This is a genomic window from Hyphomicrobium sp. (assembly GCF_036780825.1).
GTDB lineage: Bacteria > Pseudomonadota > Alphaproteobacteria > Rhizobiales > Hyphomicrobiaceae > Hyphomicrobium_C.
In genome coordinates this window covers 56,547-112,037 of record NZ_DAIQCD010000003.1, presented here as the reverse complement: position 1 = coordinate 112,037, position 55,491 = coordinate 56,547, and the positions used below count along the sequence as shown (strand labels likewise).

At 64.4% G+C, this 55,491-nt stretch carries 55 protein-coding genes, 2 tRNA genes and 1 pseudogene (2 of these 58 running past the window's edge); 27 read left to right on the top strand and 31 right to left on the bottom strand.

Translation table 11 applies throughout. The features are described 5' to 3' along the window. Nucleotides 1-712, bottom strand: partial view of a YVTN family beta-propeller repeat protein gene (locus tag V7P99_RS02800; protein WP_442909855.1) — the 5' portion only. 275 nt of this gene lie to the left of the window's left edge; only the first 712 of its 987 coding nucleotides appear in the window; the start codon lies at nt 710-712; the stop codon falls past the left edge of the window. Nucleotides 713-740: 28 nt separating this feature from the next. Beyond that, nucleotides 741-1,991, bottom strand: coding sequence for an ABC transporter substrate-binding protein (locus V7P99_RS02795; protein ID WP_333793300.1), 1,251 nt, complete (start codon nt 1,989-1,991; stop codon nt 741-743). 331 nt (nt 1,992-2,322) lie between these two features. Between V7P99_RS02795 and V7P99_RS02790 the strand changes: the two genes are divergently transcribed. Genes V7P99_RS02790 through V7P99_RS02755 form a run of 8 tightly spaced genes read left to right on the top strand, consistent with a single transcriptional unit; the run spans nt 2,323 to nt 7,856 of the window. Continuing rightward, on the top strand, nt 2,323-2,856 hold the full coding sequence (locus V7P99_RS02790; protein WP_333793299.1) for a DUF3280 domain-containing protein: 534 nt from the start codon (nt 2,323-2,325) through the stop codon (nt 2,854-2,856). Continuing rightward, on the top strand, nt 2,853-3,839 hold the full coding sequence (locus tag V7P99_RS02785) for an ABC transporter substrate-binding protein (protein WP_333793298.1): 987 nt from the start codon (nt 2,853-2,855) through the stop codon (nt 3,837-3,839). Before V7P99_RS02790 ends, V7P99_RS02785 begins: the two co-directional genes overlap by 4 nt. Continuing rightward, the gene (locus V7P99_RS02780) at nt 3,826-4,614 is read left to right on the top strand and encodes an ABC transporter permease (RefSeq protein WP_333793297.1); all 789 of its coding nucleotides are present in this window, start codon (nt 3,826-3,828) and stop codon (nt 4,612-4,614) included. The genes V7P99_RS02785 and V7P99_RS02780 overlap by 14 nt, the downstream gene beginning before the upstream one ends. Nucleotides 4,615-4,631: 17 nt before the next feature. Continuing rightward, nucleotides 4,632-5,354: an ABC transporter ATP-binding protein gene (locus V7P99_RS02775; protein WP_333793296.1), complete on the top strand. Its 723-nt coding sequence runs from the start codon at nt 4,632-4,634 to the stop codon at nt 5,352-5,354. 9 nt (nt 5,355-5,363) lie between these two features. Further along, nucleotides 5,364-6,167 (top strand): (5-formylfuran-3-yl)methyl phosphate synthase, encoded by an 804-nt coding sequence (locus V7P99_RS02770; RefSeq protein ID WP_333793295.1) that lies wholly within the window; start codon nt 5,364-5,366, stop codon nt 6,165-6,167. Continuing rightward, complete coding sequence (locus V7P99_RS02765) at nt 6,164-6,577, top strand: dihydroneopterin aldolase (RefSeq protein WP_333793294.1); 414 nt, start codon at nt 6,164-6,166, stop codon at nt 6,575-6,577. The genes V7P99_RS02770 and V7P99_RS02765 overlap by 4 nt, the downstream gene beginning before the upstream one ends. Continuing rightward, nucleotides 6,574-7,248, top strand: a complete 675-nt coding sequence (locus V7P99_RS02760) for an amino acid kinase family protein (protein ID WP_333793293.1) — start codon at nt 6,574-6,576, stop codon at nt 7,246-7,248. The genes V7P99_RS02765 and V7P99_RS02760 overlap by 4 nt, the downstream gene beginning before the upstream one ends. Before the next feature lie 23 nt (nt 7,249-7,271). Further along, complete coding sequence (locus tag V7P99_RS02755) at nt 7,272-7,856, top strand: DUF447 domain-containing protein (RefSeq protein WP_333793292.1); 585 nt, start codon at nt 7,272-7,274, stop codon at nt 7,854-7,856. A gap of 19 nt (nt 7,857-7,875) precedes the next feature. On the opposite strand, the gene V7P99_RS02750 is transcribed toward V7P99_RS02755, so the two are convergent. Further along, nucleotides 7,876-8,010 carry a hypothetical protein gene (locus tag V7P99_RS02750; RefSeq protein ID WP_333793291.1) on the bottom strand — a complete coding sequence of 45 codons (135 nt, stop codon included), beginning with the start codon at nt 8,008-8,010 and terminating at the stop codon, nt 7,876-7,878. 138 nt (nt 8,011-8,148) lie between these two features. Beyond that, nucleotides 8,149-9,174, bottom strand: coding sequence for a hydantoinase/oxoprolinase family protein (locus V7P99_RS02745; protein ID WP_333793290.1), 1,026 nt, complete (start codon nt 9,172-9,174; stop codon nt 8,149-8,151). Between the two features lie 62 nt (nt 9,175-9,236). Between V7P99_RS02745 and V7P99_RS02740 the strand changes: the two genes are divergently transcribed. Further along, on the top strand, nt 9,237-10,055 hold the full coding sequence (locus V7P99_RS02740; protein WP_333793289.1) for a HisA/HisF-related TIM barrel protein: 819 nt from the start codon (nt 9,237-9,239) through the stop codon (nt 10,053-10,055). A 181-nt stretch (nt 10,056-10,236) separates the two neighbouring features. Here V7P99_RS02740 and fae read toward each other — a convergent pair whose 3' ends face one another. The 7 genes from fae to V7P99_RS02705 form a co-directional block, all read right to left on the bottom strand. Beyond that, a complete protein-coding gene (fae, locus tag V7P99_RS02735) occupies nt 10,237-10,749 on the bottom strand; it encodes a formaldehyde-activating enzyme (protein WP_333793288.1) in 513 nt (170 codons plus the stop codon). A gap of 349 nt (nt 10,750-11,098) precedes the next feature. Further along, nucleotides 11,099-11,953, bottom strand: coding sequence for a triphosphoribosyl-dephospho-CoA synthase (locus V7P99_RS02730; RefSeq protein ID WP_333793287.1), 855 nt, complete (start codon nt 11,951-11,953; stop codon nt 11,099-11,101). Nucleotides 11,954-12,027: 74 nt separating this feature from the next. Continuing rightward, a complete protein-coding gene (locus V7P99_RS02725; protein WP_333793286.1) occupies nt 12,028-12,972 on the bottom strand; it encodes an ATP-grasp domain-containing protein in 945 nt (314 codons plus the stop codon). 82 nt (nt 12,973-13,054) lie between these two features. After that, nucleotides 13,055-14,023: a methenyltetrahydromethanopterin cyclohydrolase gene (gene mch, locus V7P99_RS02720; protein WP_333793285.1), complete on the bottom strand. Its 969-nt coding sequence runs from the start codon at nt 14,021-14,023 to the stop codon at nt 13,055-13,057. Further along, nucleotides 14,020-15,171 (bottom strand): ATP-grasp domain-containing protein, encoded by a 1,152-nt coding sequence (locus V7P99_RS02715; protein WP_333793284.1) that lies wholly within the window; start codon nt 15,169-15,171, stop codon nt 14,020-14,022. Before V7P99_RS02715 ends, mch begins: the two co-directional genes overlap by 4 nt. Beyond that, on the bottom strand, nt 15,168-16,067 hold the full coding sequence (locus tag V7P99_RS02710) for an NAD(P)-dependent methylenetetrahydromethanopterin dehydrogenase (protein ID WP_333793283.1): 900 nt from the start codon (nt 16,065-16,067) through the stop codon (nt 15,168-15,170). The genes V7P99_RS02715 and V7P99_RS02710 overlap by 4 nt, the downstream gene beginning before the upstream one ends. A gap of 55 nt (nt 16,068-16,122) precedes the next feature. Continuing rightward, the gene (locus V7P99_RS02705) at nt 16,123-17,091 is read right to left on the bottom strand and encodes a beta-ribofuranosylaminobenzene 5'-phosphate synthase family protein (protein ID WP_333793282.1); all 969 of its coding nucleotides are present in this window, start codon (nt 17,089-17,091) and stop codon (nt 16,123-16,125) included. Nucleotides 17,092-17,577: 486 nt separating this feature from the next. Between V7P99_RS02705 and V7P99_RS02700 the strand changes: the two genes are divergently transcribed. Both V7P99_RS02700 and folK read left to right on the top strand, forming a co-directional pair. Then, complete coding sequence (locus V7P99_RS02700) at nt 17,578-17,955, top strand: 4a-hydroxytetrahydrobiopterin dehydratase (RefSeq protein WP_333793281.1); 378 nt, start codon at nt 17,578-17,580, stop codon at nt 17,953-17,955. A 66-nt stretch (nt 17,956-18,021) separates the two neighbouring features. Next, entirely contained in the window at nt 18,022-18,534 is a 513-nt protein-coding gene (folK, locus tag V7P99_RS02695) for a 2-amino-4-hydroxy-6-hydroxymethyldihydropteridine diphosphokinase (RefSeq protein ID WP_333793280.1), read from the top strand. Between the two features lie 63 nt (nt 18,535-18,597). Here folK and V7P99_RS02690 read toward each other — a convergent pair whose 3' ends face one another. The 6 genes from V7P99_RS02690 to pqqA all read right to left on the bottom strand — a co-directional run bounded on the left by V7P99_RS02690 (nt 18,598) and on the right by pqqA (nt 22,596). Then, entirely contained in the window at nt 18,598-18,972 is a 375-nt protein-coding gene (locus V7P99_RS02690; RefSeq protein ID WP_333793279.1) for a c-type cytochrome, read from the bottom strand. 167 nt (nt 18,973-19,139) lie between these two features. Then, nucleotides 19,140-20,363: a pyrroloquinoline quinone biosynthesis protein PqqE gene (gene pqqE, locus V7P99_RS02685; protein WP_333793278.1), complete on the bottom strand. Its 1,224-nt coding sequence runs from the start codon at nt 20,361-20,363 to the stop codon at nt 19,140-19,142. Between the two features lie 9 nt (nt 20,364-20,372). Next, the gene (gene pqqD, locus V7P99_RS02680; RefSeq protein ID WP_333793277.1) at nt 20,373-20,699 is read right to left on the bottom strand and encodes a pyrroloquinoline quinone biosynthesis peptide chaperone PqqD; all 327 of its coding nucleotides are present in this window, start codon (nt 20,697-20,699) and stop codon (nt 20,373-20,375) included. Then, the gene (pqqC, locus tag V7P99_RS02675) at nt 20,692-21,462 is read right to left on the bottom strand and encodes a pyrroloquinoline-quinone synthase PqqC (RefSeq protein ID WP_333793276.1); all 771 of its coding nucleotides are present in this window, start codon (nt 21,460-21,462) and stop codon (nt 20,692-20,694) included. The genes pqqD and pqqC overlap by 8 nt, the downstream gene beginning before the upstream one ends. Further along, nucleotides 21,459-22,391 (bottom strand): pyrroloquinoline quinone biosynthesis protein PqqB, encoded by a 933-nt coding sequence (gene pqqB, locus V7P99_RS02670; RefSeq protein ID WP_333793275.1) that lies wholly within the window; start codon nt 22,389-22,391, stop codon nt 21,459-21,461. Before pqqB ends, pqqC begins: the two co-directional genes overlap by 4 nt. Before the next feature lie 115 nt (nt 22,392-22,506). Continuing rightward, the gene (gene pqqA, locus V7P99_RS02665; RefSeq protein ID WP_020086280.1) at nt 22,507-22,596 is read right to left on the bottom strand and encodes a pyrroloquinoline quinone precursor peptide PqqA; all 90 of its coding nucleotides are present in this window, start codon (nt 22,594-22,596) and stop codon (nt 22,507-22,509) included. Between the two features lie 530 nt (nt 22,597-23,126). On the opposite strand from pqqA, the gene V7P99_RS02660 reads away from it, so the two are divergent. Continuing rightward, the gene (locus V7P99_RS02660; protein ID WP_333793274.1) at nt 23,127-24,911 is read left to right on the top strand and encodes a diflavin oxidoreductase; all 1,785 of its coding nucleotides are present in this window, start codon (nt 23,127-23,129) and stop codon (nt 24,909-24,911) included. A gap of 196 nt (nt 24,912-25,107) precedes the next feature. Next, entirely contained in the window at nt 25,108-26,859 is a 1,752-nt protein-coding gene (locus tag V7P99_RS02655) for an NADPH-dependent assimilatory sulfite reductase hemoprotein subunit (protein ID WP_333793273.1), read from the top strand. A 148-nt stretch (nt 26,860-27,007) separates the two neighbouring features. Here the strand turns inward: V7P99_RS02655 and V7P99_RS02650 are convergent, their stop codons facing one another. From V7P99_RS02650 to V7P99_RS02630, 5 genes are all read right to left on the bottom strand, one after another. After that, on the bottom strand, nt 27,008-27,817 hold the full coding sequence (locus V7P99_RS02650; RefSeq protein WP_333793272.1) for a sulfite exporter TauE/SafE family protein: 810 nt from the start codon (nt 27,815-27,817) through the stop codon (nt 27,008-27,010). A gap of 15 nt (nt 27,818-27,832) precedes the next feature. Then, the gene (locus V7P99_RS02645; protein WP_333793271.1) at nt 27,833-28,573 is read right to left on the bottom strand and encodes a sulfite exporter TauE/SafE family protein; all 741 of its coding nucleotides are present in this window, start codon (nt 28,571-28,573) and stop codon (nt 27,833-27,835) included. A 226-nt stretch (nt 28,574-28,799) separates the two neighbouring features. Next, nucleotides 28,800-30,362 (bottom strand): sulfate adenylyltransferase subunit 1, encoded by a 1,563-nt coding sequence (locus V7P99_RS02640; RefSeq protein ID WP_333793270.1) that lies wholly within the window; start codon nt 30,360-30,362, stop codon nt 28,800-28,802. Beyond that, nucleotides 30,363-31,268: a sulfate adenylyltransferase subunit CysD gene (cysD, locus tag V7P99_RS02635; RefSeq protein ID WP_333793269.1), complete on the bottom strand. Its 906-nt coding sequence runs from the start codon at nt 31,266-31,268 to the stop codon at nt 30,363-30,365. It lies immediately after the preceding gene. Next, nucleotides 31,265-32,068: a phosphoadenylyl-sulfate reductase gene (locus V7P99_RS02630; protein WP_333793268.1), complete on the bottom strand. Its 804-nt coding sequence runs from the start codon at nt 32,066-32,068 to the stop codon at nt 31,265-31,267. The genes cysD and V7P99_RS02630 overlap by 4 nt, the downstream gene beginning before the upstream one ends. Nucleotides 32,069-32,994: 926 nt before the next feature. On the opposite strand from V7P99_RS02630, the gene V7P99_RS02625 reads away from it, so the two are divergent. The 4 genes from V7P99_RS02625 to V7P99_RS02610 all read left to right on the top strand — a co-directional run bounded on the left by V7P99_RS02625 (nt 32,995) and on the right by V7P99_RS02610 (nt 35,622). After that, nucleotides 32,995-33,597, top strand: a complete 603-nt coding sequence (locus V7P99_RS02625) for a cold-shock protein (protein ID WP_333793267.1) — start codon at nt 32,995-32,997, stop codon at nt 33,595-33,597. 62 nt (nt 33,598-33,659) lie between these two features. Next, complete coding sequence (locus tag V7P99_RS02620; RefSeq protein ID WP_333793266.1) at nt 33,660-34,211, top strand: DUF192 domain-containing protein; 552 nt, start codon at nt 33,660-33,662, stop codon at nt 34,209-34,211. 109 nt (nt 34,212-34,320) lie between these two features. Continuing rightward, nucleotides 34,321-34,397 (top strand) — tRNA-Pro (locus V7P99_RS02615). 238 nt (nt 34,398-34,635) lie between these two features. Then, nucleotides 34,636-35,622 (top strand): diaminopimelate dehydrogenase, encoded by a 987-nt coding sequence (locus V7P99_RS02610; protein WP_333793265.1) that lies wholly within the window; start codon nt 34,636-34,638, stop codon nt 35,620-35,622. A gap of 23 nt (nt 35,623-35,645) precedes the next feature. Here the strand turns inward: V7P99_RS02610 and V7P99_RS02605 are convergent, their stop codons facing one another. The 4 genes from V7P99_RS02605 to dps form a co-directional block, all read right to left on the bottom strand. Further along, entirely contained in the window at nt 35,646-36,113 is a 468-nt protein-coding gene (locus V7P99_RS02605; protein WP_333793264.1) for an MEKHLA domain-containing protein, read from the bottom strand. A 54-nt stretch (nt 36,114-36,167) separates the two neighbouring features. After that, entirely contained in the window at nt 36,168-37,907 is a 1,740-nt protein-coding gene (locus V7P99_RS02600) for an outer membrane protein (protein ID WP_333793263.1), read from the bottom strand. Between the two features lie 172 nt (nt 37,908-38,079). Then, a complete protein-coding gene (locus V7P99_RS02595; RefSeq protein WP_333793262.1) occupies nt 38,080-38,886 on the bottom strand; it encodes a mechanosensitive ion channel family protein in 807 nt (268 codons plus the stop codon). 258 nt (nt 38,887-39,144) lie between these two features. Further along, complete coding sequence (gene dps, locus V7P99_RS02590; RefSeq protein ID WP_333793366.1) at nt 39,145-39,699, bottom strand: DNA starvation/stationary phase protection protein Dps; 555 nt, start codon at nt 39,697-39,699, stop codon at nt 39,145-39,147. A 779-nt stretch (nt 39,700-40,478) separates the two neighbouring features. On the opposite strand from dps, the gene V7P99_RS02585 reads away from it, so the two are divergent. Further along, nucleotides 40,479-41,051 (top strand): hypothetical protein, encoded by a 573-nt coding sequence (locus tag V7P99_RS02585; protein WP_333793261.1) that lies wholly within the window; start codon nt 40,479-40,481, stop codon nt 41,049-41,051. Nucleotides 41,052-41,145: 94 nt separating this feature from the next. On the opposite strand, the gene selD is transcribed toward V7P99_RS02585, so the two are convergent. Together selD and V7P99_RS02575 are read right to left on the bottom strand one after the other, a co-directional pair. Continuing rightward, nucleotides 41,146-42,192 (bottom strand): selenide, water dikinase SelD, encoded by a 1,047-nt coding sequence (gene selD, locus V7P99_RS02580; protein WP_333793260.1) that lies wholly within the window; start codon nt 42,190-42,192, stop codon nt 41,146-41,148. A 104-nt stretch (nt 42,193-42,296) separates the two neighbouring features. Further along, nucleotides 42,297-43,406 (bottom strand): transglutaminase-like domain-containing protein, encoded by a 1,110-nt coding sequence (locus V7P99_RS02575; RefSeq protein ID WP_442909854.1) that lies wholly within the window; start codon nt 43,404-43,406, stop codon nt 42,297-42,299. 621 nt (nt 43,407-44,027) lie between these two features. Here V7P99_RS02575 and fdnG point away from each other — a divergent pair. The 7 genes and pseudogenes from fdnG to selB form a co-directional block, all read left to right on the top strand. Next, nucleotides 44,028-47,108, top strand: a complete 3,081-nt coding sequence (gene fdnG, locus V7P99_RS02570) for a formate dehydrogenase-N subunit alpha (RefSeq protein WP_333793259.1) — start codon at nt 44,028-44,030, stop codon at nt 47,106-47,108. Between the two features lie 12 nt (nt 47,109-47,120). Continuing rightward, on the top strand, nt 47,121-48,023 hold the full coding sequence (gene fdxH, locus V7P99_RS02565) for a formate dehydrogenase subunit beta (RefSeq protein ID WP_333793258.1): 903 nt from the start codon (nt 47,121-47,123) through the stop codon (nt 48,021-48,023). Continuing rightward, nucleotides 48,020-48,763, top strand: coding sequence for a formate dehydrogenase subunit gamma (locus V7P99_RS02560; protein ID WP_333793257.1), 744 nt, complete (start codon nt 48,020-48,022; stop codon nt 48,761-48,763). Before fdxH ends, V7P99_RS02560 begins: the two co-directional genes overlap by 4 nt. A 102-nt stretch (nt 48,764-48,865) precedes the next feature. After that, the gene (gene fdhE, locus V7P99_RS02555; protein WP_333793256.1) at nt 48,866-49,786 is read left to right on the top strand and encodes a formate dehydrogenase accessory protein FdhE; all 921 of its coding nucleotides are present in this window, start codon (nt 48,866-48,868) and stop codon (nt 49,784-49,786) included. Nucleotides 49,787-49,802: 16 nt separating this feature from the next. After that, nucleotides 49,803-51,245 (top strand): L-seryl-tRNA(Sec) selenium transferase, encoded by a 1,443-nt coding sequence (gene selA / locus V7P99_RS02550; protein WP_333793255.1) that lies wholly within the window; start codon nt 49,803-49,805, stop codon nt 51,243-51,245. A gap of 37 nt (nt 51,246-51,282) precedes the next feature. Then, complete coding sequence (locus V7P99_RS02545; protein WP_333793254.1) at nt 51,283-52,032, top strand: tetratricopeptide repeat protein; 750 nt, start codon at nt 51,283-51,285, stop codon at nt 52,030-52,032. Then, nucleotides 52,029-53,858: pseudogene (gene selB, locus V7P99_RS02540) on the top strand (selenocysteine-specific translation elongation factor); the annotation flags it as partial. The gene V7P99_RS02545 and the pseudogene selB, both read left to right, overlap by 4 nt. On the opposite strand, the gene V7P99_RS02535 reads toward selB, so the two are convergent. Further along, entirely contained in the window at nt 53,781-53,969 is a 189-nt protein-coding gene (locus tag V7P99_RS02535; protein WP_333793253.1) for a hypothetical protein, read from the bottom strand. The pseudogene selB and the gene V7P99_RS02535 sit on opposite strands and share 78 nt — an antisense overlap. On the opposite strand from V7P99_RS02535, the gene V7P99_RS02530 reads away from it, so the two are divergent. Next, nucleotides 53,970-54,065 (top strand) — tRNA-Sec (locus V7P99_RS02530). Nucleotides 54,066-54,098: 33 nt separating this feature from the next. On the opposite strand, the gene V7P99_RS02525 is transcribed toward V7P99_RS02530, so the two are convergent. Both V7P99_RS02525 and V7P99_RS02520 read right to left on the bottom strand, forming a co-directional pair. Next, nucleotides 54,099-54,302, bottom strand: coding sequence for a YgaP family membrane protein (locus V7P99_RS02525; RefSeq protein WP_333793252.1), 204 nt, complete (start codon nt 54,300-54,302; stop codon nt 54,099-54,101). Further along, complete coding sequence (locus V7P99_RS02520; RefSeq protein WP_333793251.1) at nt 54,299-54,625, bottom strand: ArsR/SmtB family transcription factor; 327 nt, start codon at nt 54,623-54,625, stop codon at nt 54,299-54,301. The genes V7P99_RS02525 and V7P99_RS02520 overlap by 4 nt, the downstream gene beginning before the upstream one ends. Before the next feature lie 103 nt (nt 54,626-54,728). On the opposite strand from V7P99_RS02520, the gene V7P99_RS02515 reads away from it, so the two are divergent. After that, nucleotides 54,729-55,491, top strand: partial view of an efflux RND transporter periplasmic adaptor subunit gene (locus tag V7P99_RS02515; RefSeq protein WP_333793250.1) — the 5' portion only. 263 nt of this gene lie beyond the right edge of the window; only the first 763 of its 1,026 coding nucleotides appear in the window; it begins with the start codon at nt 54,729-54,731; its stop codon lies beyond the right edge, outside the window.

Genomic DNA, 55,491 nt, shown 5'->3' with positions numbered 1-55,491 from the left:
CGCCTACAGGCTGGATGGCATCCTTGGTAATGCCCTGGATCTCGAATGTCACCTTGCCGAGCACCTTGCGCGTCCCGACGTCGATGACGGTGACCGTGCCGCCGATCTCGGCCGAAACCCAGACCTGCTTGCCATCGGGCGTGAATTCGGCCACGCGCGGCCGGTTGTCGACCAGCACGTTGTCGATGTTCTTGTAGGTGTGCGCATCGATGAAGTGCGCCATGTTGGTCGTTTCGGAGGTGTTGACCAGGATTTTTCCGTCCGGGCTCATCCCCATGCCTTCCGGCTCGACGCCGACCGGGACGTCAGTGATGATCGTGCCCTTGAAGATGTCGACGATGGTGACGAGGTTGTCGTCCTCGTTCGAAACGTAGAGAGGATTGCCGGAGGTGTGAAGGATCGGCAGCTCCGGATCGGGCCCTGACGGCAGATCCTTCACATACTCGTAGGTCTGCGTGTCGAACACCTGCATCTTGTGATCGTCGCTCGCGCATACGATCACCCATTTGCCCTCGTTGGCCAGAATGATGCCGCGCGGCCGGTTCCCGGTCTTGATGGTGTGGACGACCTCCAGCGTGTCGCTGTCGATCACCGAGATGGTATTTTCCTTCTCGTTCGAGACGAACACCTTGTAGGCCAGCGCATCCGGGGCCGTGAATGCCAGAAGAGAGAGGGCCAGTGTGCACGCGAGGGCATGCCGATGTCTTGTCACTTGGAAGCTCCTTGGTCGTTCGCTCGCATCAGTTCTTGAAGGCGGTGCATTTGGATTCGGGCCGGTCGACGCCGAGCGTGTCGAGCTCCGTGACCTGATGCAGGAAGCCCTGCTGGGGCGAAACCGTCACGTTGATCTTATCAGTCGCAACGAAAATCGGCTGGCGAAGCTGCCCGTTCCAGGGCCGGTAGGTCACCTTCTGGCCCTTGAACGCCGCCAGCTCAAACTCAGGGGAGCGCATGTAGGCGATCAAGGTCTTGGCGTCGGCCGAGTTCGTGCGCGTTGCGGCCTCGCCGACGGAGCGCACCGCCGTCCATGCATTGTAGTCGAGCGGGCGCATATTGCGGTTGGCAAGCCGCTTGAAGCGGTTCTGGAACTGGGTTCCGCCCCACAGCTCCACGGCCGGATGCCATGGGGTCGCGAAGAGGCCCGCGGTTCCGATCACCGGCCGCGCGGTCCAGGTGCGATAGGGGAAATAGTCGCCGAACAGTGAGCCCTCGTCCGCAACCACGACCACGTCGTGCTCCGGAAGGCCCTGCATGAAGCCGGGGATCTGCTGCTGAACCTGCTCGTAACCGCCGTCGGCCCGCCGGCTTCCAGGATCATAGTCGAAGACGCGCTCGGCGACGATCTTCTGGCCGAAGCGCTTGGCCGTTCGGCGCATGGCGTCGGCGTAGAGCTTATCCTCCGGCGTCTGCCCGATGATGAGGACCCAGTTGCGCCATTGCTTCCAGGCCATGTACTGGCCAAGCGCATCGGTCAGCATCGTCCGCGAGGGGGCGGTATGCTTGACGTTGACGCGGCAATCTTCCTCTCGCAGGGCCTCGTCGGGCGCGGAGACATTGAAGACGAGCGCATCCTTGTCCTTGAGGGCATCGGCAACCTTGAGCAGCGTTCCGGGGCTCGCATCAAGGATGACATAGGGCGTGCCCGCATCGACGCGCTTCGAGATTTCCGCCACGAGTTCGTCGGCCTGCGGGGACTCGAGGGTGTCGAGGAGAAACTCCTGCTTGAGGAAGCGTCCCGTGGTGTTGTTATCGGCGATCGCGAGCTTGGCGCCGGCCACGCCGTCGTCCGGTGGCGGAATATCGAGAAGGGAAAGCGGCGGCAGACGATCCTCGCGGATCTCGCGGGCCATCAGGATGTTGATCTTCAGCGTGGCTTCGGCGGCGGCTTCCGTGCTGGGCGCGGCGGCCTCGGCCGGGGCGGCCGGCGCGGGCGCGCCTTCGCCGGCAACAGCGGAAACGGGTATGGCCAGCACCACAGCCAGCGTAGCCAACAGGGATTTTTCCCTAAGCTTCCCGAGGAAGCTGCCGCATGGGCGACGATAACCGGACTGGGCGGGCCGCAATGCCGGCCCAGTGGAGAAGGTCATGATGGTGTCCTCCCGCTGATGCGCCGGCGATGCCGAACGACCGGGTACAATGTAACATCTTCCCCCGGAAGATCGCATCGAATTACCAATTGTCAAGTTGATGGGAAGCGGGCCTCTCGGTTTTGTTACAGGCCGTGAGGACAAGCTTCCAGACATTGGGCTTGCAAATCGGCGCTCACCCAACGCACGTTAGAGTGTGAGCAAAACGTAGTACTTAGGGGGATGGACAGGGCCTATGACCAGACGTCAGGTGGCGGCTTGGCTGGTGATGGTGCTGGCAGCGGCGGTGGCAGCGCCGGCCGTGGCCGAGGCGGCGCCCAGGCTGGCAATCTTCCCGATCGACATGTCGATCCCGCGGTCGGAAGAGGATTTTTTCCGGGGCGTCTCGGGACCCTCGCCCGAGGAGCAGAGCCGGCTCGCCATGGTGCAGGCCGAGTTTCAGAAACTGCTTTCCGCCGACGGCCGTTATGAGATCGTAGATCTCTCTCCGGTTGCCGAGGAGATCAAGGCCGCGCAGCCCATCTTCGAATGCAACGGCTGCGAGATCGACATTGCGCAGAAAACCAAGGCCGAGCTGGTGCTGACCGGTCTCGTCGACAAGATTTCGGAAACGCACCTCAGCCTCTCCGTCGCGATCATCGACGTGGCGCAGGGCAAGCTCGTGAAGAACGCCAGCGTGCTCATTCAGGGCAATACGGATGAATCCTGGATGCATGGCGTGCGGTGGCTGGTAAGAAACCGGCTGCTGAAGGAGGACAAGACCGAATGATCGACCGCCGCAGGCTCATGGCTGGGACGGGATGCGCTCTGCTCGCGGCTATGGCGCCTTTTTCCGCGCGGGCGGCGGCTGCACCGTTGCGCCTCGCCTCGGTCAAGTACGGCTCGCTGTCATGGGTCATCGAGACGATCCGCGCGCTCGAGCTCGACAAGAAGGCCGGCCTCGCATTCGAGGTCGTGGAGGTTGCGTCGAACCAGGCGGGTCCCATTGCGCTTCTCGGCGGCGGCGCAGACGTCATCGTGTCCGACTGGACCTGGGCCATGCGCCAGCGCACCCTCGGCGAGAAGCTCAAGTTCGCTCCCTATTCCTCGGCACTGGGCTCGCTCGTGGTGCCGGCCGGGAGCCAGATCAGCGAGATCGGAGATCTCGACGGTAAGGTGCTCGGCGTCGCGGGGTCTGCGATCGACAAGAGCTGGCTTCTGCTGCGCGCCTATTCGAGACGGAAGCTCGGCCGCGACGTTGCGACCTTTGCGCGGCCCACGTTCGGCGCCGCTCCGCTGCTCGCCGAGGAACTCCGCTCGGGGCGCATCGACGCGGTTCTCAATTTTTGGACCTATGCTGCGCGTCTCACCGGCAACGGCTTTCGGGAGATCCTCACCGTCAGCGACATTATGAAGAGCCTGGATATCGACCCCGTGCCGTCGCTCGTCGGTTTCGTCTGGGAGGAGAGCTTCCAGGCGGCGCGGGGACACGACGTCGCGACGCTCCTCAAGGTCGTGCATGAGGCCAATGCCGTCCTCGCCGCGGATGACGGCGCCTGGGAGCGTCTGCGCCCGCTCGTCAGGCCGGCGTCCGAAGGCGAGTTCCGCTCCATCATCGCCGCCTATCGGGCTGGCATACCGGAGCCGTGGGGCCCGGCGGAACTCGACTCCGCGAAAAAACTGATGGCCATCCTCGTCGCTTCGGGCGATGCGGAGCTCATGGGCCACGGCACAGACTTTGACGCGAAGCTGTTTCACGATGCAGCGATTTAACCCGACGGTCAGCGCCGCATCCGATCAGCCCTGGCCCGTCCGCGTGGCGTGGGGCGTGGGCTCGCTCGTGGCGTTCCTGCTTTTCTGGGAGGTGCTGGCGCTCGTCATTCACCACCGCCATCTGCCGACGCCGACCGTCGTCTTCGCCGCCATGGCGCGCGAGTTCGCAAGCGGCGAGCTCACCTATCACATCGGCATGACGCTCTTCCGCGTGGTCATCGCCTTCGTGTTTGCCATGTCCATCGGCTCGGCTATCGGCATCGTCATGGGCCGCAACGGACGCATCGACCAGTTTTTCGACACTTGGCTCGTGCTGTTTCTCAACCTGCCGGCGCTCGTCATCATCATCCTCTGCTACGTCTGGTTCGGACGCACCGAGGTGGCCGCGATCATTGCGGTGGCCGTGAACAAGCTGCCGAACGTGGCCGTCACAGTCCGCGAAGGCGCCCGTGCGCTCTCCCGCGATCTCGCTGAGATGGCGCATATGTATCGCTTCGGCTGGTGGAAGACGCTGCGCCACGTCACGCTGCCGCAGCTCGCACCTTATTTTCTAGCCTCCGCCCGCACGGGCCTCTCGCTCGTGTGGAAGATCGTCCTCGTCGTCGAGCTCCTCGGCCGCTCGGACGGCGTCGGCTTCCAGCTCAGCACCTATTTCCACTTGTTCGATGTGTCCATGATCCTCGCTTACGCCCTGGCTTTCATCGCCGTCGTCCAGCTCATCGAGTTCGGCATCCTGCAGCCTATCGCGGCACGGGTGAACAGATGGCGGCGTTAGGCCGGGAGGCCGCCGCGATGGCGGACGGAAGCCTCAGGATCCGGGTGGCGCGCAAGGTCTTCCCCGCCGCCGGAGGCCGTCCGGAGCACCCCGTGCTCAAGGACATCGCCATCGATATCGCGCCACGCTCGTTCGTCGTGATCACGGGGCCATCGGGCTGCGGCAAGTCAACGCTCCTCAACATCATCGCCGGCCTCGATAGCGACTATGAGGGCGAGATCGTGCTCGGCGGGCGGGATACGAAGGTCGGCTATATCTTCCAGTCGCCACGGCTCCTTCCTTGGCGGACCGTTTACGAGAACATCGCGCTCGCGCTCCCGGACCGCGATCCCCGCCACGCGCGCATCGAGGAGATGCTGAGCCAGGTGGGCCTCGCGGGGTTCGGATCACAGTATCCCGAGCGGTTGTCTCTCGGCATGCAGCGGCGCGCCGCGCTCGCCCGGGGCTTCATCACGGAGCCCGATGTGTTGCTCATGGACGAGCCCTTCGTCTCGCTCGATGACCCCACGGCCCAGGCGCTCCGCGAGCTTCTGATCGGGCTTTGGACTCGCCGCCCGACGACCGTGATCTTCATCACCCACGACCGCACGGAAGCCGTTATGCTCGGCACCCGTATCTTGCGCATGTCGGGCGCAAATGCGACTATCAGCCAGGATGAGGCCGTGCGCCTTTCGCCGTCTGAGCGGACCGATCCGGCCGCCGTGCTGGCTGAAGAAAGACGCATCTTCCACGAGGCGTAATTCCCCGAAATGATGAGCGAGAAGACGATGGGGGCGCATCGGGCCCGGGCCGTCCGCCTGTTGGCCAGCGTGACGAGCGAGGCGGAAGCGCGTCTTGCGGCGGCCGAGGGCGCAGATGTCATCGATTGCAAGGATCCCGCTGCGGGCGCACTGGGTGCACTGCCCTGCGCAACCGTCGCACGCATCCGGGATGCCGTTCCGGCTCATGTTCCGGTCAGCGCCACCATTGGCGATCTCCCCGCCGAACCGGGGCCGGTTCTCGAGGCGGCCCGCGCCATGGCGGCGACGGGTTGCGATATCGTCAAAGTCGGATTGTTCCCCGGAGGTGATGCGCGAGCGACCGTCCGCCAGCTCGGGCTGCATCTCGCGCCGCGGACGGCGCTGGTCGCCGTTCTAATGGCCGACGGGCCGCTTGATCGAGCGCTCGTCCCGGCGCTGGGGGAGGCGGGCTTCACCGGCGTGATGCTCGATACGGCCGCCAAGGATGGCCGCACGCTGCTCGATCATCAGGGCGCGGCGGCGCTTGCGGCTTTTCTTGCGGAGGCGCACGCAGCGGGCCTGTTCGCGGGGCTCGCGGGCTCGCTTCGGCTCAACCAGATTCCGGAGCTGCTCGCGCTCGCGCCGGACGTGCTCGGGTTCCGCGGCGCGCTCTGCCGTGCCTCCGATCGCCGGGGTGTGCTAGACGCTGGCGCCATCGCGGCCGTGCGAGCGGCCATTCCACGGGCATCCGGGATGCTCATTCCGTCTTCTCAATTCCAAGCGGACGGGACAGAGAACCCGCTCGCCAATCGCGCGTTGGAACCCACACCATGACGACCGTGACCACACCACGTCCGGGCGAAGCGCCCACGACCGCCAAAGGAGCCGGTGCGCCGAGGCGCGACTGCATCTTCATCAGCGACTGGGTGATCGACTGCAACATCGGCGTCTACGCCGAGGAAAAGGGTGTGACCCAGAAAGTCCGCATCAACGTCGACGCCTATCTCGCCTCCGAGGTCCGCGCCGCCCGAGACGACATGGAGACGGTGCCCTCCTACACGGAGATCATCGACGTGGTGGAAGCCATCACGGCCGGCGGCCATATCAACCTGATCGAGACCTTCGCCGAGGCAATCGCCGAGCGCTGCCTTGCGGATGCCCGCATCGACGCTTTGCGCATCCGCATCGAAAAGCTCGAGCGCGGGCCGGTGCGGGGCGTCGAGATCTACCGATCACGCGCGTGACCCCGGTCGTCCTCAAGCTTGGGGGCAGTCTCGCGGAAAGCGGGCGTCTCCGCGCGCTCCTGGCGCTGGTGAGCCGGGCGCGCCGCTCGGTCGTCGTCGTGCCGGGGGGCGGCGCTTTCGCCGACGCCGTGCGCGAGACGCAGCTCGCTCTCGGCTTCTCGGACGAGGCGGCGCACGATATGGCGTTGCTGGCCATGCACCAGATGGCGGATGCGATGATCGCTCTCGAGCCGCGGCTCATGGGAGCGGAGACGCTGTTTGGCATCGCGCGTGCCTGGCATCGCCGCCGCATCCCCGTGTGGCTGCCGGCGAGCCTTTGCGCAGGAGACCGGCGGATCCCGCGCGACTGGTCCATCACGTCGGACGGGCTGGCCGCGCGCCTTGCCGAGCGTCTCGGTGACGTGGAGCTCGTGCTCGTGAAGTCGCGCACGTCGCGGCGCACGGCATCCGCAAGGATACTGGCGCGCCAGGGCATCGTCGATCCGGTGTTCCCGGAGATCGTCGAGCGGGCCGATCTCGCCTGGCGCGTGCTCGGTCCGGATGATGATGGCGTGCTGTGCGATATGCTGGACGTGGCGGAACGGCGGTCCCGTAACGCGCCGGCGCAGCGCCGCCGCCCGGCGCGACCGGTGGCGCGGGCCACGCGCCGTCAGCCCGCGGCCAAATCGTAACAGCGGACTGCAAGGAGGCCGGGATGCCGCGCATCGTCGAGACGATTGTGACGACCATCGATGCCGCCGGGACGCCGCATCTTGCGCCGCTCGGTCTCATCGAGGACGGCGACCTCTGGATCATTGCGCCCTTCAGGCCGTCGCGCACGCTCGACAATCTGCTGGCAAATCCCCACGCGGTGGCCAGCCATACGGGAGACGTGCGCGTCTTTGCCGGCTGCATCACCGGACGGCGCGATTGGCCGACTGTTCCCGCTGACGTCGTGCCGGGGGTACGCCTGCAAGATGCCGTCTCGCACTGGGAGCTTTCGGTTGTGCGGATGAGCGATGATGCGCAGCGCCCGCGTTTCCATTGCCGCATCGTGCATGCTGCGAGCCATGCTGTGTGGAGCGGCTACAATCGGGCCGAGGCGGCGGTGCTGGAGCTAGCCGTGCTGGCGACGCGGCTCTCGATGCTGCCTCCAGAAAAGATCGATGCCGAGCTCCAATATCTCGAGATCGCCATCTCGAAGACGGCTGGGCCACGCGAGCGTGAGGCCTGGGACTGGCTGATGGAGCGCATCACGGCGTTCCGACGGGGCGATGCCGACGCGGCGCAGAAGCGATAAAATTCAGCGTGCAGGCGTCTCAGGCGCTGGCGGCCACGGTCGCGGCCAAGCGGGCGCGATGACGGGCAAACAGGAACGCGCTGACTGCGACGGCGAGCACGACGAAGCCTCCCGGCATGAGGATGGCCGTCAGGATCGCGAGCGTCTTCTTCATAGCCTCCCCCAAAGTCGAGCTTTCGAGTTCGAGCGATCAGGCTCTGAGAGCGCATACTGGGATGAGTCTATGCGGCTTGCATCGCGGTTCCTCGAGGCATCCACATTCATTCGATGAATTGCGTTCGGCCTGCGTCGCTCACGAAGCGTCGAGAAGCAAGGCGACCGAGACTGCGGGCGCGCAAGCCGTGGCCCAATGCTCGTAGCCGGGTGCGGCTTGGACGAGCGTGGCAAAGTGGATCGCCGGACGGCCGAGGCGGCGCGCGATTTCCTCAACGTCGCTCGCGCCAATGCCTGCTGCAACGATCGGAGCCTCGTTCGGGAGAGCGGCAGACGTGAGGACGCGGGCCGCCCCGTCGTGAATGGATCTGAGCTGCATCTCGCGAACATGAGCGGCTGCGGCGCGCCAGTCGGCTTCGGTTCCGTCCTGCGCGTCGCGGCCCAGCATGCGCGCCAGCCGCACCGTACTTTCGCCGATCGTTTTCCCCTTGCCGTCCGCTGTCGCATGCAGGTCGATTTCTACGAGGTCGACGCCGAGGATGCGGCGCACGTCGGCCATTGTCGCGAGGTATTCACGCGCAAGGCCGACCCATTGCCCTTGGAACGGCGCCTCGCTGGCAACTCCCATCACCGCCGTGCGCGTGAAGCCGGTGTAGACCAGCTCGCCTGTCGTCTGACGCTCGGCATCCGTGAGGCCGTGCACCTGCACGACACCGCCCCGCGCGGCGATGATGTCGGCCGTCGTCGAGCCGAAATCGATGAGCAGTGCGGCACCGAGCCGCCGCCCGGCCAAGGCGGCCGTGGCCAGGAAATTGGTCGAGCCGACGTCGGCATGATGGCGGCGTGCATCCTCCGCAGACCCGAAGCCCTTGAGGCCCATCCAGAAGCGCGCTTTTCCGCCGAGCTCTTCCGAAAGCCGGCCGATGAGCGTCAGAGCGCCGGTCTCGCGGTTGGGGAAGAGATCAGACAACTCGCCCGTCATGGTGATGGCGCAGTGTTCAGCCTGGCTGAGCAGCGCCGCGGCCTCGGCGAGCGCACTGTCGAGCCTGTCGAGGCCTTGCCACAGCGGGCAGGCCACCTGGCGCACGCAGACAGCGCGTCCGTCCTCGACAAGCGCCACCTTGAGGTGCGCCCCTCCCACATCGAGGCCCGCAACGATGCCCATAGCCGTTCCTTCCTTCTTCTTCGCGCCCCTGTGTTACATCACCGGCAAGGAGAAGAAAGCCCATGCAGGTCATACCAGTCATCGATGTGCGGGGCGGCGTGGCGGTGGCGGCGAGCCGCGGCGACCGCGCCCGCTATCGGCCGCTCGAGACGCCGTTGGCGGCCAGCGCCGATCCGCTTTCTGTCGCCGAGGGACTGCGGGCGCTCTATCCGTTCGCGACGCTTTACGTCGCGGATCTCGATGGTATCGAGGGGAGGGGAGCAGGCTTCGCCATGCAGCAGCGGCTTGCCGAGGCCTGGCCGGGTTCGGAGATCTGGATCGACGACGGCGGCATCGGCGCTGGTGGGGACGGGAGCCCCCCCACCCCAACCCTCCCCACGAGGGGGAGGGGGCCCGTTGCGCACGATGGAAACGACATCGGTCCTCTCGCTTTGTCACAAGGGGGGAAAGCCCACCGCTCGCGATCTGGCGTCGTCAACCACATCATCGGATCCGAGTCGCTAAGCTCCTTGGAGGATTACCATCGCGCCCGAATGGCCGCTGGTCCCACCGCTCCGCTCTCGCTCGATTTTCGCGGCGATGATTTCATGGGCCCGCCCAGATTGCTCGACGATGCGACCCTCTGGCCCGAGCGCCTCATCGTTATGACGCTGGCGCGTGTTGGCAGCGGGGAAGGGCCGGATATGACGCGTCTCGCGTCAATCCTCGCGCGGGCGGAAGGCCGCCAAGTGTATGCCGCAGGCGGCGTGCGCAGTATGGGTGATCTTCGTGAGCTGCGCGACGTCGGTGTCGCCGGTGCGCTGGTCGCCACGGCGCTTCATGCGGGGGGCATCACGAGGGATGATCTCGAAGCGTTGGCTCGCGGTGATCGCCGGGCATGAAAAAGAGCCTGACTGCAAGCGCAGCCAGGCTCCAAAGTTTCAGTCCACGTGCGAGTGGATCGTGAAGCTCCACTCGAGTGTATCAGCCGTTCCAACGGCCGGAGAGTAGTCTTCCCAATCGCTGCAGCAGACCCCCCTGCAATGGAGGGGCATCATTATCCTGCTGTGGACGGTTTCCGCTTCAAGCCTTCGCACCGAACGGATGCGTGACCGAGTTGCGCTGCGCGGTGGCCTCGGCGGCCGTCGGCTTGCCGGCGACGGCGCGGGCGATGGCCTCCTTGGTGGCGCGGTAGTTGTAGTCCTGGATCTTGGCGTCGTCGGCCGCTTCCCAGTGGATGAACACGCCGACGAGGACGAAAACGTCATCAGCCTCGTCTGCCGGGATCACGCCCTCGGCGACCGAGTCCTGAACGGCCTTTGCAACGCCGTACTGGGCCGGGCCGAACATCTGAACGGCCTGACGGGCGTCCTTGATGGTGACCTTGTTGAACATGATCGTGTTCGGCTTGCACGGCAGGTTCGGAGCGATCACCGCGAGAAGCGTGGTGAAGCCGTCCTTGTTGTTTGCAAGCGCGTTGACGAAAGCCGTCTCGGCGGCGCTGCCGCGCGGTCCGATCACGAGGTCGATGTGCGCGACTTCGTTGCCGTCGCCGACGAGCGACTCGCCGACCATCACGCGATTAATCTTGGCCATTACAGGGTTCCCTTCCTTCATTAAACAAAAACCAACACGCCCCGAGCGTCCGATGTCTCGTTCGCTTGGAGCGTCTGCCCGGGTTTAAAGGGCCGGCTGCAGTCCGAATAGCTATCCCAGTTGCAGCGAGCGGTGATGACATTCACCGCACCGGTTGGCCAGATAGCGGCGCAGCGAGCGCCGCCCCTTAATAGCCTTAGGATTGCGGCTTCGACAAGGGGTTAGAGACGAAACCCCGGGCGCTGTGCATGTTTCGGGCAAATGTACGCGGCCGTTCCTTGAAGATTGCGGCCTAATTGATCGACCGACCGGTATGGAGCTGATGCAACCATCTGGCTCCGGATTGTTTTTACACGCTCCGGCGGACGAGCCCATCGGCAAAGAGCGTGCCGACGACGAGATCCGCCGTGGTGCCGGGATTGAGGCCGCGGGCTTTCAGGCTTGCATCCAGATCGAGCAGAGATTGCCAGGAGCCGGGGCGCGGCGCGGGCCGCCACAGGTGCTCGAGGGCGCGTGCCTCGCGTTGTACTGCGGCGGCCGCCTCGGCTCCGTGCTTGCGGGCGATGTGGCTATCCTCGAATGTAGCGAGAAAGCTCATATGCAGCGCCGTGACCGCCAAGGTTTCGCTGTCGGCCGCGCGCCGGGCTATCTCGAGTGTGGGCAGTCCTTTCGCGAAAATATCCTCAAAGCCGGTGACATAGGCGCGCGCGATGCGATCGCGCTCCGATGCCAGCGCCATGGCCTCCTTGAGCGTGATTGCGGCGGGCTCTGCGACGTCGCTCGCCGCAACGCGTCCGAGACCGGCCGGATTGGCGATGACGATGGCCTTGAAGGCCGCATCGGCGTCCGCACGATCGAGGGTGTCGAGCACGCGGACGAGGCGCTGGCGGAGGTCGCCGCCGCCGGTCGGTGTGTCAGCCGCGGCCGCGAGCGGTGCCGCGAGCAGCACGATGCCGAGATTGGTGTTGAGCCCTGTAGCGGCAAAGCTCGCTTCGACAGCGCCGAGGATGCGCGTTCCGACGCCCTGTGCAGGCTCCCCAATGAACGGTGCCGCCGCCGCGGCCGCCGCCTCGAAATGCGCCGTTTCCATGCCGTGACCGGCGCCGTGCACGTGCACATTGCCGGGCTTCAGCGCTGCGAGCTCGGCGTGGCAGGCCTCGATAAAGGCTGCCTCTATTGCGGTTCGGTCGAGAGGAAAGGCCATTCAAGTGCGTCCATCGAGCCTCGCCCCGTGCTGCGGGGGGCGCCGGCGCCGGGTTCTCGGCGGGGTTCGGCCCATCATCGAGCGCGCGCCTCGGCGACGGATTGAAGGAAGTCGTGGGCGAGGATATCGGCGATGTCGAGATCGGTGACGCTCTGCAAGCCTTTCCAGGCCGGGTTGGAGTTGATCTCGAGCACCATGAGGCGGCCGGACTCGTCGCGGATGAGGTCGATGCCCGCATAGTCGACGCCGACGGCCGCGACGGCGGCGAGCGCCGTCTGGACCATTTCCTCGCACGGCTCATGCGCGATCGGTTCGGCCCCCTGGTGCACGTTCGTGATCCATGATTTCCCGCGCCGTAGCATGGCGGCGAGCACGCGCTTGTTGCAGACGAAGACGCGCCAGTCCTCGAACACCGTGGCGTCGGGTGCGCGCAGGTAGTGCTGCATGTAGTAGACGCTGCCGACGTCTTCCGGCGACGGCAGCTCATCGGGTCCGTTCGCCCGCCGCACGCCATTGCCCTGGCTGCCGAATAGCGGCTTCAAAACAAACGGCCGCGCGTTGCCGGCAAGATGGCCGTGCGCCCGCTCTCGCGTTTCGACGACACGAGTTGGCGGCGTCGCGAGCCCGGCGCGCTGGAAGAGGAACGTCGCCGTCGACTTGTCGACGCAGCGCTCGATCGCGCGTGCATCGTTCCACACGCGCACGCCGCTGGCGCGCAGCGCGTGCAGAATACCCAGCCGGAACGTGATCTGCTCGAGCGTGCCGGTCGAGACCGAGCGTACGAAGGCGCCATCCGGAAGAAGGCCGTCGAAGCCCGGGATGTCCATGCCGCTCGGGCATGACGTGTCGAAGGCGCATCCGCTGAGGGTGGTGGTAACGACGGTTGCGCCGCGCGCCTCCATCGCCGTCCTGAGGCGGCGCGCATGCCAATCTCCGGAGCCGTCCTCCACGAACAGCGCGATGCGCGGCCCCGAGCGTGTCGCGCCGCTCACATCCGTGGTGGTCACTGGCTTGTTCATCGGTTTCCATGTCCTGCGGCGCGCGCCCTCATTCCCTTCGAGATTGCGAGAGAAGAATGGGGCGCGCGCCGCTACGTCCGGTCTATCTGAAGCTTGCGTCGACGATATCGGGTGCGAGCTTTCCAGCGTGGAAGCTCGACCCGGTATCCAGGTTCGAGACCGTCACCAGCGCCGGGCTGAAGAGTGAGGCGTCGATCTTGTAGAAGTCGCCCTCGACCTCGGCAAAAATCGCGGCGAACGGCTTGCCGTAGATCGAGCAGGTGCTCGAGGGCAGTGCGTTGGCGAGCTTCTCGGCGTCTGCGTCGGTGCCCCTTACGAAAAGCTGGATGCGGCCGCCGTAGATGATGGCGTCGTTGGTGCGCCCCATGGCCTTGACGAAGTCGGGGATCGGCGGCGCAATCGGAGCGACGCCATAGCCGTCGACGATATTCGAGAGGTCGAACTGAAGGGCGTGTGCCTTATGCAGGGCCACCTCGAGCACGCGGGCGGCGATCTGCACCGTGCCGGCGAGGCTGCCGGTCGGTGCGTAAAGCACGGTGAGGTCTTTGGCCTGGACGCCGCATGCGGACGCGACGCTCGAGGCGACACCGGCCGGCGGCGGCGTGTCGCCTTCGATGACGAGGGCGGCCCTGTCATGGCGGTCGACGTAGCCGAGCTCCTTGTAGAGCTCCTCGACGCGCGAAAGCGCGCGCGCCGGCCCGGAGCCGAGCGCGAAGAAGTTGTTGTCGCCAGTGATGGTCCAGCCGGCGTATTGACTGCCGAGGCAGGCGACGACGGGGTTCGACGAATGCACTACGACGCCGAGAGGCCAGCGCTCGAGGCCGGAAGCGGACGTCAGCGCGACTGTGCCGAGGCCGCCCATGCAGATCTCGCCCAAGCGGCGTCCGGCTTCGAGCCCGCCCGCCACCTTGGCACCGAGATCGATGCAGCGCTCCCCGTCCGCCCCGGTCGAAACGGAGATCCTAAGGGCGTCGGCGTTGGCCGCCAGATCATCGACGAGAACGCTTGCCCGGGCGTTGACGCTCGGTGCGAAGCCTGGAGTGCTGCTCATTGTCGAGCTCCTTGTTTATTGGACGTGTCATACAGCAAAGTTTCGAGCATCCCCAAACGCTCGAAACAGGCGGCTTCTACGGCATCGATGTCGTCGCCCTCCGCTATGACGGTCGCGAGAGGCTCTCCGGCGCCGATGACGCTGCCGGGACGGGGACGGTCGGCGGCCCAGTCGGGCCAGTCTACCGCTCCGGCCGTAAGCGGGCCGCGATCTGCGTAGAGGAAGGCGGCCGCGCGAGCAACGGGGGGATGCCAATCCGCGGAGAGAAGCGCGGCCGGATCGCCGCCTCGTGAGGCTTCGACGTGGGCCTTGAAGAGCGTGCCCGACGCATCGTCGAACACGTCGAGGGTCGCGCCTGGGCGCGGGTTCACCTCGAGCAGTGCCGGCGTTCCGTCGGCGACCAGATAATCGAATGACACGAGCCCCTGGAGCTTGAGCGCCTCCGATGCCTCGAGGCTCATTTCGATGAGGCGCGCCTCGAGATCGGGATCGAGCGGCAGGGAGCCTGCCGCGCCGCCGTAGCGAAACGGTCGGCGGGGAAGGGGGCTCGTCCATTGCCGGCTGGCGGCAAACGCGGCGCTTTTGTCGGAGACGAGACCCAGGATGGAGATCGGCTCGCCGGACGCCTCACGCTGGAAGTAGCGGCGCTTGTCCGGCCGCGGCTCGGCCGGACACCGATGGATGTGCAGCCCGCCGCTGCCGCCGATGCGCTTCATCAGCCATCCGTCCGAGACGGGCGGGGCAACGAGCTGCGTTTCGGGATGCGGGATGCCGAGGCCATCGAGCAAGGGGAAGAGCTCACGAGGATCCTTGGCCCGCGCGATCGTCTCGGCGTCGTTGCCGATCAGCCGGTAATGCTGGCCGAGCCTGGCCACGAGCCGGGGATTGCATTCGAATCCCGTGCCGAGCACGAGGCCCACCGGCGGTGTGGGGGCAGCGGCGGTGAGACTCTCGAGGGCCGCCAGGAGCGGCCGCGGCGTGAAGCCAACCTGGACGCGGGCGGGCAGACAGCGCGAATCGTGCGCGAGCGCGACCGTGTCCAGATCACCGAAGCAATCGACGACGAGCGGACGATAGCCGGCCCGCCGCGCGGACGCTGCAAGCGCCCGCGCGGAGAAGGCCGCGATGAGGACCGTTTCGCCCGTCAAGCAACGAGCTGGCGCGCCAGCGTGAAGGCGTGGCGGAAGTCGAGCGAGAGCGGCTCCTTGGAGCCGATCATCTGCTTGAAGAGGCCGGCTTCGGTCTTGTACTTGATGTCGCCGATGGCGAGCGGACCCACGCCGAGCGCGTTGCAGCCCGGCAGCGGTGCGCCGTCCATGAAGAGCTCCATGCCCTCGACGCCAGGCGGCGGGACGGCGTTGACGTCGGCGACCACGAGCAGGTTCTTCGCGATCTCCTTGTGCTCCTTGGAGATGACCTGCACGCCAGCGGCGGCGGCGGCAAAGATGACCTCGGCATTGGCGATGATCTCACGCTTCTGATCATCGGTCTCGCCGGAGACGGCAGTGAGATCGACGCCGAACCGCTCCTTCGAGACCTCGGCGGACTTGATCACCCGCTCGACGCCACGGTGCGCAACGAGCTGCACGTCTGCGCCCTCGAGCGCGGTGATGATGGAGGACGCGAAGCCGACGACGCCGGTGGCGCCGAACACGGCGATCTTCGTGCCCTTCCAGCCGCGATTGAACTTCTGCTTCAGGACACGCTCGACGCAGGCGACCATGGCCGCAGCCGTGGTGAAGGAGCCAGCCGGATCGGCGAATGCCGAGAGCTGGAACGGCGGCACCAGGGCCTTGCGCGCGGCCTCCAGCATGTCGAGCGCCATGATGGCGTCCTTGCCGCCGATGAAGATGCCCGTGTGGGAGCCGTAATCGGGCGGACGCGAGAAGATCGCATCCTGCACCAACGGCGTGACCTCCTCGAGCGTGACGTTGATGTAGGGAATGATGGTCTTGTAGCCGGCGTCCGTCGCCATGTTCACGTCGAACGGGCTCATGTGCTTCTGCGGCGAAAGCATGTGCAGAATTGGGGTGGCGTCACTCATCAAATCGTCTCCCGTTCACATATGGCTGGGCTGCTCGTTTTCGAGCAAGGCATCGTCAGAAGGTCGCGATCGTGGCGCCGGTATTCCGTCCGCAGACGATCGTGATTTCGAGGCCCTTCGCTTTAGCGTCTTCAACTAAAGAATGATAGAGGCGGTCTGCCACATCCGGCGAGGGCGCAAAGGCAAAGCCGGTCGGTCCCCATGAGGTCTGGCCGATGCCTGTGGCGCCAAGCTCGGCGGCGCGTCCGAGGAGGGCGCCGACGCTGGGCGAGGTCCAGGGACTCCCACCCTGCGCGGCCGCGAAATGGCCGCCGACGATCGATTGGATCTCGGTCAGGGCCGCGCCGAAGGCGGCCATGTCGGCTTCCTTGAGGCCGGGCACGAGCTGCATCAGCACGAGCCGGCACAGGCGCTCCGCCAGCGCCTCGGGGAAGGGCGGCAGTGCGGCGAAGGCCTGCGACTCGCGATCTCCGTGCGCGCCCTGGTGGCGCTTGTCGAGCACGAGGAGCGCGCGCCACGCCTCGGGAAACGGTGTCTGAATGAGTACGGGGGGCGGTCTGTCCAGAGCGCCGCGGCCGCCATCGACGATGAAGCCGCCGCCTTCGAACGCCGCCATGCCGATCGCCGAGCGCGCGCCGCGCCCCGCAAGGTCTCCGATCTGCTGGGGAGACAGCGAGAGCCCTTCGAGACGCATGAGGGCCAGTCCGATGGCGAGGGCCAGCTGGGTGCCGGAGCCAAGCCCCGCATGGGCAGGAATGGCGTGCGCCACCTCCACCCGGTATTGACCTTTGAGGGCGAGGGCCTCGATGCACCGATCGACGACGGCGCGCACGCGGTCCTCTTCAGGGCCTGACACGGACAGCGTGTCGGCGCGGGAGACGGTGACATCCGTGGACGGGCGATCGAGCGCGAGCCCGATCGAGCCATAGCGGCGTCCGAGCCCGCCGTTGAGGTCGAGGAAGCCCAGGTGCAGGCGAGCGGGCGCAGAAACGCGGCAGCCTGTGACCGGAAAAGCTTCGTGCATCGTGCAGAATGTCCTTGGAGCTAGTGATGATCGCAAAATTCGCCACATCATGCAGCGCGGTTCCGAGCGAATTTTTCGATCTGAACCACACTAGCAAGTCTGTGTTTCCAGTGTCCCTTATGATTTCGAAGGCTGGAATCGGGACACTAGAGCATTTTCCGTTCGCTTGCGCTCACTGCAAAGTCTCTAGTCATTTGTTTCAGCGAGCATCTTCACCCATTCGGGCGATGCCGCCCCGAATGGGATCTGCTCTAGCCGATTGTGAGGGCGGAGGCGCAAGATAAGGCCTGGCTGGTCCGATGGAAACGGCGCCGCCCAGACACGCATGGGATGCTTTGGCCCAGGCGTACAAGGCCGCTTGCATCCCAATCGGTTAGGCCGGGGCGCATCGCCATCCAGTTCCAAAAAGAATGATCCTGATCTAGGGTCGCGCCCAGACGCAGGGGTGACTGCGCATTTGTCTACGAAAGGCGAGGAGAGAGCAATATGAGCAGCCCAAGAGAAAAGGCACTTTCCGAGGCCGAGGTCAGCGCGTGGCTAACGGAGAACCTGCCGCATTGGCGCCTGGAGGATGGCTGGATTCGGCGCGCATACAAGACGTCGGGCTGGAAAGGGACGCTGATGGTCATCAACACCGTCGGGCACCTTGCCGAGGCGGCTTGGCATCATCCTGACATCACCGCATCCTACGCGTGGGTCGAGGTGCGTCTCGTCACGCATTCGGCGAAGGGCATTACCGAGAAAGACCTCGCGCTCGCCAGGAAGATCGAGGATGTGGTGCATTGGCAGCCGGGCACGGAGGGCGGTCCGCTCGAAGGCACGCCCACCGGAGACCAGCGGTTTGCCTACGTCAAATATGACTGAGACCGCCGCCGCCTCATCCACTCTCGCCGAATGCTCCGCCCTGTTCTGTTCTGGCCTGGTGCACGGATGACCGGAACCGGCGACGGTGGATCCCACTATGATGCCTTGATTGGCCTTGGCTCCAACATGGGCGACAAGGCGGACAACATCCGCCGCGCTGTCGCTCTTCTGAGCGAGGCAGGTGATATCCAGGTTGTCGCGCAGTCGCGGCTCTACCGCACCGCGCCGTGGGGCGTGACGGAACAGGACTGGTTCGTCAACGGGTGCATTGCAGTTGCGACGGAGCTTTCACCGGCGGCGCTCCTAAAGCGCTGCCTCGGTGTCGAAGACACGATGAAGCGTGTGCGCGAGCAGCGCTGGGGGCCGCGCGTCATCGATGTCGACGTGCTGGACTATAGAGGGATGGTTTTCGACGATCCCGATCTCACGCTGCCGCATCCGCGCATCAGAGAGCGCGCCTTCGTGCTGGTGCCGCTTGCGGAGATCGCTCCCGACCTTGAGATTGGCGGGCATCGGCTTGATCACTGGCTGGCGCAGGTGGATGCGCGAGAGGTCACTCCGATGAGCGAAAGCAAATAAAAAAACCGCGGACGCATTCTCGTCCGCGGTTTTGAAGATCAGCGCCTTATCAGGGCCGTCCCGTTATTCGGTGCACTGCGCCTTGATGTAGGCCAGGAGGTTCACGCGGTCCTCCTCGTTCTTGATGCCGGCGGGGAAGATCATCTTGTTCCCCTTGATGACCGCATCGTCCTTCTCGAACCATGCGAGGAGATGCTCGTCGGTCCAGGTGATGCCGGAGTTCTTCACGGCCTCGGAGTAATTATAGCCTTCGTGATGGCCGGCTTCCTTGCCCGCGACGCACTGCAGCGAGGGGCCCAGGCCGTTCTTCGCGTTGGGGCCAATCTGATGGCACGCCGCGCACTTCTTGAAGACCGCTGCGCCTGCCTCGGCATCCTGCGCCGACGCGCTAACAGGAACGGCTACGAGAGCAGCAGCCGCCACAACCCACTTGAGCATTTCGATTCCTCCGACTCTTTGCGAATCTTTAGTCCAGCTGGAGCTGCCGCCTGGTCTCCCGAACCACCCGGCACCAATTCTATACTGGCAAGTTTTCAATGAACCCGGTGTGAACACGATGCCGCACCTAGTTCGAGACGAACCTCTAATAGAGCCTCGCGCTTCTCTCAAGAGACGTTATGAGTTCCAGGCTTTTTTGCCGCTCCGCCAAAGCGTCGGTAAACGAATTCCGGAACGTTCGGATTGTGGCTTTCCACCTCCGCCACCGCCTGCCACTGAGCATGCAGCGGCGAGAGCGAGCAGGCAGGATCCGTATTTGCCGCGTCGCCCGTGAGAGCGAACGCCTGGCACCGGCAACCGCCGTAGTCGATTTCCTTGCGGGGGCAACTCCGGCACGGCTCTTTCATCCAGCTCGTGCCGCGGTAGGCCTGGAAGGCTGAGCCGTTGAGCCAGATATCCGCCAGCGGACGATCCTTGATATTGTCGAAGGTGAGCGTCTTGATCGTTTCGGCCGCATGGCAGGGAAGCACCCGCCCGGACGGCGTGATGTTAACGATGCCGCGCGCCCAGCCGCCCATGCAGGGCTTCGGATACTTCGCGTAATAGTCTGGCACGATGGCGTCGATGACGATCACGCCCTTGTACTTCTCGCGGGCGGCCTCGACCTGCTTGGCAGCCTGCATGAAGGATTCTTTGGTCGGCATGAGCGAGGCGCGGTTGACGAGCGCCCAGGCGTAATATTGGACATGCGCGACCTCGACGCGGCCTGCCCCGACATCGACGGCGAAGTCGATGATGCGGCCGACGTTATGGATGTTCTGGCGGTGGATGGGGGCGTTGATGGTGAGCGGCAAGCCCACCTCCTTCACCCAGCCGGCAACCTGGATCTTCTTCGCCATGCCACCCTTATAGGCGGCGATGCGGTCGGCGTTCTCGGCGTCCACGTCCTGGATCGAGAGCTGCACGTGGTCGAGGCCCATGTCGGCGAGCGTCTGGAGCCGCTCGCGCGTCAGCGTCACGCCGGCGGTGATGAGGTTGGTGTAAAGGCCCACGTCGGCTGCTACCTTGACGATCTCCTCGAGATCCTTGCGTGCCGTTGGCTCTCCGCCCGAGAGATGGATCTGCAGCACGCCGAGCTCAGCCGCCTGGCGCATCGTATCCTGCCATTCGGCGGTGGTGAGCTCACCCGCGGCGCGCTCGAGCTCCACGGGGTTCGAGCAGTAAGGGCACTGAAGCGGGCAGCGATGGGTGAGCTCGCAAAGCATGCCGATCGGCGCGCGTGCGCAAAGCGCGGGATCGGGACCCGGGCCAGCTGTCTCCGCGCTGTCGGGTGAGCGTGCGCCCACCGGCATCGCGGATTCGGTCACGTGGGTCGGTGCGATCTCGTTCATGGGTCGCTCCTATCCTCTGGCCGCCTCAGCCAGGACGCCCTTGTCGGTGAGGTCCTGGAGCATGGCCAGAATGTCGCTTGTTACAACGTCAAGTGGGGCTTGGTACTCACGAGACAAGACTTCTGCGATGGCGTTCACGGAACGTTGTCCATCAATGAGCTTGAGCACTTCGACGGCCGTCTCGTCGGGATTGAAGACGCGCTCGGGCGCCAGGATGATCCAGCGGCCACGGCCCGCATCATGCCGAAGCTTGATATGCCGGGGCATGACAAGCACCGTGGCCTCGGTGACGATGAGGCGGACGGGCGCGGTGCGGGTTTCGGACGTCTCAGCCATTGAGCGTCTCCGGATTGAAGGCGCCGGGCGGAATCCAACCCGGCGAAACATAGGCATGGTGCAGCGCATCGAGCTGCGCCCAGAGCACGTTGCACTTGAAGCGCACGGCAGCGACGCAGCCTTCCTGCTCGGCGCGCGTCTTGGCGTGGGTTTTAATATAGTTCAGCGCGTAATCGGCGTCGAACGGGGCCTGCACGAGGCGCTTCTTGAAGTAGGCCATGACCGTATCGTCGATGAAGTCGTAGTTCTCGAGCATGCCCGCGATGCGTTCCTTGTGGATCTTGGGCGCGAAGAGCTCGGTCAGCGAGGAAGCAACGGCCACGACCAGCGGCTCCTCGCGCACGAAGCGCACGTAGGCTTCCACGGCAAAGCGTGTTGCCGGCAGCGCGCCCTCCATGCTCTCGACATAGCCGCGATCGAGACCGAGACCGTCCGTCAGGATGAGCCAGCGCTCGATGCCGCCGGGATCGTCGCCATGGCCGTCGTGCTCGAGGACGCGATGGATCCAGTCACGCCGGAGCTGGCGGTCGAAAACGCGGCTGACGAAGGCCGCATCCTTGCGCGGCACCGCGGATTGATAGCAGTAGCGGTTGAGAGCCCAGGCCGCGACCTGGCCCTTGTTCAGCTTTCCGCCGTGTAGCAGTTTGTGGAACGGATGCTTGTCATGGTAGCGCTCCGCGCCGACGGCGCGGATCGCAGCCTCGAACTCCTCAGGGCTCCAAAGAGCATCATCCGCCCCGCTTTGCGCCGGCCGCTCGCTCATAGGCGAATCTCCATTCCGTCATAGCCGACCTCCCAGCCGGCGGCTTCCGTTGCCCGGCGCTCGGGCGAGTTGTCGTCCAGCACCGGATTCGAGTTGTTGATGTGCACATAGATCCGGCGGGCGACGCCGAGCTTTTCGAAAGCCGCGATCGATCCGTCCGGGCCCGAGATCGAGATGTGGCCCATGCGCTGGCCGGTTTTCTGCATGAGGCCCTGCCGGATCATCTCGTCGTCGGTATAGAGGGTGCCGTCGAAGAAGACGAGCGGTGCGCCCGCGAGGCGGTCCCGCAGGTCATCATCAACCGTGGCGCAGCCGGGTACGTAGAAGAAGTGCTTGCCCGTTTCAGGTGCCGAGACCTTGAGGCCGATGGCATCCCCTTCGCGGCTGCCATAGTTGTCGGACGGCGCGCTGCTTTCGAGATAGAGCGCAATTTTCCCCGGCACGGCGAACGCTTCGATCACGAGACCGGTGGGGCGGCCTGCGCCCTCGATGGTGAGGGGAGAGCCGAGCGGAAGCTCGCGACGGGGCACGACGGAGGCGTCGAGCACGTTGAAGACCGAATTCGCGGCCAGCGTCGCCAGCACGCGTGAGGAGCCGTAGACGGTGAACGGCTGAAGCTCGCGCAGATTGAGCAGGCCGGCGATGAAATCGACGTCGCCGCCCGTTAGCACGGCGGCCTTGATGGGGCTGTTGCGCAGCTCGCCCTCCGGCCGGGCGCCGAGTTCGGGCGTCTCATTGATCTGCTGGCGCAGATCCGGTGCCGTGTTGAGCAGTACCCAGTCGACCCCGTTCGCGGAGACCGCGAGCGAGCACTGCGTGCGGGCGCGGAAACCGCGTTTCCCGGCCCGCACGTCTGAGCAGTTGCGGCAATTACAGTTCCACTGAGGGAAGCCGCCGCCAGCGGCAGCCCCCAGGATCCTGATCAACATGTATATTTTTCGTCCTGGAGCGGCGCCCTGCGAGAGCGGCGCCGAAAATAACGGCGGCGGCCGAACGTTCGACCGCCGCGCTAAAGCTTCTTACACGGGTTGCGAGCGGATCGATTTAGATGATGTCGATCTCGGCCGGCAGGTAGCTCGTGACCTCGAGGCCGACTTCCTGCTCACGCACCGCGGGCTTGGTCCAGGTCTTCATGATGTAATTCCTCCTTAATTGTGCAGGCTGCTCTATCGAAGCACGCCCCCGCCAGGGCGCCAAAGCTGCCCGGTTCCGAGCGCTTCAGTGCGGAATTTGCCAAGCCTGCCAAAGCAATCCCGTCCTGGAATGACGTAATCACAGGGCCTTGCCCCGGGGAAGTAACAGTGCGTCACGAGTTCGTGTGATATCATGCAATACTATCATGATCATCACGATTGGCGGCTACGGGCTGCGGTGATCATCCACAAATCGGGTGGAAATTCTTTGCAGGCGCGAAGGGGAGTGCGCTTTTAATGGGAAAGCGATAAGTGAGCCCGAAAATTCGCATATAAATAGAATGATATTGCGTTTATCGGCCAGCGTCCTTATGGCAATGGAAAATTATTCCCCGTTAATGTATGTCATCACCTAGGGCCGTCAGTACGTTCGCCGCCACTTTGTAGTCGGACGAGAAACGTGCGCCAGACGGCAGGGTGCAGTGCCGCACGCCGTTGCGTGAGCCCAAGGGATGATCGAGGAGGAGCGGAGTGACCGCGGTGCCGTTATTGCCGAAGAATGCGCCGTTCGCGGCGGAGGATATCGATGCGCTGAACCGTCTGGTCCAGCGCTCGACGCCGTTGCAGCGCAGCTGGCTGTCAGGGTTCCTGGCGGGTCTTGATGCGGCGCAGGGCTTCAGCGGGGCCGTTGCCGCGCCCGCGCAGGCGCCACGCCCACGCCAGCCACTCACTATTCTCTATGGCAGCGAATCCGGGAACACCGAGATGCTGGCCATGAAGGCGCGCAAGCTCGCTGCCAAGATGAACTTCGATGCCAAGGTCGTCGACATGGCGGATGCCGATCTCGCGACCATCGCCAAGGCCAAGAACCTGCTTGTCTACATCTCAACCTGGGGCGAGGGCGATCCGCCCCAGCGGGCCGCTGATTTTCACGCGGCGCTGATGGCCGACGGGGCGCCGCGCTTCGAGGGCGTGCGCTTCGCGGTGCTGGCACTCGGCGATACGGCTTACGTCAATTTCTGCTCGACCGGCCGTGAGATCGACGAGCGCCTCGAGGCGCTCGGCGGCAAGCGGGTGGCAGACCGTCAGGATCTCGATCTTGATTTCCAGAAGGCGGCCGCCGCCTGGACCGACGAGGCGCTGGAGGTTCTGGCGCCGGCCGATCCGGCTCCGAATACCGTCGTGCATGTGGACTTTAAGGGAGCCCCGGCGTTTGATGAGGACGACGAGCCGCGCTTCACGGCCGAAAATCCGATCGAAGCGGAGATCACGGAGCTGATCGACCTCAACGGCACCGGGTCTTCGCGCGAGACCTGGCATGTGGAGCTGGCCATCGAGGAGCCAGGCTTCGTCTACAAGCCGGGCGATGCGATCGGCGTCTATCCCGAGAACGATCCGGAGCTCGCCGAGGATCTGCTGGCGGCTGTCGGCCTTGCCGGCGACGAGGCGCTGAAGCAGAAGCTCGTACAGAACTTCGATATCACCACGCTGTCGCGCCCGCTGGTGGACGGCTACGCCAAGCTCACGGGCCGGTCCGATGTCGCGAAGTTGCTCGAGGGCGATGAACTCGCGCGGTTCTCCGCCGACAGGCAACTGGTCGACCTGTTCGAGACCTATCCCGAGGCGCTGTCCGCAGATCAGCTGGTGAAGCTCCTGCGCTCGCTCCCAGGCCGGCTCTACTCGGTCGCGTCCAGCCAGGCGGCGCATCCGGGTGAAGCCCATCTCCTCATCGGCGCCGTGCGTTGGGATTCGCATGGCCGGGCGCGTAAGGGCGTGACCTCGACCTATTTTGCCGATCGCCGCAAAGTTGGAGATAAGGCGCGCATCTACGTCAAGCCGAACCGCCATTTCTCCCTGCCGGAGGACGGCGGCAGGCCGATCATCATGATCGGTGCGGGAACCGGGGTCGCGCCATACCGCGGCTTCATCGAGGAGCGCGACGAAGCCGGGGCCGCCGGCCAGAGCTGGCTCTTCTTCGGCGAGCGAAACTTTAGCTTCGACTTCCTCTACCAGCTCGAGTGGCAGGACCACCTCGAATCCGGGGCGCTGTCACGCATCGACGTTGCGTTCTCCCGCGACCAGCCGGAGAAGATCTACGTTCAGCACCGGCTGTGGGAGCGCCGCGCCGAGCTCATCAAGTGGATCGACGATGGCGCGCACATCTACGTCTGCGGCGACGAGAAGGGCATGGCGAAGGACGTGGACAACACCTTGGCCAGGATTCTCGCCGAGACCGCCAAGGGTGACGAGGAGGCGGGCCGCGCCAAGCTCAAGGAGCTGGGGAAGGCAGGGCGCTACCAGCGCGATGTCTACTGAGGCGCGCCCTTGATCCGCGCTGGCGGGTCAGGCGCTCCAGGCGACGCTCCATCGTTCGCATTCACTCAGGACGGACCGGTTTGAATGCGCGGGACAGGGTCCGGGCGGCCATCGCGCCCCATGGTCTCGCGCCCCGGCGAGGCCCTAGGCGAGGCCAGGCTGCCGGTCTGTCGAATTCAGTTTGCCGAGGCGGAACATGACGAAAACTCTGTCGAAGAACGAAGGACTCAAGGAAAGAAGCCGCTTTCTGCGTGGCACGATCACGGAAGGGCTGACGCGTGTCGAGACCGGCGCCATCGCGGAGGACGACACCCAGCTCATCAAGTTCCATGGTTCCTACATGCAGGACGACCGCGACCTACGCGCGGAGCGGGCCAAGAAGAAGCTGGAAAAAGCCTACATCTTCATGGTGCGCCTGCGCATTCCCGGCGGCGTGCTCAACGCGGAGCAGTGGCTCGCCATCGATCGCGTAGCGGGCGATTACGCCAACCACACGCTGCGCGTCACCACGCGCGCTACGTTCCAGCTGCACGGCATCATCAAGTCGAACATGAAGCCCGCGCTGCAGGCCATCAATGCCGCCGGCCTCAACACCATTGCCGCCTGCGGCGACATCAATCGCGGCGTGATGGCCGCGGCCAATCCCTATCTGTCGCGTGCGCACCGCGAAGCCTATGAAACGGCTCTCAAGGTGAACGCGCATCTTCTCCCGAAGACGGGCGCCTATAGCGAGATCTGGCTTGATGGCGCGCCGGCTCCCGACCAGTCTCCGCCCTCGGAGCCCGAGGTGGAGCCCATCTACGGGCCGACCTATCTTCCACGCAAGTTCAAGGTCGTCTTCGCCGTGCCGCCCGACAACGATGTCGACGTGTTCGCGCACGATCTCGGCTTCATCGCCATCGTCGAGGGCGGCCGCATCGTCGGCTGGAACATCAGCGTCGGTGGCGGCATGGGCATGACCCACGGCGAGCCCAATACGTTTCCGCGCACGGGCGACGTCATCGGTTTCTGCAAACCGGAGGACGTGGTCGCCGTTGCCGAGCACATCGTCGGCGTGCAGCGCGACTGGGGCAACCGCGTGGACCGCAAGCAGGCGCGCCTCAAGTATACGATCGAGGCGCACGGAGCGAAGGCGTTCCGCGAGGAGGTCGAGAAGCGCCTCGGGTTCAAGCTCGGCGAGGCGCGGCCGTATGCGTTCGCGAGCATGGGCGACGTCATCGGCTGGCGTCAGGGCGAGGCGGAAGCGGGCGGCAAATCCGGCGGCAAGTCCGACGCGCGGAAGTGGCACCTCACGCTCTATGTCGAAAGCGGCCGCATCAAGGATCAGCCCGGCATGATGCTGCGCACGGCGCTGCGTGAGATCGCCGGCCTGGGCAATGGCATCGGTTTCGTCCTGACCGGCAACCAGAACGTGATCATCAGCAACGTGCCGGCGAAGATGAAGGCGAAGGTGGAGGCCATCCTCACCGAGCAGGGCGTTCAGATTCCCACCTCCTCGGGCCTGCGGCGCAATGCGATTTCGTGCGTCGCGCTGCCGACGTGTGCGCTGGCGCTGGCCGAGAGCGAGCGCTTCCTGCCCGAGTTGCTCGCCGATCTCGAGGGCGTGCTCGACAAGGCGGGGCTCCGGGGCGACGATATCGTGATCCGTATGACCGGTTGCCCCAATGGCTGCGGCCGTCCCTATCTTGCTGAGATCGGCCTCGTCGGCCGTTCGCCGGGCTTGTACAATCTCTATCTGGGGGCGGCCTTTAATGGCACCCGCATGAACAAGCTCTATGCCCAGGACGTCGACAAGGCGCGCATCGTCGGGCTCCTCGAGCCCCTTTTGATCCGCTACGCTAAGGAGCGCGAAGCCGGCGAGCATTTCGGCGATTTCGTTATCCGTGCCGGCGTCGTGAAGCCGACCCTGGGCGGCAACACCTTCCACGCTGACGTCGTGCTCGTTTGATCGTCGAGCGCTTCCGGGAACCGTGTTTCCGGAAGCGCTCTCCTTATTCTTGTTCCTATTCCGGCGAATTTCTCACGCTGACTCGGGCCTCCGGTTCAGCGTGACGCCCCATTCCTTCAGCCCATCGAAGGTTGCGGGCCGCCGCCTGTCAGCCTCTCGCGTAGAGCTGCGAGGCGGCGAAGATCAGGATGGCGGCGAGGATGGTGCGGAGGAGCCAATCGGGCAGGCGCCCGGTCAGGCGTGAGCCGAGCGCAATGCCCGGCAGGGAGCCGGCCAGCAGAAGGCCGAGCAACAGGAAATCCGCATTGCCCATGCCGAGATGGCCGAGGCCCGAGACAAGTGTCAGCGGCACGGCGTGTACGATGTCCGTGCCGATCAGGCGCCGTGTGAGAAGCGCCGGATAAAGCAGCGTCAGGATCACAACGCCGATCGCGCCGGCTCCGACCGAGGTCAGCGTCACGACGGAGCCGAGCAGGAGGCCGAGCAACAGCGTTGGCACCGGGCGGATTGCGTGCTGATCGGATGAGCGATCCTCTCCGGCCCGCAAGCGCCCGCGCATCATGATCGGGTAAGCGATGATCGTGGCGGCGCTCAGCGCCAGCGCCCCGATCAGCGCCGAGCGGATGACGTGCCCCATGGTCTCGAGATCCGGTTCGAGCCACTTGATCAGGAGCAGCATGGCAATGGCGCCCGGCACGCTGCCGGCCGCAAGCCAGCGCACGATGCGCCAGTTGACGTTGCCGAACGTGTGGTGGGGGGCCGCCGCAGACGCCTTGGTGATGGAGGCAAATAGAAGGTCGGTCCCGACCGCCAGCGCGGGCTGCACCCCGACCTGGGTGATGAGGAAGGGCGTCATCAGCGAGCCCGCGCCGACGCCGGTCATGCCGACGAGGAAGCCGACGCCAAAGCCTCCGGCGACGATCAGGGGCCAAAGCGCGAGGAGGGACGTGTCGATCATGGATCCCTCTCAGCGCTAATGCAGAGCGAGAAAGAGCGTTCTGAGACTCAGTGCGATGATGACGAAGCCAACGATCAGCATCAACACTTTCGCAGGAACGTGCTTGGCGGCCAGCGCCGCGAACGGGGCAGCGATAATGCCGCCGATGATGAGCCCGAGGATGATGGGCCAAAGGCTCAGCCCGATGGTGAGGAAGAACGTGGCCGAAATCGTCAGTGTGACGAAGAACTCGGCCAGGTTGACCGAGCCGATGGCATAGCGTGGCGTCGTACCCTGGCCGAGCAGGCTCGACGCCACGATCGGGCCCCAGCCGCCCCCGCCGATAGCGTCGAGCAGGCCGCCGAAGAAGCCGAGCGGCCCAACGGCGCGCGGCGCCGGCGCTTCCCGCGGACGTTTGACCAGCGCCTTCCAGATGATGACCGCGCCGAGGAGCAGAAGATACGCGCTGATGAACGGCTTCAACGTGTCGCCGGGGAATTCGGAGAGCACATAGGCGCCAATGGCGCCGCCGATGGCGCCAGGGAGAGCGAGCCGCCACAGAATGGAGCGGTCGACGTTGCCGAGCTTCCAGTGCGCCAGTCCCGAGGCGCCCGTCGTGAAGGTCTCGGCCGCGTGCACGCAGGCGCTCGCCGTCGCGGGCGGCACGCCAGACGAAAGCAGAACTGAGGTCGCGGTCACGCCGTAGGCCATGCCGATCGCGCCGTCGATCATCTGGGCCGCGAAGCCGATGGCGACGTACAAAAGAATGTCATCCATGACAGAGGACGGCGTCTCCGCTTAATCGGGGAAGGCTCCAGAGCGTTTTCCGGTCGGATGGATCGGATCGGACGCTCAGGCTTTTGACGAGACCGATGGCTTGGAGCCGTTCCGCTTTAAGTGGAAACGGGGAACGGCTCTAAGCTTTTATTTCTTCGTGCTTCTTATCGGACATCTTAACTCGCATGGCTTCGCCATGATCGGTTCCCACTTTTCCGGAAGCACTCTAGATCGAATAGTCCGGCGGATTTTCGATCTCAACGTTGATCCCGGCAGCGCGGAGAATGAGCGCCACCTCGTTCGCACGCCGGCGGAACTCGGCCTCGGCGTCCGTACGCTCGGCGAGATCCGAGTTTAGGCCGCGCTCGAGCATGGCCCGCGTCAACACGAACGAGGTCTCGTCTCCTGCTGCCGCTTCCTCCCGCGCCGCCGCCACCACGCCGCCGGCAATGGATGCGCCGGTGATGGCGTCGACCAGCATGAAGCTTCCGGTTTCGGGAGCATCCGTGAAGGTGTCGATGGCAGCCGGGCGCGCCAGCGCGATGTCGCCGATGGCGATGTCGTTGGTGGAGCAGGATGTGGAGGGGCGTTCCTCCAGGGTTTCGAGGTTCAAGAGCGACCGGATCTTGAGGCTCGAAACGGGTGTGAGATCGGTGGCCGTGCGGACGAGGTAAGAGCCGCGCGGATCATAGGGCGTCTCGCTGAGCCAGACGAGGCGCGCCTCGAGCACGCGTGCCACGAGCGGACGCAGATCGGCCTTGGAGAGCACCGAGCCGCGCGCCACGTCGATGTCGGTGTCGAGCTGGATCGCGACGGCCTGGCCTTGCGAGGCCTGCTCGAGATCTCCATCCATGGTTGCGATGCGAAGCACCTTGGCGCTGCGCTTCGAGAGCGCATCGACCACCGTCTCTCCGACGCGCACGCTGCCGCCGCTGATCGTGCCGGCAAGCCCGCGGAAGTCGTTGCGGGAATCGCGCAGCACCGTCTGCACGGGGAAACGGAACGGCCCAGTCGGCTCCGTGACGCGGCTCGGGATCGCCTCGAGATGCTCGAGAAGAGTGGGACCCTCGTACCAGGGCATGTGCTCCGAGCGGCGCGCGACGTTATCGCCCGAGACGGCGGCCGTCGGGATCACCGTCGCCTCCCAGAAGCCGAAACGCCAGGAGAAGGTCTCGAAGTCGGCTTCGATCTTGCGGAAGGTCGATTCCGACCAATCGACGAGGTCCATCTTGTTGACCACGAGGATGATGCGCTTCACGCCGATGAGATCGAGGATCGCCGCGTGGCGCCGCGTCTGTGTCTTGATGCCGTGGCGGGCGTCGATGAGCAGGATGGCGACGTCGGCATGGGAGGCGCCCGATGCCATGTTGCGCGTGTACTGCTCATGGCCCGGGCTGTCGATGACCACGAAGCGGCGCGTCGCGGTATCGAAATAGCGCCAGGCGATATCGATGGTGATGCCCTGCTCGCGCTCGGCGACGAGGCCGTCCATGAGGAGGCTGAAATCGGGGTTGCCGCCGTCCACCGTCTTGCCGCGCTTCAGCGTTTCGCGCTGATCGTCGTACAGGTCGGTGGCATCCCAGAGCAGCCGCCCGATGAGGGTCGATTTTCCATCGTCGACCGACCCGCAGGTGAGGATGCGCAGCATGCCGGAGAGCTCAGGTGCGAGCTTGTTGAGATCGGCAGACGCCGGTGCCGGCGCCGACACCTGGTCAGAGACGACCTTGAGCTGAGATTTCACCTTGCTGTCCATTGATTGATGGCGGGCCGTCGTGGGCTGGGCGGACATCTAGAAATATCCCTCCTGCTTCTTCTTCTCCATGGCGCCGGCCTGGTCGTGGTCGATCAGGCGGCCCTGACGCTCGGAGGTGCGCGCTCCAAGCGTCTCAGCGACGACGCTTTCGATGTCTGCGGCGTCGGACTCGACGGCCGCGGTGAGGGGGTAGCAGCCGAGCGTGCGGAAGCGCACGCGCCGGTTGACGACGACCTCGCCGGGCTTCAGCGGCATCCGGTCGTCGTCGAGCATCAGAATCTGTCCGTTGCGCACCACCGTCGGGCGCGTGTCGGCGAAGTAGAGAGGAACCACGTCGAGCTTTTCGCGGAGGATGTAGCGCCAGATATCGCGCTCGGTCCAATTCGAGAGCGGGAAGACGCGCACCGTCTCGCCGGCGCCGAGACGGCCGTTCAAGAGGCGCCACATCTCGGGACGCTGGCGGCGCGGATCCCACCGATGGCCTTCGGCGCGGAACGAGAAAACGCGTTCCTTGGCCCGGCTCGCTTCCTCGTCGCGGCGCGCACCGCCGAAGGCGGCGTCGAACGCGTGCGCGTCGAGCGCCTGCTTGAGCGGCACCGTCTTCATCACGTCGGTGTAGACGGAGGGCGGGTAGTCGAAGGGATTGATGCCCTTTGCCTGGCCGTCCGCATTGGTGTGCACGATAAGATCGAGATCGAAGTCGCGCGCAGTCTTGTCGCGAAAGAGGATCATGTCACGGAACTTCCAGCCCGTGTCGATGTGGAGCACGGGAAACGGAAGCTTCGCCGGCCAGAACGCCTTCCGCGCGAGATGCAGGAGGACGGTCGAATCCTTGCCGATCGAATAGAGGAGCACGGGCTTTCGGAACTGCGCCGCCGCCTCACGGAAGATGTGGATGCTCTCGGCCTCGAGCAGATCCAGGTGGGAAATTGGTTGCGTCATGCTTGCGCCTCTTTCGGCTTCGGGCGGTTGTGGAGCCCGCATTCCTTTCCGTCCTCGTTCTCCCACCACCACCGACCAGCGCGGATGTCCTCGCCCGGCCGGATGGCGCGGGTGCAGGGCTGGCAGCCGATGGAGGGGAAGCCCTGGGCGTGCAGCGGGTTCACCGGCACGTCATGGTCGGCGATGTAGGCTTCGAGCCTGTCGAGGCTCCAATCCGCGATCGGGTTGAGCTTGATCAGCTGGTGGGGTGCGTCCCAGGCGGCGAAGGGTACGTGCGTGCGTGTTGTTGCCTGATCGCGCCGCAGGCCGGTGATCCAACCCGCGGCACCGGCGAGCGCCTTGTTGAGGGGGCGCACCTTCCGCACGTCGCAGCAGGCTTTGCGGGCCTCGATCGACTGGCGGAACCCCATGATGCCGTCGCGGGCGACGAGGTTCTCTACGTCTTTTGCTTCGGGAAAGACGACGCGGATCTTGAGACCGTAGCGGAGCTCGCTCGCGTCGAGCGTTTCGAGCGTCTCCGCAAAATGGCGCCCGGTGTCGAGCGTGAACACGTCGAAGGCGCGTCCGCTGGCGGCGATGGCGTGCAGCACCGCCTGATCCTCGAGGCCGAGGCTCGTGGAGAACGCAATGCGGCCGGGGATCGCGTCGGCGATGGCGATGAGGCGGGCTTCGAGATCGTCGTGGCCGGCAAGAGACGCATCGAGGCGCCGCGCCAACTCCTCGCCTCCTTCCGGAGCGGAATGGCCGGCCGCCGCACTGGCCGCGAGACCGGCACGTGCCCGGACGTGTGCTTGGGTCATGGAGATCCTCCGATTTCGCGAAGCTAATGAAAAAAAGTTCTTAGATAAAGAGGTTCAGATAAATAAGAATAGGATATCATTCCTGGTCGCCGGTAATGAAGAAAAATTGTTCCCTTTCCGGTCTTGAAGGAACAGTTTCTTGCAAAGCAGCATGAACCTTGAAGCTCATGCCTCCGCGCGGCACCAGTGCGGTTCCCTTTCTCGCGGCTCCCCAGACTCAGGCGTGGACGATGCGGGCGATTTTTCGCCCGGGGGCACAGTCTGCGACCGAAGTTGACTGGTGTGCCGCCTGGAAGGTGAGAGGCGTGAACATCACTCCACGTCTGGCGCCGACAGATGGCGAGGTGCTCCGCGTCGTGACCTCTGCAACCTGGGCGGGTTGCGATATCGTGTGACGAAATTAACACATGAAACATTCGGGGAACACCGACAGCTCGCTCACGCAAGCTCGTGGAGAGGCGTAATTTTTTGCACCAGCTCGGCGGGCCCTCGGTTTTTCCCGGCTCGGAGGGATGGAGGAGGGGCCGAGCTCGCCTCCAATGCGAGGGTGGAAAGAGGGCGGGTCGGGCGCAATGACGCGCGAATCAGCTGCTTTCAAGGTGGCGTCCAGTCGCCGCCCAAAGCGCTTGGCGGCCCGTGCGGAACTCTTGTCATGGAGGAGGTGAAGAAATTTTCCGCAGGCTTGAAATACTAAAATATTATTAATGAGCTCAGCTGGTTAACTTGTCGCTCTCATGTGGACATGCGGTGATTGGAGCGACGCGGAGCGCCCTGGCGCGGGGCGGGGGGCTAGCCTCGGGCATCGCAAATGTTATTGTTCGCCCCGTCGCCAGAGACGCGAAGCAGTCGATGTAGAGGGCAGAGACTGAAACGCAGACGAAGCGACGCATCAGTTCAACGTAGGCCAAGTAAGGCGGGGTAGGATTATGGGGGATAGCAAGTTACCTCCGGAGTATCCGGGTGGTGGAGTCTTTGCTGAAGGTGAACTCGAGCGACTGGAGGAGGGCGGCCTCGAAGTATTCGAGATCGCGGGAACCATTAAGTGGTTCGATGTCGCCAAGGGATACGGGTTTATTGTTCCCGATAATGGCTTGGCGGACGTGCTGCTCCATGTCACCTGCCTTCGGGCTGGGGGCTACCAGACCGCCTATGAGGGCGCCCGCATTCATTGCCAGGTGCTGAAGCGTCCCAAGGGCATGCAGGCCTTCCGTATCCTTTCCATGGATGAATCGACGGCCATCCATCCGTCGCTCTTGCCGCAGCGCACGCACGTTCACGTGCAGCCCGAGAGCGATTGGGAGCGCGTGATCGTGAAGTGGTTCAACCGGGTGCGCGGTTTCGGCTTCCTGACCAAGGGCGAGGGCCATCCGGACATCTTCGTCCACATGGAGACCTTGCGCCGCTTCGGCTTCACCGAGCTGCGGCCGGGCCAGACGGTTCAGGTTCGCTGGGGCATGGGTTCGAAGGGCTGCATGGCCGCCGAGCTGAAGCCCGACGGTTCCGTCACGGGCATCACATCGCCCCATTGACGGGTCTGCGGCAGACCGGCATCTCTAATCGAGAACGTCGGGCTTGCCGGCAGGAACCAGCGATGAGCAATGTAAGCTATTCTAGAAGGGCCGCCGCCAGGGTGGCCCTTTTACACTTGGCGGCAACGTGCGCGGCCGTGCTGCCCCCAGCCATGGGCGTCGCTTTCGCCGAGTCCGGCCAGAAGCCAGGGGCGGATCAGCCGTCAACGGCGAAGGGGAAGAAGCCCTCGGCCGGGGAGGAGCGTCTCGAACTCGTGACGACGGGCGGCGTGCACGCCTTCGAGGTCGAGATCGCCGATACGCCGGAGCGGCAGGCTCTTGGTCTGATGTACCGGACCGTGCTTCCTGAGACGAAGGGAATGCTGTTCGTCTACGGCGGCGAGCACGAGCTCACGATGTGGATGCGCAACACTTACATTCCGCTCGATATGGTCTTCATCCGTGCCGACGGGACGGTGCACCGCATCGAGGCGCGGACGGAGCCTCTCTCCGAACGCACGATCGCGTCGGAAGGGCCGGTCCTGGCCGTTCTCGAACTCGCGGGCGGCGTGGCGGAGCGCTTGGGCCTCAAGCCTGGCGACCTGGTCCGGCATCCCGCTTTCGGCCCGCGCTGACGGGAGAACGGAAAGAGGGGCACGTCTGCCGGCTAGAGGTGCTTGACCGGCGGATCGCAAAGCGGCACATGTTGCCGCCGAGCCGGTGCGATGCGCCGGCTCATCCCGTCGGGGCATAGCTCAGCCTGGTAGAGCGCTTGCTTTGGGAGCAAGAAGTCGCGAGTTCGAATCCCGCTGCCCCGACCATTCCCTTTCATAGCTTCGCGTGTTGTCATCCGAACCGGATGGCCCGCCTCGGGGCTCGCCGCGCGTTCGACGCGCGGCTTTGGCGCCGATCATGCTGCGCAGGTTGTTGCGCCAGCCTTGCATGATGCGGCCTCCAGCTCCGTTCCGTCTTGATCCAGCCTGAAAAATTGATATTCCCCAACGGGTCTTCCGGCTCCGCCCAAAGATCAGATCGCGCAAGCACGAAGGGATTTCCCGTATGGATGAGCTTATTCGCATCGCCATCGCCGGCTATGGGAACCTTGGCCGTGGTGTCGAAGCAGCCATTCCCAAGAACCCCGATATGCGGCTTGCAGGGATCTACACGCGCCGGCCTCCCGAGCAGCTTGTACCGCTCGACGGCGCCACGCCGGTTTTCGGGATGGATGCGCTGCCCGATCATGGCGACCGCATCGACGTGCTGATTCTCTGTGGAGGCTCCAAGGAAGACCTGCCCGAGCAGGGGCCCCGCCTCGCGGCGTTGTTCAACACCGTTGACAGTTTCGATACGCATGCGCGCATCCCGGAATATTTCGCGGCAGTGGACACTCCGGCGAAGCTCAATCGCAAGACGGCGCTGATCTCAGCAGGCTGGGACCCGGGCATGTTTTCCTTGCACCGCGCAATCAGCGAGGCGCTGCTGCCCGACGGCGCGACCTACACGTTCTGGGGCGACGGTCTCAGCCAGGGGCATTCGGACGCGTTGCGGCGCGTGCCCGGCGTGGCCGGCGGCGTGCAGTACACGCGGCCAATTCGCGATGCCATGGACCGGGTGCGCAGCGGATCGCGGCCGGTGCTCGCGACGCGCGAAAAGCACACGCGAGAATGCTTCGTCGTGCTGCAAGACGGGGCCAATGCGGAGGAGGTGCGTCGCGCCATCGTCACCATGCCGCATTACTTCGCGGACTACGACACCACGGTGCATTTCATCAGCGCGGACGAGCTTGCGCGCGATCATCACGCCATGGTGCACGGCGGTTTCGTGATCCACAGCGGCAACACCTCGGCAGCGAGCGCGCATGTGATCGAATATGCGCTCAAGCTCGGCAGCAACCCCGAATTTACGGCCAGCGTCCTTGTGGCTTACGCGCGTGCCGTGCACCGCTTGCACGCGCTAGGGCAGTACGGCGCAAAAACGGTGTTCGACGTTCCGCCCGGGATGCTGTCCATCAAGAGCCCGGAACAACTGCGTGCAGAGCTGCTATAGGCGCGCCGCCCGCAGAGCTGTTCTCAGCCTGTGCTTGCCACAGGCGTCCATTCTGAAAATGCTGCAGCCTGGCCTACCGCTGCGCCGGCCGCATCCGTCAGGTTCCAAACGGACGCGTTGGCAATGCGGAACCGCTTGCCTGTGGCGGAGATGCGCACGCCGGCATAGTCCTCGATGATGCCATTGCGCGTGACGCGCTCGAGCAGGTCTGCACGTTCCTCTCGGAGAAGCGGCTCGGCCGAGAACCGTGACGGCAGGCGCGTGAAGGTCTGAAAATCCATTTCGAAGAGATCGAGGGCAATCCGGTTCCCGAAGAAGAAGACCGGATCCGGCTCCGTGCCGTGGGACACGATCGCGAAAGGGGCTTGCCAAAGCGCCTCTATGAGATCGTCATCGGCTGCCACGAGACGTCGTCCCGTGAGGCGCCGGTAACTGTCGCCAATGCACAAGATGCGGTGACACTGCGCGTTTGTCAGGTGCGGTATGCCCATTGTGCGTCTGATCGGTTTCGTTCAGCCAGCATTGCTTCAACAGGGCTCCCGGTTTTAAAACTTATAGAGCGCCTGACCGAAAATTCCGGCGCGTTCCGTTTCGAGCCGCAAGTGTTGCGGTGGCGTGGGTGTGCTCAGTCCGGACGAGGCATCGAAGGACCGCACCATGCTGCCATCTCTCGTCCACATGGCCCAATAGCGTGCGCCGATGCCTAGGCTGAGCTGCGCCGTCAGATCATAAGAGAGCATCGCCTCGAGCTGCGTGCCGACGCCGTCTCCCTGCAGCGGATTGATGCTCGCAACGTCAGCTGTGCTGCCGAAGAAGTGGCGGTCCTTTGCATCGACCGACACATATGGGAGGAAGGCCGCGTCGACGCTGAGCATGAAGCGTGGCGTGAGGCGGAACTCGCCGGCGACGCCAAGGCGCACCGACTGCCAGGTCGCCTCCTGCGTGATGATGGCATGGCCCGTGGGCGCGAGGGGGCCGCCGACGCTCGGGCCCAGAGGCCCGAGCGGATTCGCCATTTGGATCACGCCATAGGCCTCCATCGTCTCGCGATAGTGATTGTAGCCGACATAGGTTCCCAGGCGATGGCTGGCGCCGCGCCACCAGTCGTAGCCTAGGTCGATCGTTCCATAGACGGGTACGTCGCCCTTGACCTTGGGGCTGAGCGTGTTCGAATAGGGGATGCTGGCAACGGTGTCGCCGGGGATAACGAAGTCCTCGTCGGTCATGTGGCCATTCGTAATGGAGCCGCCACCGATGAAGCCCTTCGCGAACAGGTTCGAGGGGGCCGTAATGCGCCCCGTCAGCTCGCCCGTGCTCGCTGTGAGGTCGTCGTAGGTGAGCCGAGAGACAAGTGAGTGGCTTGGCGCTGGCTTCGTCTTGAGCAATCCAAGATCGTATTTGTGCCGTCCCCAGCTGTACCAGTAGCGTGCGCCGAGCTCGAATGTGATGCCCTGCAGCGCAGGGGCTGAGATGCGAGATGGCGTCAAGTCATCCTGCAGCGGCGCCGATTGGCCGAAGCGGTAGTTGACGCCCAGCTTGAACGCATGCAGGTCGTTCGATACATGCCCCTGCCGCGCGCCGATTGCCTCAACCGGTGTGCCAGCGTCGTCCAGAACAGCGCTTGGCAAAAGCCTCACCGACTGGCTGCCGAAATCCGCGTAATTGTATTCGGCCTTGAGCGACCAGTTGCCGGCCAGCGCATATTCGGCGCCGGCCCCGATCGTCCAGCCCCAGTGCGAAACGTCGTCACTGTGCGTGGTAAATGGATTGCCAGCTCGACCCATGGTGTAGTCGTTCGTCGCCATGTCGAGGCTGCCCGCGTACCAGGCGGCGCCGCCCTTGCCATAGATCAAGGCGCGGCCGTCTTCGCCGAGCGCGAGCCCGATACGGGCCGCTAACGTGCCGAAGGCGTCGATGCGGGATCTGCAGTTCGAGTTCACGAACGAGCCCGATAGCGCCGAACAGGTGCTCGTGCCCTCGCTTTCGGGGATGGAGATATCGGCTTCGAGGCCGTAGACGAGCGTTCCGGACTGGACATTGTAGCCGAGCTGCACGCCCGCAAAGCCGCCGGTCTCGCGGTTGGGATTGCCGAAGAGAGATCGGCCGAGCGGATCTGAAATGTCGTTCAGGTTGGCGAGGCCGCCCAGATGAGCGCCGAGATAGAAGCCTGCCCAATCGAATTGGGTGTGCTGACCACGTGCGCCTCGCGCCCCTTCATCAGCCGAAGCCAACGACGGCAGGGCAAGCGCAATCGCGCAAAGCGAGCAGCGGAGAGGACGCGTCATCGTATGTCTCCCGATGATGTGGATGACGCAACACACCAAACGGGCGCTCCGCTTGGGAGCGCCCGTTTGGTGATAGTAGCAGAACGTCGCACGCGCAATACCGGAAAGCGTGCGGGGCCGCGGGGCGGCGTTGCCGCGCGAACGACCCGAGGGGACGCTCGCGATCGAGCGCTTAAATGCCGGCGACGTTTTCGTTCCAGACAATCGAGCCTTTCGGCAGCACGTGCTTGCGGCCCGAGGGCGCAACCACTTTGACCCGCGTGTGAGGGGGCGCAAAGTCGCTTTCGCGCAGAGCAGCGTCGATGGCGGAGATCATCACATCCCGGCAATCTGTCTCGTCGACAAAGCTCGGCACCCAATAGCGGACGGCGTATCTGACGCCCTCCGTATCGTATGAGAGTGCCCGCACATCCGCCTTCCGCGACTGCAGCGTGAGATCGTTCGAGCGCGCGGCGGCGTCCAGCAGCCGCTTCGCGTCGCCGACTGGAATGTCATGCCCGAGAACGATTTCCAGACTTGCCCGGTAGTGCTTGCGCGGGGCGCTGTAGTTGGTCATCCGCTGCCGGGCGATCTCGCTGTTCGGCAGGATCATGTAGATGTCGTTGCGCGTTTGAAGGCGTGTGGTGCGCCATCCGATCTCGATGACGCGGCCACGAACCGCGCCGTCGATCTCGATCCAGTCGCCGATGCGGAACGGTGCTTCCAGCCCAAGCGCAATGCCGCTCAGAACGTCGGCAAGGACGTTGCGGATGGCAAAGCCGATGATGGCGATCACCAGGCCGGAGCTGGCCAGCGCGCCACCCGCCGATTGGCCGAGCCACATTGCGATCGTTGCTGCCGTTGCCGCCAGGAAGAAAGCAGCGGTGATCAGCTCTCCAAGAAGTCTCGGAACCCGGCGGCGGCCGTTCCCTTTCCGGCGCAGCGTCGCGCCGATCACTCGGGACAGCAGCCAGGCGCTTGAATACCAAGACGCCGCCATGCTGAGCTGCCTGACGACATTCGGATCTGCATCAGGCAAAAAGTTTCGAAGCAGAATGTCATGAAAAGCATAGGTCGCAACTGAAATGCCGAATACGAGCGCCGGCCAAAAAATGCGTAGGAATGCTTCGCGCTTTAACAACCCGCCCACCTCCTTTCGTTTTGGGTTACGTTTCCATCTGATCAAGTATGTAGGCGAGGCGGGGCCAATGCCCGCCTCTCGTCGTCTCCATGCCGGTGCGCGGAGACGTCAGTAGAGCTATTCCGCCGCCTGGGTATGGGCTTCGAGAAGCCATAGTGACTTGTCCAGCATCAGCGAATAAGACGTGAAAATATCCGCCGTTCCAGCGTCGCCCGCCTCTTCGGCATCGGCGATTGCCTGCCTGGCATTGCGCGCCGCCACTGCGTAGGATTCGATCAGCGCCGCGAGGTGGTCCCGCGTCTTGGATATTCCCGTCGGATAGGGCTTCAGATCCGTTTTCTCAACCACAGCCTGACTGGTGCCGCGTGCCGTGCCGCCCAGCTGAACGGCGCGCTCGGCGATGGTGTCGACATGATTGTCTAATTTCGCCCGCAAGCCATCGAGCATCTCGTGAATGGCAATAAAATTCGGGCCCTTCACATTCCAATGCGCCTGCTTCGCGATCAGGCTCAGATCGATTGCGTCCGCCAGTCTCGCATTGAGAAGATCAACGCAAGTCTTGACCGTGTTGGAGTTGAGGTCATTACGAGTGATGTGCATGGTCATATGAAACTCCTTATTAGTTTGTGCATGGTGGTAGAAACCAAAGGCGCCGCGCGCCTTCGGTGGAATATCTCTGGTGCCGGCGCAGATGCTATCGCCGAATGCGCAATGCACCCGCGCCCTCAAAGGGCCAATTCAAGGCAAGTAGACTAGAGCCTTTTCCGTTCGCTTGCGCTCACCGCAAAGTCTCTAATCGTTTGTTTGGGCGAGCATCTTCACCCATTCGGCCGATTCCGTCCGAATGGGATCTGCTCTAGGAAGCGCAGTCGCTAAATTGCGCGCCTGATGGATCTTGAGCGCGGTCATCGCGGGTGGATCGGACTGCTCCGCTCCGGATGGATGCGCTCTCGGTCTTTGCTTGAGAGTTTCCCCTCGTTGTCGATGCGGGCGCGTCGTTTTCTTGCTACGGCAGAAATGCGCGCATTATCGACGGATCAAGCTCAGCGAGCCCTGAAACAGGCAGGGCGGGCATTCTGCCCCGCTTTCGGATGAGCTTGGAAAAGCAGACGGGAGCTAATACCCGTCCGGCGGCAGAATGCCGATCAATGAATATTTATTATTCATGCTCGGCATTGTGATATGGGAATCCGGAAAAGTCAATTGTTTCAATGTGTAAATAGGCGCGACTTTTCAGCGCCCCAGTATGCTGATCAAGAATGAGGTTTGCTGCCGCTAGGGATGGAGTTTTTCAGGCCGTGTGCTGAGAAGACTGACTTAGGGGGTGTTCTCATGTGTTAGGCGACGGAATGAGAGAGCACCCCCTTAAATAGTTCTTGAATGGCTGCTGAAATTTTTGCTGTGAGCTTCGTTTGCCCGCTCGGCTCCGGCGCGAGCGATCAAGCCCTGGCTTGCTCTTGCCGGTCGTCCTTGACGGCCTGTGCGGCTTTCGTCGCTTGCGAGATGCTGCCGACCTGGCTTCCCGGAATTATCCGGCGCCGGCGGGTGTTGGGAACGGGCTGCATTCCGGGGTTCGATGTCTGATCAGAAACCCATACCGGCTTGAAGTTTGCTGCGCGGCGAAGCGCAAGGGCCTTGCGCGCGGCTTCGACATGTTCGGTCCGCGCGGCAAGCCGCCGAAATCTCGCCAGCTCGCTGTTCACGCGTTTCAGAGCTTGGGAAAAGATCTGCATCTGCTTTCTTGGCTGCTCGGCCGTGCCCGGGAAGCTTTTGCCGCGCGCGTCCGCCTTGCCGCGGACTTCCCGCGCCTTCTGTCGGAATTGCGTTCGGGCCTTGTCACGCATTTCCCGAAGACGCTTGCGCGCGTTCTGCAGACCTTTGCCGTCGAATTCGTAGATGGCCGGATGGTGGGTGGCGCTGACCAGCGCAAACGCCTCATCATTGAGAAGGCTGCGTTCCGTTGCGACAGAGAGGGACATGGCTTTACTCCGAACTCAGGCGATTGTGGTGGCCCGAACATCTAGCGCTCATCCTATGGGCCCCATGAACGCGGGTCCCTAAGCATGGATGCGCGAGACCATCATTGCAACGGTGGCGCAGCGTTGCATGCCGGGTGGTTCATAGAACGGAAACGCCCGCTCCAGCCTCGACGATCCCGATGCGGCGGGTTGTGGCGAAGCCCGCATCCATGACCGTTTGCAGGATGGCATCGGCCGCGTCCGCCGCGCAGGAGACAAGGAGGCCACCGGATGTCTGCGGATCGGTCAGAATCTGACGCTGCCAATCCGGGCAATCCGCCGGCAGACGGACATCATGACCGTAGCTCGCCCAGTTGCGCCCGGAGGCGCCGGTAACGAAGCCGTCGCGCGCGAGGGAGGTGGCAGCGGGAAGGAGCGGAACGTCTTTCCAATGGATCGCGAGCGCGTGGTTGGAGCCGCGGGCGACTTCGAGCGCGTGCCCGAGAAGCCCGAAGCCCGTCACGTCGGTGATCGCGTGCACGGCGGAGAGCTTCGCAAGCTCGGCGCCGATCTGGTTGAGCTGGGTCGTGGTCGCGATCATGTCCGCGTATCCCGATGGCGGCAGCGCGCCCTTCTTTATGGCAGCGGAGTAAACGCCGACGCCGATCGGCTTGGTCAGGATCAGTGCGTCGCCCGCCCGTGCGTCGGCGTTGCGGCGCACATGCTCGGGCCGGCAGGTTCCCACGACCGCGAGACCGTAGACCGGCTCCGGGCAGTCGATGGAGTGGCCGCCGGCAACGGGAATGCCGGCGGTGGCGCAGACCGAGGCGCCGCCCGCGAGAATCCGGCGCACGTCGTCGGGATCGATCTTGCCGATGGGCATGCCGAGGATCGCCAGCGCCAGGATCGGTTTGCCGCCCATGGCATAGATGTCGGAGATTGCGTTCGTCGCCGCGATACGTCCGAAATCGAAAGGATCGTCCACCATGGGCATGAAAAAGTCGGTGGTGGCGATGACGCAGGTATCAGCATCGAGCTGCCAGACCGCGGCGTCATCTCCAGTTTCGGCTCCGACGAGAAGCTCGCGGAACGGACCGGCGACGGAGGTATCCGCGAGGATTTGCTGCAGCACCGATGGCGCGAGCTTGCAACCGCATCCGCCGCCGTGAGCCAGGGATGTCAGACGGAGAGGCTGTGGCGCGGTCATGTCTTGCTTCTCTTTCTTCTGGCGAGGTCAGCACGACGCGGATGTGAAAACGCGAAGCTTACAATCGCCGCCCGCCGGCGCGAACGTTGGTTGGCGCGGGCGGCTCAGATCGCGATCTCGCGTGCCGTGATCGCGTATCGGAACGCATCGGCTTCGAGACAATCGAGCCGATGTCCGCCGATTTCCGCCTGCGGGTACATGAGGAAGCCGAGCTTAGGGCCTTCAGAGCCCGGTAGGGCGACGTCGCGGGCGCTGTTGTACGGGAGCCAGTTGCCTTCCCATGATCCGAAGAGAGCTTCGCGGGCCTGCGTAACCTTGTCATCCGTGAGGGCGAGGTTTCCGGGCAGTTCCTCGAGAACGACCTTGCGCACGTCCGCAGGATCGGCCGCAACCCAGCCGAAGCCCTCGAGGAATATCTCGGCGCGGCAATGCTGGGCGCGGGTGGCCGTCTCGCCTTTCGTGCCGAGGCTCACATAACCGAATTCGGACGGCGCCACCCGCAGACCATAGAGATCGCGCGCCGGGATGCCGGCTGCGCGGGCGAGCCCGACGAAAAGACCGTTGAGATCGGCGCACTTGCCGCCCGGCCTGCCGGATTCGAGGAGACGCACCACGTCGCCTTGGCCACAGCCCCGCACGCCGGGATCGCGGTATGTCGTTTCCACGATCCAGTCGTAGATCCGCCGTGCCTTCTCGAGATCGCTTGCGGCGCCGGCGGTGATCCCCTCGGACGTCTCCCTCACGATGCCCTCGGTGGGGATGAGGCGGGTGGCAGCGAGCGCCGCTGCCCGCTCTTCAGCGGAAAGTGTGATGCTGCGCCCGGACGGCTTTCCAAAATCAGCGGCGCGGCTGCGCGCCGCCACCGTGCTTTTCACGCTGGCCGTCGGCTGGGCTCCGCCTTGCGGCCAGGCGAGATGGAGCATCGCGGCGCCCGAGCCCGGATCTACGGCGATCACCGCCCTTTCGGCGTTGGTCGTCCAAGTGGTCCCTTCCAGCCTGGACCAAGCGGCGTCGGAGATCGAAGGCAGTGGAATCCAAGCCTGGACGGCGCCAGCGGGCTCCGCAATCTCGAGATGTGTCAGCAGCTCGAACGTGCGCCACCTGTCGGGTCGCGGTGCGAAGCCGCCATGGGCGCGGGTCGGCAGTGCGGGCAGGGCGGCGGCCGCAGAGAGCGCCAGCCCGGCCTTCAGGGTGTCGCGCCTGGTGATGGTCATGAGGCAGTCTCCATGCAGCAGCCGGCGCCGTGCACGCTGCCTTGCGTGCCGCGCTTCAACCGGCGATTGAGAGAGGGCGCCCCGCGCCCGGTCACGAAGGAAAATGGAAATACGCTCTCGATCGCCGCCAATTGAGCAGGCCGAAACGCGGCGAAAGCGGATGAGGAGACGGCCAAAAATCCGATTTCGGGAGTCAATAATAGGCGCCCCAAAACCGTGCGCGGTATTGTCTTGAATCCGTCAATGTTGCCCCGAAACTCGGGAGCGGCAGCGTTGATCATCACGAGAAAAGTAGCGCGCTCAGGGAACGGGGTCAATCGCGCTCCAGGAAAAAAGCTCCGAGACCGGTATAATGGTGTTATCTATCAAGTGCTTGGGTGAATGGCCGCTACCCTCGGTTGCCGATTGCGCTAAGGATTGATTTATCCAGGCGTTCAAATGTCTATTTCGGCGCAGATTTCATGGCCATTTCATCGGCGATCATACTGCACTGCAAATTGACGGCGCTGATTCGCTGCTATAGCGTAACCTTCAGGCGCATTACGAATATCCGGGAAGCGAATTCACTGGCTTCTTCGGCCCTTTCGTTCGCTTCCATCAGGACTGGAGGAGACGCGGCTCATGAACATCGAAGTCTCCCGCCGGCACTTTCTGAAGCTGGCAGGGGCGGGTGCGGCAGGGTCGGCTCTCGGAGCTTTGGGGTTTGAGGATGCGGAGGCCGCCGTGGCCGCGCACGTGAGACCCTTCAAGCTCGCGAAGGCTACGGAAACCCGCAACACATGCCCCTACTGCTCGGTTGCCTGCGGCATCATTCTTTACAGCCGAGGCGACGTGAAGAAGGGCGAGAAGGCCGAAATCTTCCATATCGAAGGCGATTCCGACCATCCGACCAATCGGGGAACGCTTTGCCCCAAGGGCTCGGCTCTCCTCGATTTCGTCCGCTCCGAAACGCGCACGAAGTATCCGATGCGTCGCGCGCCCGGATCGAACGCGTGGACGCGGGTGTCGTGGGATGAGGCGCTGGATCGGATCGCGCGCCTCATGAAGGACGACCGCGATGCCAATTTCGTCGCCACCAACAGCGCCGGAGTGACGGTAAACCGCTGGACGACAACCGGTTTTCTCGGCGCGTCGGCAACGACAAACGAAACGGCCTATATCACCTACAAGGTGGTGCGAAGCGCCGGCATGCTGGTGTTCGATAACCAAGCCCGTGTCTGACACGGCCCGACGGTGGCCAGTTTGGCTCCGACGTTTGGCCGTGGTGCGATGACCAACTCTTGGACGGACATCAAGAACACGGATCTGGTCATCATCATGGGCGGCAATGCCGCCGAGGCGCATCCGTGCGGCTTCAAGTGGGTGACGGAAGCCAAGGCGCATCGTGGCGCCAAGCTGATCGTCGTCGATCCGCGCTTTACGCGGTCGGCGTCGGTTGCCGATTACTATGCGCCGATCCGGCAAGGCACGGACATCGCCTTCCTGCTCGGTGTGATCAACTACTGCATCGCCAACGACAAGGTGCAGTGGGAGTATGCGAAGGCGTTCACCAACGCGACGTATCTGGTCAAGCCGGAGTTCGGCTATCGTGACGGTCTTTTTACGGGCTACGACGAAGCGAAGCGCGACTACGACCGGGGAGCCTGGGAATATCAGATCGGCGACGACGGCTTCGTAAAAGTCGACGAAACGCTGCAGGATCCGCGCTGTGTCTGGAACCTGCTCAAGGAGCACGTCAAGCCGTACACGCCGGAGCTCGTGTCCCGCATCTGCGGCACGCCCCAGGACAAGTTCCTCAAGGTCTGCGAGATGATCGCGGAGACGTCGGCGCCGGACAAGGTGATGACGTCCATGTATGCGCTCGGGTGGACGCAGCATTCCAAGGGCTCGCAGAACATCCGCGGCATGGCGATGCTGCAGCTCATCCTGGGCAATATCGGCATGCGCGGAGGCGGCATGAATGCGCTCCGTGGCCATTCCAATATCCAGGGCCTCACCGATATCGGCCTCTTGTCGGACTCGCTTCCCGGATATCTGACGCTCGCGACGGACAACGAGCCCGACCTTGCGACCTACATGGCGACCCGGCAGTTCAATCCACTGCGGCCCGGGCAGGTCAGCTACTGGCAGAACTACAAGAAGTTCTTCGTCAGTTTGCAGAAGGCGTTGTTTGGTGCCGCTGCGACGGCGGAGAACGATTTCGCGTTCGACTACCTGCCGAAACTCGACGTGCCGTCCTATGACATTTTGCGGGCGTTCGATCTGATGCGTCACGGAAAGATGAACGGGTACATCTGCCAGGGCTTCAATCCGCTGATGTCGTTCCCGAACAAGACCAAGGTCAAGGCAGCGCTGGGCAAGCTCAAGTTCCTCGTCGTCATAGATCCGCTGCAGACGGAGACGGCGCGGTTCTGGGAAAACCACGGAGAGTACAATCCGTCCGAGCCGGCGGACATCGCAACCGAGGTGTTCGAGCTGCCGACGACCTGCTTCGCGGAAGACGAAGGCTCGCTCACCAACTCGTCGCGCTGGCTGCAGTGGCACTGGCCGGGTGGAACGCCGCCTGAAGAGTCGCGGACGGACATCTGGATCATGTCGCAGCTCTGGAAACGGCTCGTCGCGCTCTATGAAAAAGAGGGCGGGGCCTTCCCGGATCCGATCCTGAATCTCAACTGGCCCTACACGAATCCGGATGAGCCGCACGCAGCGGAGATCGCCAAAGAGATCAACGGCTACGGTTTAGAGGACGTGGTCGATCCTGCCGATCCGGGCCGCAAGCTCGTAGAAAAGGGCAAGCAGGTTCCGGGCTTCGCGGCCTTGCGGGATGACGGAACCACGGCGTGCGGCTGCTGGGTCTACTCTGGCTGCTTCACCGAGGACGGCAACGCCATGGCGCGCCGCTCCAAGGACGATCCGGACGCGACGGGAGCCTATCTCGGCTGGGCGTTTGCGTGGCCTGCCAACCGGCGCATTCTCTACAACCGGGCGTCCGCCGATCTCGAGGGCAAGCCTTGGGATCCCGCCCGCAAGCTCATTGCGTGGAATGGCGAAAAATGGGCCGGCTATGACGTGCCCGATATCCCGCTGGCGTCGAAACCCGGCGAGGTGATGCCGTTCATCATGAACCCGGAGGGAACGTCACGCCTCTGGGTGCGCGGGCTGATGAAGGACGGGCCGTTCCCGGTGCACTACGAACCGTTCGAGAGCCCGGTGGTGAACGTCATCGCGCCGAATATCCGGGGCAATCCGGCCGCTCGCATTTTTGAGGGCGACCTGAACGACCTCGGCGACGTCTCGAAGTTCCCCTACGCGGGCGTGACCTATCGGCTGACGGAGCATTTCCACTATTGGACGAAGCACGTCCAGGTCAACGCCATGTTGCAGCCGGAGCCGATCGTCGAGATCTCGGAAGAGCTGGCGGCGGAGAAAGGCATCGTCAAGGGCGATTGGGTGCACGTCTATTCGAACCGCGGCGGCCTCAAGTGCAAGGCGGTCGTGACCAAGCGCATCAAGCCGCTGATCTGCGACGGCAAGACGGTGCATATCGTGGGCGTTCCCCTGCATTGGGGATTTACGGGTGCGGCGCGGAAAGGGGCCGGCACGAATTCGCTTACGCCGTTCGTCGGTGACGCAAATATCCAGACGCCGGAGTTCAAGGCGTTCCTGGTCAACATCGAGCGCAGCTCAGCGCCGGTGGCATAGGGAGGGCCCGCGATGGCAACATTCAAGCCATTCGACGTCGTCCGCCGCTCGGCGTCGGTCACGTCGGCGCCGCCAAAGGATCGCGGCGTGGAAGTCGTGAAACTGATCGACACGTCGAAGTGCATCGGCTGCAAAGCCTGCCAGTCGGCGTGCCTTGAATGGAATGACAAGCGCCAGCCGGTCGGCGTCAACGTCGGAGTCTACGACAACCCCCACGATCTCACGCCCGACATGTTCACGCTGATGCGCTTTACGGAGTGGGACAATCCCGATACGGGCAACCTCGAGTGGCTCATCCGCAAGGACGGCTGCATGCATTGCGAGGATCCGGGCTGCCTCAAGGCCTGCCCGGCACCCGGCGCCATCGTGCAGTATGCCAACGGCATCGTGGACTTCATCCACGAGAACTGCATCGGCTGCGGCTACTGCGTGAAGGGCTGCCCGTTCGACATCCCGCGCCTCTCCGAAATCGATCATACGATGTACAAGTGCACGCTGTGCTCGGACCGTGTCGCCGTGGGCCAAGAACCGGCTTGCGCCAAGGCCTGCCCGACGCACTGCATCACGTTCGGGACCAAGGACGAGATGGTGGCGCTTGCCGACGAGCGCATTGAAGATCTCAACTCGCGGGGGTTCGACAAGGCGGGCCTCTATAATCCGCCGGGGGTCAGCGGTACGCACGTGATGTACGTTCTGCATCATGCGGACAAGCCGCACATCTACGCGAACCTGCCGGACAATCCGCGCATCAGCCCCATCGTCGAAGCCTGGAAGGGTGTCGGCAAATATGCGGGCATGGCGGTTATCGCGCTCACGGCCCTTGCTGGCGTGGTTCATCACATGCTGCAGGGGCCGAACCGCGTCACCGAAGAGGATGAGGAGCGCGCGGACAAGCTCGCAGGAGACAAGCCGTGAGCGAGAAGCATGGGCATATCCGGGTGCGCCGCTATTCGGGCAGCGCCAGGATCAACCACTGGATTGTGGCCGTCACTTTCGTGTGCCTCGCGGTCAGCGGGCTCGCGCTGTTTCACCCGAGTCTGTTCTGGCTGACGGCGCTGTTCGGCGGCGGCCAGATGGCCCGCTGGCTGCATCCTTGGTTCGGCCTCGTTCTGGCCGTGTCGTTCTTCGGCCTCTTCGTGCGCTTCCTGTCGCAGAATTTGCCGGAGCGTACGGATTGGGTGTGGCTCACGCGCATTCGCGACGTGATGGCGTCGCGCGAGGATTATCTGCCCGAGGTCGGCAAGTACAATGCCGGGCAGAAGCTCGTCTTCTGGTCTCAGGCCGTGCTCATCTCGATCCTGCTCGTCACCGGCATCGGGCTGTGGCTTGCGGCGGTAGCGAACATCGAGGCGCTGACAGGCTTCAAGCCGACGATCGACCAGCTCCGTTGGGCGGCGGTGATCCATGCCACGGCCGCCGTGCTCGCGATCATGGTCTGGATCGTACACGTCTATGCTGCGATCTGGGTGCGCGGCACGTTCGCCGCCATGATCCAAGGGAGCGTGACGGGCGGCTGGGGTTGGCGTCACCATCGCAAGTGGCTGCGCAGCGAGGTGAAGAAGGGCGATATTGAGCGCGATGTGGGAGCAGACGCGCCGGGCAAGAGGCCGTCTTCCGGTGCTTCTCGTGGCGGAGGGATGCACGCTTCTCCTTGATCACTGGTAATTCCATTCATTCGTGCTCAAATAGGATGTGCGCGGGTGCCCCGCGACCCGGGGCCGCGCATACATTGAGTTTCATCCTCGGTCGAGGTGCTCATGTCTGAAGCCAAGGCGCCGAAGCGCGATATGACGAATATCGGCAAGGAAGCGGTGCCGGCGTTTGCCGTTCTGCCCGATGCGTCGTCGGTGTTCGACACGCGGGCGGCGCGCTTCCGTTCTCTTGCATCCGGCCATCCGCTCGAGCCCTACCTCGCGTTTCTCGCGGACCTGGCAGAAGCCCAGCACGACATTCAAACCGATCTGCCGTCCGTCGCCCTGCCGGCGCATGAGGATATCGAGCGGGCGCTCGACGGCGGCATGCCGCCGTTGCCCGCCGCCAGCCTTGCGGACGATCCCGCCGCAATTCTCACAATCGAGCGTCTTGTGGAGCGGGTGGCCCGGTTTGATGCGGTGCCGCCCGCAACAGCCGCGGCGTGCGGGGCGCTGCTGAGCGCCGATGCAGCGAAGCGCAAAGCGATCATCGCGGCGGCCATCTCCGGGACGCCGAATGCAGAAGAGACTGCGGAGCGTGTGCTCGCCTTCGCCGGCCTCCAGGTTCATTTCGCGAGACTCGCATCCCAGCTCGACGCCGACCGCTTGAAGCGCATCGCCGACGGCGTCTGCCCGGCATGCGGCAGCGCTCCCGTTTCGAGCTCCGTCGTCGGCTGGCCGAAGGCGCACAATACGCGCTTTTGCGCCTGCTCGCTCTGCGCCACCATGTGGAACGTCGTGCGCGTGAAATGCGTGCTTTGCAGCGAAACGGGCGCCATCACCTATCTCACCGTGGATGGCGCCCCTGAGACGGTCAAGGCCGAGTGCTGCGACGCCTGCAAGCGCTATGTGAAGATCCTCTATCAGGTGAACGATCATTTGTTGGAGCCGGTGGCTGACGATGTCGCCAGTCTCGGCCTCGACATGCTGCTGGCCGAGGAGGGCTGGCAGCGCGGTGGCGTGGACCCGTTTCTCCTGGGGTATTGAGAGCCGTGGAGCTTGCATGAACGAGGCTCGTCCGGTGCGAAGAATCCGAGTGCCGTCCGTCGATGAGGTCTTGCGCAGCGACGTCGGCGCAGTTCTGCGCGGGAGCTTCGGACACGCGGCAGCGGCGGGCGCCATCCGTCGGGCGCTCGCGCGTGTTCGTGCGGACGTTATGGAGGGCACCGGCGGTTCGTATGATGTGGAGGCCATCGCGCGGAACGCGAGCGCGCTCCTTCATCACGAGCAGCGCCCGAGCGTGCGCCGCGTGTTCAATCTCACCGGAACCGTGCTTCACACCAATCTCGGCCGGGCTCTCCTTCCCGAATGCGCCATCGCGGCGGCCGTGGAGGCCATGCGCTTTCCGGCGGCGCTCGAGTTCGACGTCGATCGCGGCGCGCGGGGTGAGCGGGACGACCATGTGCGCGGGCTCATTCGCGAACTCACCGGCGCGGAAGATGCGGCCGTCGTCAACAACAATGCAGGCGCGGTTCTTCTCGTTCTCAATACCTTCGGCGCCGGCCGGGAGACAGTCGTTTCGCGCGGAGAGCTCATCGAGATCGGCGGCTCGTTCCGCCTGCCGGACATCATGGTGCGCGCGGGCACGCGCCTCGTCGAGGTTGGCACCACGAACCGCACGCACCCTAGCGACTACGAGCGCGCCATTTCGGCCGGCACCGGGCTGATCATGAAGGCGCATACGTCCAATTTCGTCATTCGCGGATTCACGCGATCCGTGCCAGCCTCGGAGCTTGCACGCCTTGCTCGTGAGCGCGGGGTGCCGCTCGTCCATGATCTCGGTTCCGGCGCGCTCATCGACATGGCACGCTTCGGCCTTCCTCCGGAGCCGACCGTTCGCGAGGCGCTGGCGGATGGCGCCGGCCTCGTTACATTCTCCGGCGACAAGCTGCTCGGCGGCCCGCAGGCGGGGCTGATTGCGGGTGCGCGCGAGCTTGTGGCGCAGGTTGCGAAGAATCCCATGAAGCGCGCGCTCAGAATCGACAAGATCCGCCTCGCGGCGCTCGAGGCCGTGCTTAAGCTCTATCGCGATCCCGATCGCCTCGCCGAGCGCTTGCCCACCGCTCGCCATCTTGCGCGGGGAAAGGCGGAGATCGACGCGGTCGCCGCCCGCTTGCGGGATGCGCTGGCTTCTGCGGTGGGCGCGGACTTCGCCGCCGGGGTCGCCGATTGTGTGAGCCAGGTCGGCTCCGGGGCGCTGCCCCTCGAGACGCTGCCGAGTGCCGGGATCGCAATCCGGCCGCGTGCGCGCAAGGAGGCGGGGCGCCGGCTTGCGGCGTTGGCGAAAGCCTTCCGCAATCTGCCGGTGCCCGTTATCGGCCGCATCGAGGATAACGCCCTCGTGCTCGACATGCGCTGTATGGACGACGAAGGCGGCTTCCTCACACAGCTTCCCGAGCTGTGCATTCTCGTGGGGTCCGATGAGGAGCCAGATGTTCCGGCGTAGCAACAGCACGGCCGCGCCTCGCAAGGCACCCGCATCCATGTCCGGCACGATGCGTGATGCCGAAGATGCGGCGCTGCAGGGAGACTACGATACCGCTCTCGCCATTTGGTCACGTTTTGCCCACAGCGGATCGTCGCGCGCCCAGGCTGAGATCGGCCGCTGCTTCGTGGCCGCACAGGGTGTGGAGCGCAACCCGGAGCTTGCATGCACGTGGCTCACGCTTTCGGCGCGCGCGGGCGATCCGCTTGGCCAGCGGCTTCTCGGTGACTTCTACCTCAACGGTGAGAGCGGCAAGCCCGACCGCTCGATCGCCGAGGAATGGTATGCGCGCGCGGCAAAGCAGGGCGATGCCTATGCGCAGGACATGCTCTCGTGGCTGCTCTCCGAAAGCGATCACCGCAAGCCGGACTACGGGCAGGCGCGCAAATGGGCGTTCGCGGCGGCGGAGCAGGGCTCGGTTCCGGCGATGACGCGCATCGGGAACTTTTATCACAATGCGCTGGGCGTCGAGCGCGATCCCGAGGCGGCGGCGGCCTGGTGGCGCAAAGCCGCGCTCCATGACGATGCGGATGCACAAGCCATGCTGGGCGCCGCCTATCACCTCGGCTCCGGAGTTGCGCGTGACGCCGTTCGCGCGCTGCTCTGGCTCACGCGCGCCAAGCGCGCCCGCTGCACGCTCGCCGACCGCTTCTATGCTGCTGCCTATGACGCCGCGACGGACGATCAGCGTCTTGAGGCCGAGCGCCTTGCGGATCAGCCTCTGACCGCCGGAGGCGATGCGCCATGATCGTCGGTACGGCAGGCCATATCGATCACGGCAAGACGACGCTGGTCCACGCGCTCACCGGCATCGACACCGACCGGCTCAAGGAGGAAAAAGCGCGCGGAATGTCGATCGATCTCGGTTTCGCGTACTGGCCGCGCCCTTCCGGAGAGATCATCGGCTTCGTGGATGTGCCGGGGCACGAGCGGCTGGTCCACACCATGCTTGCCGGCGCCACGGGTATCGATTTCGTGCTCCTGGTCGTTGCCGCCGACGATGGTGTGATGCCGCAGACGCGCGAGCATCTGGCGATCATCGATCTCCTGGGGCTCGACCGTGGCGTGATCGCGCTCAGCAAGGCGGATCTCGTTGCGCCGGAGCGGGTCCAGGCCGTGAGCGCCGAGATTTCCGCCACGCTGGCCGGAACAGGCCTCGAAGGTTCAAAGATCCTCCCCGTCTCGGGTGTTACGGGCGAAGGGATCGACGCTCTCGCCGGCGTGCTCGATGCTGCGTGCCGGAAGGCGCCGCAGCGCTCCGACGGGGGCCGTTTCCGTCTCGCCGTCGATCGCTGCTTCACGCTGAGCGGCCTTGGCACAACGGTGACTGGCACCGTGCTCTCGGGCAGCGTCGGTGTTGGCGATCAGGTGGTGATCAGTCCGTCCGGGCTCGAGGCGCGCGTGCGATCGATGAACGTCCAGAACAGACCCGCCGCGCGCGGTGTTGCCGGCCAGCGCTGCGCCCTCGTTCTTGCCGGTCCTCGCATCGAGAAGAGCACCGTGCATCGAGGCGATGTTGTCGTTGACCCGGCGCTGCACGCACCGAGCGCGCGCATCGACGTCAGCCTGCACATTCTCGCGTCGGAGCGGCGTTCTGTCGGACAATGGTTTCCCGTCAAGGTTCATCACGCGGCGGCCGAGGTGCCAGGCCGCGTCGTCGTTCTCGGCGAGGAGCCGATTACGCCCGGAGCGTGGGACTTTGCGCAACTCGTTCTCGATCGGCCGATCGCCGCGGCGGCGGGCGATCCCTTCGTGATCCGGGATACGTCGTCGAAGCGGACGGTCGGAGGCGGGCGGCTGCTTGATCTGCGCGCGCCCGAACGGCGGAGGCGTACGCCGCTGCGGCGTGCCGTTCTGGAAGCATTGACTGAGAGCGATCCTGTGCGTGCGATTGGAGAGTTGCTCTCCGCCGAGGGAGCGTGGTGCGATCTCGCCCTCTTCTGCCGCGACCGGGCGCTTTCAGCAGATGAGGACGACAGCATCGCGGAGCGTCTCGACCTGGTGACGCTTCGGCATGGAGACAGCATCGTCGCCATGCGGCAGGAAAGCTGGGAGGAAATTCGTAGCGCTGTCGGGCGTGCGCTCGATCACTGTCATGCGGAGCGGCCGGACCTTCCGGGATTGGCGTTCGAAAGCCTGCGGCGGGCTGTCAGGCCGCAAATCCCACCGGGGTTGTTCACGGAAATGCTGCGGCGCCTGGGCGAGGCGGGCGAGGTGGCTCTCGATCGTACGTGGATCCGCCGTCCTGGCCACAGTGTGAGCTTCTCGCCCGAGGACGAGGAAATGTGGACCGAGATCGGCGGGCATCTAAGCCCCGAGCCCTATCGGCCGCCCCGGGTGCGGGATATTGCCAAGGCGATGGACGCGGATGAGGGGGACGTCCGCCGCATCCTGCGGATGTCTGCGCGGCGCGGTGATGTGGAGGAGATCGCACACGATCACTTCTTCACGCGCGATAGCGTCAGGCGCATGGCTGCCATCGCGATCGATGTGGCGTCACACGCGCCGGACGGCAGGTTCACGGCTGGTGATTTCCGGGACCGCCTGCACAATGGCCGCAAGGTGGCGATCCAGATTCTCGAGTTCTTCGATCGACACGGGCTCACTATGCGCCGCGGCGACTTGCGCCGCATCAATCCGGCCCGTATCGATAGTTTCATGCCGACATCGGCGCGGCATGGGCATGGAGGAGTCCCGTCCCCGGTGGGGCGACCGGTCTTCAAAACCGGGTGGGGCCGTGAGACGGCTTCAGGTGGGTTCGACTCCCATCCTCCTCCGCCATCCTCTCAGCACGAGTGAGCGTGCGATCAGGCTCTACCGGAAACAGGGGCCAGGACGGACGCCGAGGCGCTTGAGAACGATGGCCAGTGGACAGAATCCCGTGAAGGCCGTTTGCAGCAGGTTGAGCCCGATGAAGGCGGTGAGGAGCAGCCAATAGGGGCTCAGCACTTGGCTCAGAGCAAGGCTCGCAAGGATCATCGTGCCTGCGAACGCCAGCACGGCGCGATCGAGTGTCATTTTTGTTTTCTCCGCTGCTTCGATCCGGCCGGCGCGCAGAAGATCTCGTGCAGCACGCCGATCAGGCGCGCGACGCGGGCGTCAGCCAGGGTGTAATAGATAGTCTGCGCTTCGCGCCGGGTTGCGACGAAGCCGCCTTCCCTGAGCTTGGCGAGGTGCTGGGATAGCGCCGATTGGCTCAGCGGCACCACAGCCTCCAGCGCCGAAACCGACCGCTCCCCGTTGTGCAGCTCGCAAAGGATCATGAGGCGATGCCGGTTGGCGAGCGCCTTGAGAAGTTCTGCCGCTTCCTCGCTGTTGGCTTCGAGCTCTTGAATATTCATGATTGCTAATTTAGTTACAGCTCATATATGAGTCAAGCGCGCTCATGCCAAACCTGCTTGCGGGAGGCGTGCTTGGGGCAAGCTATCGAAGAAGGGGCTGTTCATGAAAGAGTCTCGCGGATTGGTTCGGGCGGTCGCTCTGCTCGGGCTTTTCCTTTCAGGAAGTCTTGCCGCCCAAGCCGGTGGTGGTGAGGCGAGTCCCCCCATCGAGGTTGCCGCCACTGAGATCGATGATCTCAAGTCGGTCTATGCCACGGTCCGCAGCCGGAATTTGATCCATGCCCGTGTGCGCACGCCAGGCACGGTCGCCACGCTCAAGGTGAGCGAGGGTGATGGCGTTCGCGAAGGGCAGGTGCTGGCACTCGTTGCCGATCCGAAGATTGCGCTCAAGATCGAGGCGATCGACGCCCGCATCGTCGCGGCGACCTCTCGCGTGGAAACGGCCCGTGTCGAGCTCGATCGCGCGAAGATCCTTTTCGCGCAGCGTGTTTCTCCGCAATCGCGGGTCGATCAGGCACAGACTGCCTATGACGTCGCCGTCAACGATCTCAAAGCCGCAAGGGCGGAGCGCGCCGTCGCTGAGACGGAGATCCAGGAAGGCGAAGTACTGGCACCCACGGCAGGCCGCGTCCTCAAGGTTCCGGTGACGGAGGGGAGCGTCGTGCTCCCCGGCGAGAGCATCGCAACCATCGCGGCTGGCGGCTATCTGCTGCGCCTCGAGCTGCCTGAGCGCTATGCCAGGTTCATGAAGGTGGGCGATACGGTGCGGCTTGGTGCGCGGGGCCTTGGCGATGCGGCGACGGACGCAGAGGGGCGCATCGTGCTGGTTTATCCGGAGCTCCAGAACGGCCGCGTGGTGGCGGATG

Bases quoted from the DNA above. Each gene is read 5' to 3' on its own strand.
- V7P99_RS02790 (WP_333793299.1), top strand. From the start codon at position 2,323: ATGACCAGACGTCAGGTGGCGGCTTGGCTGGTGATGGTGCTGGCAGCG.
- V7P99_RS02785 (WP_333793298.1), top strand. From the start codon at position 2,853: ATGATCGACCGCCGCAGGCTCATGGCTGGGACGGGATGCGCTCTGCTC.
- V7P99_RS02780 (WP_333793297.1), top strand. From the start codon at position 3,826: ATGCAGCGATTTAACCCGACGGTCAGCGCCGCATCCGATCAGCCCTGG.
- V7P99_RS02775 (WP_333793296.1), top strand. From the start codon at position 4,632: ATGGCGGACGGAAGCCTCAGGATCCGGGTGGCGCGCAAGGTCTTCCCC.
- V7P99_RS02770 (WP_333793295.1), top strand. From the start codon at position 5,364: ATGATGAGCGAGAAGACGATGGGGGCGCATCGGGCCCGGGCCGTCCGC.
- V7P99_RS02765 (WP_333793294.1), top strand. From the start codon at position 6,164: ATGACGACCGTGACCACACCACGTCCGGGCGAAGCGCCCACGACCGCC.
- V7P99_RS02755 (WP_333793292.1), top strand. From the start codon at position 7,272: ATGCCGCGCATCGTCGAGACGATTGTGACGACCATCGATGCCGCCGGG.
- V7P99_RS02750 (WP_333793291.1), bottom strand. From the start codon at position 8,010: ATGAAGAAGACGCTCGCGATCCTGACGGCCATCCTCATGCCGGGAGGC.
- V7P99_RS02745 (WP_333793290.1), bottom strand. From the start codon at position 9,174: ATGGGCATCGTTGCGGGCCTCGATGTGGGAGGGGCGCACCTCAAGGTG.
- V7P99_RS02740 (WP_333793289.1), top strand. From the start codon at position 9,237: ATGCAGGTCATACCAGTCATCGATGTGCGGGGCGGCGTGGCGGTGGCG.
- fae (WP_333793288.1), bottom strand. From the start codon at position 10,749: ATGGCCAAGATTAATCGCGTGATGGTCGGCGAGTCGCTCGTCGGCGAC.
- V7P99_RS02730 (WP_333793287.1), bottom strand. From the start codon at position 11,953: ATGGCCTTTCCTCTCGACCGAACCGCAATAGAGGCAGCCTTTATCGAG.
- V7P99_RS02725 (WP_333793286.1), bottom strand. From the start codon at position 12,972: ATGAACAAGCCAGTGACCACCACGGATGTGAGCGGCGCGACACGCTCG.
- mch (WP_333793285.1), bottom strand. From the start codon at position 14,023: ATGAGCAGCACTCCAGGCTTCGCACCGAGCGTCAACGCCCGGGCAAGC.
- V7P99_RS02710 (WP_333793283.1), bottom strand. From the start codon at position 16,067: ATGAGTGACGCCACCCCAATTCTGCACATGCTTTCGCCGCAGAAGCAC.
- V7P99_RS02705 (WP_333793282.1), bottom strand. From the start codon at position 17,091: ATGCACGAAGCTTTTCCGGTCACAGGCTGCCGCGTTTCTGCGCCCGCT.
- V7P99_RS02700 (WP_333793281.1), top strand. From the start codon at position 17,578: ATGAGCAGCCCAAGAGAAAAGGCACTTTCCGAGGCCGAGGTCAGCGCG.
- folK (WP_333793280.1), top strand. From the start codon at position 18,022: ATGACCGGAACCGGCGACGGTGGATCCCACTATGATGCCTTGATTGGC.
- V7P99_RS02690 (WP_333793279.1), bottom strand. From the start codon at position 18,972: ATGCTCAAGTGGGTTGTGGCGGCTGCTGCTCTCGTAGCCGTTCCTGTT.
- pqqE (WP_333793278.1), bottom strand. From the start codon at position 20,363: ATGAACGAGATCGCACCGACCCACGTGACCGAATCCGCGATGCCGGTG.
- pqqD (WP_333793277.1), bottom strand. From the start codon at position 20,699: ATGGCTGAGACGTCCGAAACCCGCACCGCGCCCGTCCGCCTCATCGTC.
- pqqC (WP_333793276.1), bottom strand. From the start codon at position 21,462: ATGAGCGAGCGGCCGGCGCAAAGCGGGGCGGATGATGCTCTTTGGAGC.
- pqqB (WP_333793275.1), bottom strand. From the start codon at position 22,391: ATGTTGATCAGGATCCTGGGGGCTGCCGCTGGCGGCGGCTTCCCTCAG.
- pqqA (WP_020086280.1), bottom strand. From the start codon at position 22,596: ATGAAGACCTGGACCAAGCCCGCGGTGCGTGAGCAGGAAGTCGGCCTC.
- V7P99_RS02655 (WP_333793273.1), top strand. From the start codon at position 25,108: ATGACGAAAACTCTGTCGAAGAACGAAGGACTCAAGGAAAGAAGCCGC.
- V7P99_RS02650 (WP_333793272.1), bottom strand. From the start codon at position 27,817: ATGATCGACACGTCCCTCCTCGCGCTTTGGCCCCTGATCGTCGCCGGA.
- V7P99_RS02645 (WP_333793271.1), bottom strand. From the start codon at position 28,573: ATGGATGACATTCTTTTGTACGTCGCCATCGGCTTCGCGGCCCAGATG.
- V7P99_RS02640 (WP_333793270.1), bottom strand. From the start codon at position 30,362: ATGTCCGCCCAGCCCACGACGGCCCGCCATCAATCAATGGACAGCAAG.
- cysD (WP_333793269.1), bottom strand. From the start codon at position 31,268: ATGACGCAACCAATTTCCCACCTGGATCTGCTCGAGGCCGAGAGCATC.
- V7P99_RS02630 (WP_333793268.1), bottom strand. From the start codon at position 32,068: ATGACCCAAGCACACGTCCGGGCACGTGCCGGTCTCGCGGCCAGTGCG.
- V7P99_RS02625 (WP_333793267.1), top strand. From the start codon at position 32,995: ATGGGGGATAGCAAGTTACCTCCGGAGTATCCGGGTGGTGGAGTCTTT.
- V7P99_RS02620 (WP_333793266.1), top strand. From the start codon at position 33,660: ATGAGCAATGTAAGCTATTCTAGAAGGGCCGCCGCCAGGGTGGCCCTT.
- V7P99_RS02610 (WP_333793265.1), top strand. From the start codon at position 34,636: ATGGATGAGCTTATTCGCATCGCCATCGCCGGCTATGGGAACCTTGGC.
- V7P99_RS02605 (WP_333793264.1), bottom strand. From the start codon at position 36,113: ATGGGCATACCGCACCTGACAAACGCGCAGTGTCACCGCATCTTGTGC.
- V7P99_RS02600 (WP_333793263.1), bottom strand. From the start codon at position 37,907: ATGACGCGTCCTCTCCGCTGCTCGCTTTGCGCGATTGCGCTTGCCCTG.
- V7P99_RS02595 (WP_333793262.1), bottom strand. From the start codon at position 38,886: ATGGCGGCGTCTTGGTATTCAAGCGCCTGGCTGCTGTCCCGAGTGATC.
- selD (WP_333793260.1), bottom strand. From the start codon at position 42,192: ATGACCGCGCCACAGCCTCTCCGTCTGACATCCCTGGCTCACGGCGGC.
- V7P99_RS02575 (WP_442909854.1), bottom strand. From the start codon at position 43,406: ATGACCATCACCAGGCGCGACACCCTGAAGGCCGGGCTGGCGCTCTCT.
- fdxH (WP_333793258.1), top strand. From the start codon at position 47,121: ATGGCAACATTCAAGCCATTCGACGTCGTCCGCCGCTCGGCGTCGGTC.
- fdhE (WP_333793256.1), top strand. From the start codon at position 48,866: ATGTCTGAAGCCAAGGCGCCGAAGCGCGATATGACGAATATCGGCAAG.
- selA (WP_333793255.1), top strand. From the start codon at position 49,803: ATGAACGAGGCTCGTCCGGTGCGAAGAATCCGAGTGCCGTCCGTCGAT.
- V7P99_RS02545 (WP_333793254.1), top strand. From the start codon at position 51,283: ATGTCCGGCACGATGCGTGATGCCGAAGATGCGGCGCTGCAGGGAGAC.
- V7P99_RS02535 (WP_333793253.1), bottom strand. From the start codon at position 53,969: ATGCCCATGCCGCGCCGATGTCGGCATGAAACTATCGATACGGGCCGG.
- V7P99_RS02525 (WP_333793252.1), bottom strand. From the start codon at position 54,302: ATGACACTCGATCGCGCCGTGCTGGCGTTCGCAGGCACGATGATCCTT.
- V7P99_RS02520 (WP_333793251.1), bottom strand. From the start codon at position 54,625: ATGAATATTCAAGAGCTCGAAGCCAACAGCGAGGAAGCGGCAGAACTT.